At 33.8% G+C, this 57,671-nt stretch carries 52 protein-coding genes (1 of these 52 cut by a window edge); 15 read left to right on the forward strand and 37 right to left on the reverse strand.

Annotated elements, in window-relative coordinates; translation table 11 throughout:
• A protein-coding gene (locus GXM16_RS13510; protein ID WP_163394973.1) for an MBL fold metallo-hydrolase crosses the window boundary here: on the forward strand, nucleotides 1-294 show its end. It extends 471 nt beyond the left edge of the window; the window shows 294 of its 765 coding nt (coding positions 472-765); its start codon lies beyond the left edge, outside the window; it ends in the stop codon at nucleotides 292-294.
• 13 nt (nucleotides 295-307) lie between these two features.
• Entirely contained in the window at nucleotides 308-811 is a 504-nt protein-coding gene (locus GXM16_RS13515; protein ID WP_163394974.1) for a hypothetical protein, read from the forward strand.
• A gap of 128 nt (nucleotides 812-939) precedes the next feature.
• On the opposite strand, the gene GXM16_RS13520 is transcribed toward GXM16_RS13515, so the two are convergent.
• The 4 genes from GXM16_RS13520 to GXM16_RS13535 form a co-directional block, all read right to left on the reverse strand.
• Nucleotides 940-1,584 (reverse strand): alpha/beta hydrolase, encoded by a 645-nt coding sequence (locus GXM16_RS13520; RefSeq protein WP_163394975.1) that lies wholly within the window; start codon nucleotides 1,582-1,584, stop codon nucleotides 940-942.
• 86 nt (nucleotides 1,585-1,670) lie between these two features.
• Nucleotides 1,671-1,997 carry a magnetosome magnetite crystal formation protein family gene (locus GXM16_RS13525; RefSeq protein ID WP_163394976.1) on the reverse strand — a complete coding sequence of 109 codons (327 nt, stop codon included), beginning with the start codon at nucleotides 1,995-1,997 and terminating at the stop codon, nucleotides 1,671-1,673.
• A 4-nt stretch (nucleotides 1,998-2,001) separates the two neighbouring features.
• A complete protein-coding gene (locus GXM16_RS13530; protein WP_163394977.1) occupies nucleotides 2,002-3,258 on the reverse strand; it encodes a dihydroorotase in 1,257 nt (418 codons plus the stop codon).
• 66 nt (nucleotides 3,259-3,324) lie between these two features.
• A complete protein-coding gene (locus GXM16_RS13535) occupies nucleotides 3,325-5,253 on the reverse strand; it encodes a BatA domain-containing protein (protein ID WP_163394978.1) in 1,929 nt (642 codons plus the stop codon).
• Nucleotides 5,254-5,464: 211 nt separating this feature from the next.
• On the opposite strand from GXM16_RS13535, the gene GXM16_RS13540 reads away from it, so the two are divergent.
• A complete protein-coding gene (locus GXM16_RS13540; protein ID WP_163394979.1) occupies nucleotides 5,465-6,577 on the forward strand; it encodes a lactonase family protein in 1,113 nt (370 codons plus the stop codon).
• 76 nt (nucleotides 6,578-6,653) lie between these two features.
• On the opposite strand, the gene GXM16_RS13545 is transcribed toward GXM16_RS13540, so the two are convergent.
• The 8 genes from GXM16_RS13545 to GXM16_RS13585 form a co-directional block, all read right to left on the reverse strand.
• Nucleotides 6,654-8,003 (reverse strand): DEAD/DEAH box helicase, encoded by a 1,350-nt coding sequence (locus tag GXM16_RS13545; protein ID WP_163394980.1) that lies wholly within the window; start codon nucleotides 8,001-8,003, stop codon nucleotides 6,654-6,656.
• Between the two features lie 96 nt (nucleotides 8,004-8,099).
• Nucleotides 8,100-8,462 carry a response regulator transcription factor gene (locus tag GXM16_RS13550; protein WP_163394981.1) on the reverse strand — a complete coding sequence of 121 codons (363 nt, stop codon included), beginning with the start codon at nucleotides 8,460-8,462 and terminating at the stop codon, nucleotides 8,100-8,102.
• 20 nt (nucleotides 8,463-8,482) lie between these two features.
• On the reverse strand, nucleotides 8,483-10,642 hold the full coding sequence (locus GXM16_RS13555; RefSeq protein ID WP_229684354.1) for a DUF4838 domain-containing protein: 2,160 nt from the start codon (nucleotides 10,640-10,642) through the stop codon (nucleotides 8,483-8,485).
• 178 nt (nucleotides 10,643-10,820) lie between these two features.
• A complete protein-coding gene (locus GXM16_RS13560; protein ID WP_229684353.1) occupies nucleotides 10,821-11,963 on the reverse strand; it encodes a YaiO family outer membrane beta-barrel protein in 1,143 nt (380 codons plus the stop codon).
• Between the two features lie 170 nt (nucleotides 11,964-12,133).
• Nucleotides 12,134-15,916 (reverse strand): sulfatase-like hydrolase/transferase, encoded by a 3,783-nt coding sequence (locus tag GXM16_RS22870; RefSeq protein ID WP_229684352.1) that lies wholly within the window; start codon nucleotides 15,914-15,916, stop codon nucleotides 12,134-12,136.
• Entirely contained in the window at nucleotides 15,913-16,974 is a 1,062-nt protein-coding gene (locus GXM16_RS13575; protein WP_163394984.1) for a HEAT repeat domain-containing protein, read from the reverse strand. The genes GXM16_RS22870 and GXM16_RS13575 overlap by 4 nt, the downstream gene beginning before the upstream one ends.
• A 209-nt stretch (nucleotides 16,975-17,183) precedes the next feature.
• Nucleotides 17,184-17,948, reverse strand: a complete 765-nt coding sequence (locus tag GXM16_RS13580; RefSeq protein ID WP_163394985.1) for a TIGR02757 family protein — start codon at nucleotides 17,946-17,948, stop codon at nucleotides 17,184-17,186.
• A gap of 108 nt (nucleotides 17,949-18,056) precedes the next feature.
• Nucleotides 18,057-18,722 carry an ABC transporter ATP-binding protein gene (locus GXM16_RS13585; RefSeq protein ID WP_163394986.1) on the reverse strand — a complete coding sequence of 222 codons (666 nt, stop codon included), beginning with the start codon at nucleotides 18,720-18,722 and terminating at the stop codon, nucleotides 18,057-18,059.
• Between the two features lie 188 nt (nucleotides 18,723-18,910).
• On the opposite strand from GXM16_RS13585, the gene GXM16_RS13590 reads away from it, so the two are divergent.
• A complete protein-coding gene (locus GXM16_RS13590; protein WP_163394987.1) occupies nucleotides 18,911-19,207 on the forward strand; it encodes a hypothetical protein in 297 nt (98 codons plus the stop codon).
• A 55-nt stretch (nucleotides 19,208-19,262) separates the two neighbouring features.
• Here the strand turns inward: GXM16_RS13590 and GXM16_RS13595 are convergent, their stop codons facing one another.
• The 7 genes from GXM16_RS13595 to GXM16_RS13625 all read right to left on the reverse strand — a co-directional run bounded on the left by GXM16_RS13595 (nucleotide 19,263) and on the right by GXM16_RS13625 (nucleotide 27,370).
• Entirely contained in the window at nucleotides 19,263-22,031 is a 2,769-nt protein-coding gene (locus tag GXM16_RS13595; protein ID WP_229684351.1) for a T9SS type A sorting domain-containing protein, read from the reverse strand.
• A gap of 330 nt (nucleotides 22,032-22,361) precedes the next feature.
• A complete protein-coding gene (locus GXM16_RS13600; RefSeq protein ID WP_163394989.1) occupies nucleotides 22,362-22,664 on the reverse strand; it encodes a DUF6787 family protein in 303 nt (100 codons plus the stop codon).
• Between the two features lie 33 nt (nucleotides 22,665-22,697).
• Entirely contained in the window at nucleotides 22,698-23,135 is a 438-nt protein-coding gene (locus GXM16_RS13605; RefSeq protein ID WP_163394990.1) for a DUF6146 family protein, read from the reverse strand.
• Nucleotides 23,136-23,292: 157 nt separating this feature from the next.
• Nucleotides 23,293-23,853, reverse strand: a complete 561-nt coding sequence (locus GXM16_RS13610; RefSeq protein WP_163394991.1) for a DUF937 domain-containing protein — start codon at nucleotides 23,851-23,853, stop codon at nucleotides 23,293-23,295.
• Between the two features lie 103 nt (nucleotides 23,854-23,956).
• The gene (locus GXM16_RS13615) at nucleotides 23,957-24,907 is read right to left on the reverse strand and encodes a D-2-hydroxyacid dehydrogenase (RefSeq protein ID WP_163394992.1); all 951 of its coding nucleotides are present in this window, start codon (nucleotides 24,905-24,907) and stop codon (nucleotides 23,957-23,959) included.
• A 227-nt stretch (nucleotides 24,908-25,134) separates the two neighbouring features.
• Entirely contained in the window at nucleotides 25,135-26,205 is a 1,071-nt protein-coding gene (gene serC, locus GXM16_RS13620; RefSeq protein ID WP_163394993.1) for a 3-phosphoserine/phosphohydroxythreonine transaminase, read from the reverse strand.
• A gap of 79 nt (nucleotides 26,206-26,284) precedes the next feature.
• Nucleotides 26,285-27,370, reverse strand: a complete 1,086-nt coding sequence (locus GXM16_RS13625) for an acyl-CoA reductase (RefSeq protein WP_163394994.1) — start codon at nucleotides 27,368-27,370, stop codon at nucleotides 26,285-26,287.
• Nucleotides 27,371-27,508: 138 nt separating this feature from the next.
• Between GXM16_RS13625 and GXM16_RS13630 the strand changes: the two genes are divergently transcribed.
• From GXM16_RS13630 to GXM16_RS13640, 3 genes are all read left to right on the forward strand, one after another.
• The gene (locus GXM16_RS13630) at nucleotides 27,509-27,859 is read left to right on the forward strand and encodes a 4Fe-4S dicluster domain-containing protein (protein WP_110348282.1); all 351 of its coding nucleotides are present in this window, start codon (nucleotides 27,509-27,511) and stop codon (nucleotides 27,857-27,859) included.
• Between the two features lie 153 nt (nucleotides 27,860-28,012).
• Nucleotides 28,013-29,692 carry a leucine-rich repeat protein gene (locus tag GXM16_RS13635; RefSeq protein WP_163394995.1) on the forward strand — a complete coding sequence of 560 codons (1,680 nt, stop codon included), beginning with the start codon at nucleotides 28,013-28,015 and terminating at the stop codon, nucleotides 29,690-29,692.
• Nucleotides 29,693-29,838: 146 nt separating this feature from the next.
• The gene (locus GXM16_RS13640; RefSeq protein ID WP_163394996.1) at nucleotides 29,839-31,002 is read left to right on the forward strand and encodes a carboxypeptidase-like regulatory domain-containing protein; all 1,164 of its coding nucleotides are present in this window, start codon (nucleotides 29,839-29,841) and stop codon (nucleotides 31,000-31,002) included.
• A 59-nt stretch (nucleotides 31,003-31,061) separates the two neighbouring features.
• Here the strand turns inward: GXM16_RS13640 and GXM16_RS13645 are convergent, their stop codons facing one another.
• The gene (locus GXM16_RS13645) at nucleotides 31,062-33,797 is read right to left on the reverse strand and encodes a TonB-dependent receptor (protein ID WP_163394997.1); all 2,736 of its coding nucleotides are present in this window, start codon (nucleotides 33,795-33,797) and stop codon (nucleotides 31,062-31,064) included.
• Between the two features lie 292 nt (nucleotides 33,798-34,089).
• On the opposite strand from GXM16_RS13645, the gene ychF reads away from it, so the two are divergent.
• The 4 genes from ychF (at nucleotide 34,090) to GXM16_RS13665 (ending at nucleotide 37,845) form a co-directional block, all read left to right on the forward strand.
• A complete protein-coding gene (ychF, locus tag GXM16_RS13650; RefSeq protein ID WP_163394998.1) occupies nucleotides 34,090-35,184 on the forward strand; it encodes a redox-regulated ATPase YchF in 1,095 nt (364 codons plus the stop codon).
• A gap of 292 nt (nucleotides 35,185-35,476) precedes the next feature.
• The gene (locus GXM16_RS13655) at nucleotides 35,477-36,154 is read left to right on the forward strand and encodes a TIGR02117 family protein (protein ID WP_163394999.1); all 678 of its coding nucleotides are present in this window, start codon (nucleotides 35,477-35,479) and stop codon (nucleotides 36,152-36,154) included.
• Nucleotides 36,155-36,161: 7 nt separating this feature from the next.
• Nucleotides 36,162-36,836 carry a hypothetical protein gene (locus GXM16_RS13660; protein ID WP_163395000.1) on the forward strand — a complete coding sequence of 225 codons (675 nt, stop codon included), beginning with the start codon at nucleotides 36,162-36,164 and terminating at the stop codon, nucleotides 36,834-36,836.
• Between the two features lie 94 nt (nucleotides 36,837-36,930).
• On the forward strand, nucleotides 36,931-37,845 hold the full coding sequence (locus tag GXM16_RS13665; protein WP_163395001.1) for a YihY/virulence factor BrkB family protein: 915 nt from the start codon (nucleotides 36,931-36,933) through the stop codon (nucleotides 37,843-37,845).
• Nucleotides 37,846-37,887: 42 nt separating this feature from the next.
• On the opposite strand, the gene GXM16_RS13670 is transcribed toward GXM16_RS13665, so the two are convergent.
• The 13 genes from GXM16_RS13670 to GXM16_RS13730 form a co-directional block, all read right to left on the reverse strand.
• On the reverse strand, nucleotides 37,888-39,696 hold the full coding sequence (locus GXM16_RS13670) for a cytochrome-c peroxidase (protein ID WP_163395002.1): 1,809 nt from the start codon (nucleotides 39,694-39,696) through the stop codon (nucleotides 37,888-37,890).
• Between the two features lie 73 nt (nucleotides 39,697-39,769).
• Nucleotides 39,770-41,269, reverse strand: a complete 1,500-nt coding sequence (locus tag GXM16_RS13675; RefSeq protein ID WP_163395003.1) for a PhoX family protein — start codon at nucleotides 41,267-41,269, stop codon at nucleotides 39,770-39,772.
• Nucleotides 41,270-41,654: 385 nt separating this feature from the next.
• Nucleotides 41,655-42,761, reverse strand: coding sequence for a M57 family metalloprotease (locus GXM16_RS13680; RefSeq protein ID WP_163395004.1), 1,107 nt, complete (start codon nucleotides 42,759-42,761; stop codon nucleotides 41,655-41,657).
• Between the two features lie 160 nt (nucleotides 42,762-42,921).
• Complete coding sequence (locus tag GXM16_RS13685) at nucleotides 42,922-43,551, reverse strand: 3'-5' exonuclease (protein ID WP_163395005.1); 630 nt, start codon at nucleotides 43,549-43,551, stop codon at nucleotides 42,922-42,924.
• A 1-nt stretch (nucleotide 43,552) separates the two neighbouring features.
• Nucleotides 43,553-45,466 (reverse strand): DUF294 nucleotidyltransferase-like domain-containing protein, encoded by a 1,914-nt coding sequence (locus GXM16_RS13690; RefSeq protein ID WP_163395006.1) that lies wholly within the window; start codon nucleotides 45,464-45,466, stop codon nucleotides 43,553-43,555.
• Nucleotides 45,467-45,609: 143 nt separating this feature from the next.
• The gene (locus tag GXM16_RS13695; protein ID WP_163395007.1) at nucleotides 45,610-46,383 is read right to left on the reverse strand and encodes a TerC family protein; all 774 of its coding nucleotides are present in this window, start codon (nucleotides 46,381-46,383) and stop codon (nucleotides 45,610-45,612) included.
• Nucleotides 46,384-46,416: 33 nt separating this feature from the next.
• A complete protein-coding gene (locus GXM16_RS13700) occupies nucleotides 46,417-46,788 on the reverse strand; it encodes a DNA topoisomerase IV (RefSeq protein ID WP_163395008.1) in 372 nt (123 codons plus the stop codon).
• Between the two features lie 132 nt (nucleotides 46,789-46,920).
• The gene (locus GXM16_RS13705; protein ID WP_163395009.1) at nucleotides 46,921-47,496 is read right to left on the reverse strand and encodes a DUF1572 family protein; all 576 of its coding nucleotides are present in this window, start codon (nucleotides 47,494-47,496) and stop codon (nucleotides 46,921-46,923) included.
• Nucleotides 47,497-47,498: 2 nt separating this feature from the next.
• Nucleotides 47,499-48,071, reverse strand: coding sequence for a pentapeptide repeat-containing protein (locus tag GXM16_RS13710; protein WP_163395010.1), 573 nt, complete (start codon nucleotides 48,069-48,071; stop codon nucleotides 47,499-47,501).
• Between the two features lie 57 nt (nucleotides 48,072-48,128).
• Complete coding sequence (locus GXM16_RS13715) at nucleotides 48,129-48,350, reverse strand: DUF6095 family protein (RefSeq protein ID WP_163395011.1); 222 nt, start codon at nucleotides 48,348-48,350, stop codon at nucleotides 48,129-48,131.
• An 81-nt stretch (nucleotides 48,351-48,431) separates the two neighbouring features.
• Nucleotides 48,432-49,244 (reverse strand): N-acetylmuramic acid 6-phosphate etherase, encoded by an 813-nt coding sequence (gene murQ, locus GXM16_RS13720; protein WP_163395012.1) that lies wholly within the window; start codon nucleotides 49,242-49,244, stop codon nucleotides 48,432-48,434.
• 201 nt (nucleotides 49,245-49,445) lie between these two features.
• Nucleotides 49,446-50,114 carry a ZIP family metal transporter gene (locus GXM16_RS13725; protein ID WP_163395013.1) on the reverse strand — a complete coding sequence of 223 codons (669 nt, stop codon included), beginning with the start codon at nucleotides 50,112-50,114 and terminating at the stop codon, nucleotides 49,446-49,448.
• A gap of 16 nt (nucleotides 50,115-50,130) precedes the next feature.
• Nucleotides 50,131-50,895, reverse strand: coding sequence for a class I SAM-dependent methyltransferase (locus tag GXM16_RS13730; RefSeq protein ID WP_163395014.1), 765 nt, complete (start codon nucleotides 50,893-50,895; stop codon nucleotides 50,131-50,133).
• Nucleotides 50,896-51,053: 158 nt separating this feature from the next.
• On the opposite strand from GXM16_RS13730, the gene GXM16_RS13735 reads away from it, so the two are divergent.
• The 3 genes from GXM16_RS13735 to GXM16_RS13745 are packed head-to-tail and all read left to right on the forward strand — an operon-like array spanning nucleotide 51,054 to nucleotide 53,193.
• Nucleotides 51,054-52,217, forward strand: coding sequence for a THUMP domain-containing class I SAM-dependent RNA methyltransferase (locus GXM16_RS13735; protein WP_163395016.1), 1,164 nt, complete (start codon nucleotides 51,054-51,056; stop codon nucleotides 52,215-52,217).
• 29 nt (nucleotides 52,218-52,246) lie between these two features.
• On the forward strand, nucleotides 52,247-52,483 hold the full coding sequence (locus GXM16_RS13740) for a hypothetical protein (protein ID WP_163395018.1): 237 nt from the start codon (nucleotides 52,247-52,249) through the stop codon (nucleotides 52,481-52,483).
• Between the two features lie 26 nt (nucleotides 52,484-52,509).
• Complete coding sequence (locus GXM16_RS13745) at nucleotides 52,510-53,193, forward strand: aspartate/glutamate racemase family protein (protein WP_163395020.1); 684 nt, start codon at nucleotides 52,510-52,512, stop codon at nucleotides 53,191-53,193.
• 69 nt (nucleotides 53,194-53,262) lie between these two features.
• Here GXM16_RS13745 and GXM16_RS13750 read toward each other — a convergent pair whose 3' ends face one another.
• Genes GXM16_RS13750 through rlmD form a run of 3 tightly spaced genes read right to left on the reverse strand, consistent with a single transcriptional unit; the run spans nucleotide 53,263 to nucleotide 56,006 of the window.
• A complete protein-coding gene (locus GXM16_RS13750) occupies nucleotides 53,263-54,072 on the reverse strand; it encodes a DUF6048 family protein (RefSeq protein WP_163395021.1) in 810 nt (269 codons plus the stop codon).
• Nucleotides 54,044-54,580, reverse strand: coding sequence for a DUF6452 family protein (locus GXM16_RS13755; protein WP_163395023.1), 537 nt, complete (start codon nucleotides 54,578-54,580; stop codon nucleotides 54,044-54,046). Before GXM16_RS13755 ends, GXM16_RS13750 begins: the two co-directional genes overlap by 29 nt.
• A 13-nt stretch (nucleotides 54,581-54,593) precedes the next feature.
• Nucleotides 54,594-56,006, reverse strand: a complete 1,413-nt coding sequence (gene rlmD / locus GXM16_RS13760) for a 23S rRNA (uracil(1939)-C(5))-methyltransferase RlmD (RefSeq protein WP_163395025.1) — start codon at nucleotides 56,004-56,006, stop codon at nucleotides 54,594-54,596.
• Nucleotides 56,007-56,164: 158 nt separating this feature from the next.
• Between rlmD and GXM16_RS13765 the strand changes: the two genes are divergently transcribed.
• Nucleotides 56,165-57,217: a sensor histidine kinase gene (locus tag GXM16_RS13765; protein ID WP_163395027.1), complete on the forward strand. Its 1,053-nt coding sequence runs from the start codon at nucleotides 56,165-56,167 to the stop codon at nucleotides 57,215-57,217.
• Here GXM16_RS13765 and GXM16_RS13770 read toward each other — a convergent pair.
• A complete protein-coding gene (locus GXM16_RS13770; RefSeq protein ID WP_163395029.1) occupies nucleotides 57,214-57,657 on the reverse strand; it encodes a hypothetical protein in 444 nt (147 codons plus the stop codon). The genes GXM16_RS13765 and GXM16_RS13770 overlap by 4 nt on opposite strands.
• Between the last annotated feature and the right edge of the window lie 14 nt (nucleotides 57,658-57,671).

Below are 57,671 nucleotides of genomic sequence, written 5' to 3' on the forward strand. Positions count from 1 at the left end.
GTTTTTGGATATAGAATTGATGATTTTGCGTATTTAACAGATGTAAAAACCATTGACGAAACTGAAACTGAAAAATTAAAAAACTTAAAAGTCTTGGTTGTAAATGCTTTACGCGTAGAACCTCATGATACCCATTTTAATTTGCAGGAAGCACTTGATTTTATCAATTTAGTAAAACCCGAAAAAGCTTATTTGACACACATCAGCCATGTCTTGGGATTTCATGAAGAAGTTCAGAAACAGCTTCCTGAAAATGTTTTCCTGGCTTATGATAATTTAGAAATTACAATTTAATTATACCTACAAAATGAAGAAATCCTTAATGCTTTATCTTTTTTTATTAGCAATTCTAATGAATATTTTTACTTATATGTTTTACAGCAGAGAAGTAAAATTTGAAAAAGAACGATATGATAATACGACTAAAAAGCTTAGAGACAGCATCAATCTGGTTTCGATAAAACTCGCTGAATCAAACTATTTTTCGTTGGAAAACAATGAAAATGCACAAAATTACTTTGATAACAGTGCTTCTGGCGGAAAAGTAATTTTATATGAAAAGCTGATTCCTGCGGTGACTGAAAAATTATTGGATTTAAATGCTAATCCAAAGGGAAATCCTTTCACAGGTCAGGATAAAATTGGGCCCAATAAATTTATTATAAATAAAGTAAAAATATTAAATCACAGATGGATAATTGCTGATTACAGTAATGGCGAATTATGGGGAGAAGTATTGTTGAAATACTTTGTTGATGATAAAGAAAACATAACTTTTGAAGTAAATCAAACCTGGTTATATCAAAAATAAATTGAAAAGGTTTTTCTGGAAACAAAAAAATCGAATTCTAAAATTTATAAAATTCAAAAAGTAAAAAAGTGAGATGTAAAATGGTAAAACCAAATTGCATCTCACTTTTCTTTACAAATATATTTTATCTACTCAGCCAGCCAATTTTTAAAATCAAAAAAATTCTGCGGAGCTACACCATGACCAACCGGATATTCCTTATAAGTAACAGGAATATTTAATTTTTCTAAAACAGCAGGCGTTTTTCTGGCCCATTCAATTGGAATAACCTGATCTACAGTTCCGTGAGAAGCGAATATTTTCAGGTTTTTGAAATCGTTTTTATCAAAGCCTTCTTCTATTATTTCTTCATTAAAATAACCGCTCATAGCCACAACCCGCTGAATTTTTTCCGGATATGAAAGAGCAACAGAATAACTTAAAATAGAACCCTGGCTAAAACCAATCAATGTTACATTGTTAGCGTCAATAGGATAATTTGCAATCAATTCATCAATAAAACCGGCGATTATATCACGGGAAGTTTTAGCCTGCTCATTGTCTGAAAATTTATTTTGGTCTGCGTCAAAATTAATAGCATACCAGGCATAAGCTCCGTATTGTAAATCATAAGGAGCTCTTGCTGAAATCACATAATAGTTATCAGGAAGTTCTGTTGCAAACGAAAATAAATCAGCTTCGTTGCTGCCGTATCCGTGTAACAAAAGCAATAACGGATTTTTGTCTAAAATTACTTTTGGTACTTGTATTTTATATTCTAAAGATAGATTCATTTCTAATTGTGAATTGTAAGTTGTGAATTGTAAAATTTATGCTGTTTTATAAAAATTAAACTTTTACAAAGTTATTGGAATTTCTTTTAGCCTATTGATTTAAACCATTTCTGATATAAACCGCCAACTAAAGGCATGGGTCTTGTCTGTCCTTGTATGGCGCTAAAAATTCCGTAAGTCCATAAAACAGACATACAAATCCACATTGGAAACGTAATCAGAAAACTGTCAAAAGGGCTAATAATTAAGGCAAGGGAAATGAAAGTAATGGATAAACCTAAAGCCTGACGGATATGAAAAGAAGCAAAGCTGTTTTTATTTTCCGAATTCATACTCATTGCAATCAAAACACCGATAATCAGAATATAACTGGTAATAGCAATTGATTTTCCTTCTTCTACTGAATTATTCATTTTATTATTTTGTGATGACAAGTTGGTTTTGATTTAAGATTCCGTATACTAAACCTTTGATTTCGGTTCCTAAAAAAGCAGAATTTTTAGATTTTGAAAGGATATTTTCTTTTGTAAAAGTTGACTTTCCTTCCGGAGTAAAGAAGGTGAAATTGGCTTTTGAGCCTTCAGCAATTACATTATTTTCTATTCCGAAAACTGTTTTTCCTAAAGTTAATTTCTCGATTACTGTTTCTAGAGGCAAAACGGTAAGCAAAGCACCAAAAGCACTTTCTAAACCAATAGTTCCGTTTTTGGCTGTATCAAATTCCATTTTTTTGAATTCAATATCAATCGGGTTATGATCTGAAGTAATTAGATCGATAGTTCCGTCGGTGATTCCGTTTAGCAAAGCTTGTCTGTCGGCTTCTGTTCTTAATGGAGGGGTAACTTTAAAGCGGGTATCAAAACCTTCCAGTTTTTCATCTGTCAAAACTAAATGATGTACAGAAACACTGCAGGTAATTTGTAATCCTTTTGCTTTTGCTTCTCTGATTAATTGAACTGATTTTGCGGTAGAAATCGTCGGAATATGAAGTTTTCCGCCAGTGTATTCCAATAAAAATAAGTTTCGGGCAATTTGTAATTCTTCGGCTAAATTCGGAATCCCTTTTAGGCCTAGTCTTGTCGAAACGATTCCTTCATTTGCGACTCCATTTCCTTTTATATTGGCATCCTGCGAATACGCAATTACCAGACCATCAAAATCCTGAACGTATTGCAACGCGATTTTTAATAGATTGGCGTTATCAAGACTTTTATTATAATCTCCAAAAGCTATGGCTCCGGATTTTTTCATATCAAACAATTCGGCCATGTCTTTTCCTTCGCTGGCTTTGGTTAACGCGCCAATAGGAAATAATTCTGTAGCAAAACCATTTGCTTTGTTTTTTACAAAATTTACCTGTGATTGATTATCGATAATCGGGTAGGAGTTGGGTTGCAAAGCAATCGCTGTAAATCCGCTTTTTGCTGCAGTATTCAAACCGTTTGCAATTGTTTCCCTGTCTTCGTAACCTGGTTCTCCAAAAGAAACACTGCTGTCAAACCAGCCTTGGGAAACATGGAGATTGTCAAACTTCACTTCGGTTGTATCGTCAATGTCAAGAATTGAAACGCCTATTTTTTCTATAATACCATCTGCAATTAAAAAATCAACAGTCTGGTTGTGAAACGGACTTTTTGAATCGATAATTTTGGCGCTTCTGATGATTATTTTCATATGTAGATTTTTTTTGTCGTAAAATGATTTTTGTAAAAAGTAAGATGTTTAAAATTATTGTGAAATCTATTTTACAAATTTGATAATTGCCATTTCTAATGCTAAAAATAACAGGGCAAAGATAACAAACCATTTCCAAATTTGACTGTCAGTTCGTTCAGTTTGTAACGTATTAAATATCGTTGAAATCGTATCTGCAGTTTTAAAATCTGAAACTACGTTTGTATTTACCTGATCCAAATTGCTTTCGCTTCGTTTGTAATTGAAACTCAGGTTTTCGACTGATTCTTTTTTATCAAAAACACTGTAATTTCCGGCTGTATCCGGGAAATCATTAAACGTTAATTTGACCTTATTGTTTAAAATCTGCTGAATTGGAATAAACGAATCTTCAGTTCCTTTGACTTCTAAAATCGCATCTTTGCTCAATAAAACATCCACAAAATAAGGCTGATTATTGCCAATTGTCAAAGCGTTTATACCTGTTTTTTGATTGTTTTGCCCCATTTTATAGAATAGGGGGACAATTAAAGGAGATTGCTGAAAATTCGAATTGGTGCTATTTATTGCTGCAGAAAAAACAGTAATTCCTGCAACGGGATTCTGAATCATGGTTACAAAAGTACTTTGGTCTTCATAAGATAAAACTGCCGGATACGGACTTGAAATGTCAAAGGATGAATTCGTTTTAGGATATTGAAAATTTGTGATTTTATTCTCAAAAACTTCGGAAAACAAAGGATGATCAAAGTTGATTTTAGTAATTAACTTGCTATTGTTTTCAAGGTTTTTAAACTGAATTTTTCCAAAATTTCCTAAAAAAGTATTTAGATTAGAAAGGGAACTTTTTTCAGAAGGAATCACAACCAGATTTCCGCCTTTAGAAACAAACGCCTTCAAAGTGGTTTGTAATGCCTGCGGAACTTCAATTAATTCATTCAGAATAATAGTATTTTGTTTTTCTAAACTATTATAATCTAAACTGCTGAGCGAATAATTATTATAATTGAATTCTGATGAAGTATAAATTCGGGATAAGAAATTGCTTTTTTCCGGTTCTCCGATACTGATAACATTTGTTTTTTTAGCTTTTGAAATACTGAAAAAAAGTTTATTGTCATAAGCCAAACCGTTATCCTCAATGACTACATAACCATTAAAAGCTTCTTTTGGAATAGTAAAATTGATTTTCTTTTTCTTTAAATCAAAATTAATGATCGTTTTGGCAATTAGCTTTTTCTGATTGTACAATGCCATCGAAACGGGTTTGAAATCTTCGCCGTATGCTGATAAATTAATTCCGATTTCGTAAAAATTTTCTAGAGTCTGATTAATAAAAACGCTATCAATAGAAATATTGTTTTTCTGTTCAGCTTCGGGAATTATAAAGTAAGGTTTTTCTTCAGGATCGATATTTTTCACATCTTTTTCGGCTAAACCAACAGCATCCGTAATAATAACAATATCTTTCTTATGTGCCGATTTATGTGCTTTTATCTTTGCCATTATTGCAGAAAGCTCAAATGGGGTTGCACTGTATTTTAAATTTTGAAGCGAACTTTTAGAAGATTTGATATCAGTATTCCACAAATTTTCGGTATTGGTCAATAACGAAAATTGAGCTGTTTCCGGCGTATTTTCTAACAGTTCCTGAACAGAACGTTTTAATAATTCGCCTTTTTTTCCTTTGGCCTGCATACTGAATGAATTGTCCAGTACAATGTACATTTCGTTTGAGGCATTTTTATGGTCTTTCGCTTCAAAAAAAGGCTGGGCAAAGGCGATAATTACAGATGTAAGAAGCAATAAACGGGTTACCAGCAATAATCTTTTTTTGATTTTTGAACTTTTACGGGTTTGAACCACAAGCTCTTTTAAAAAGCGAACGTTTGTGAAATAAGAGGTTTTAAAACGTCGTAATTGGAATAAATGAACCAAAATTGGAACAATCAATAAGAACAGAAAGTATAGAATTTCGGGGTGTTTAAAATGCATTCAGGCTTTGATTTATTTCACTACGTTGTATTTTCGCGAATGTGCCTGCCAAAAATACAAATTTGTTGAGAGTTAAAAGCTTTCAAAGCAGGATTTTTATTTTAAAAGATATTTGAATCATATAACTTTTCAAAAGTCATTTATAAGTGAAAAATCTGCAGTAAAAGATATTATTACCTATTTTAGCTAATTCAAAAAACCACCTTAAAATATGAAAAGAATGTATCTGATACTATTTTCGGCTTTAGCAGTAACCACTTCAAGAGCTCAAAATAAGTTTAATTTATTGGTAGGAACCTATACCAATACCTGCGAAAGCAAAGGAATTTACGTGTATGAATTTGATGCTACTTCAGGAGATTTTAAATTAAAAAAATCTTCAGAGAATGTTGTAAGTCCGAGTTACTTGTCGGTTTCAGCAGATAATAAATTTGTTTATGCCGTAAATGAAAATGGAAAACAAAGTACAGTAAGCGCTTTTAGTTATGATTCAAAATCAGGAACAATTAAGCTAATAAATAAAAATGATGCGTTAGGTGCAGATCCATGCCATTTGATTAATGACAGCAAAAATGTAATTACGGCCAATTATTCAGGTGGAAATATTACTGTTTTCAAAAAAAATGCCGACGGAAGTATTACAGAAGGTCAGCAGCTAATTCAGCACGAGGGAAAAGGACCAAATGAAGCGCGTCAGGAAAAAGCGCATATGCATATGGTTGATTTTTCTCCCGATAAAAAGTTTGTTTTAGCCAGTGATTTAGGTTTAGATAAAGTTTTCATCTATAAATACAATCCAGGTGCGGCACATGAAGTTTTAAAATTAAAAGGAAGTGTCGATGTAAAAGCAGGAAGCGGACCAAGACATTTCACTTTTAGCAAAGATGGTAAGTTTGTCTATTTAATTCAGGAATTAGATGCAACACTGACGACTTTTAGCTATGATAAAAGCGGAAGTTTAAAAAAGATTGCCGAATCCAGCATTCTTGCTAAAGATTTTAAAGGAGGTACAGGAGCTGCAGCAATTAAAATTTCACCTGATGGAAAATTTTTATATGTAACAGATCGTGTCGATGCAAACAATATTTCAGTTTATAAAATCATTAAAAACGGAAGTATTGTATTAGTAGAACAGGTAAGTACATTGGGAAAAGGGCCAAGGGATTTTGCTATCGATCCAACTGGTAATTATCTATTGGTTGGACATCAGCATACCAATGAAATTATTATTTTTAAAAGAGATAAAGCAACCGGAAAGCTCACAAATAAAGGAAAGAAGATTGAATTGTGTTCGCCTGTTGGGCTGGTTTTTACGAAAATATAAAAATTAAATAAATCACAAAAATTAAAATTCCAAATTCCAATTTTAGTTGGTATTTGGAATTTTTTTATTGAAATTTTTATTTATTGTCTTTTCTTTTCTTGTCTCTCGTTTTTAGCATATTTCTATTAACAGAACCATGGGTTTTCTTTTTGGTTTTTGAAGGTCCGCCCAGATTGACTTTTTGGTTCTTTTTAGATTTTTCATGAAAAGCACCGTCACCTTCCAGTTTTGGTTTTTTCATTAAAAATTTCCTTGGTAATCTGTCTTTCTCGGGTTCTATTAATTTCTCCGAAATTTCAACTTCTTCAGGGAAATCAGTAATTTCAAGTTCCTGATTCATTAAAAGTTCGGTTTCGATTTTGTATTCTTCTTCTCTTGGGGAAACAAAACTAATTGCTGTTCCCGTTGCATCTGCACGGCCTGTACGACCAATTCGGTGCATGTACAATTCAGGTTCTTCCGGAAGTTCAAAGTTGATAACGTGCGTGATGTTAGAAATATCCAGACCTCTTGCCATAACATCGGTTGTGATTAAGCCGCGAAGATTTCCTTCCTGAAATTCAGCCATCGTACTCAAACGATAATTTTGAGATTTGTTGGAGTGAATTACACCAAATTGTCCTTCAAAAAGCTCATCAATACGATTAAAAAGCATATCCGAAATTTTTTTGTTGTTTACGAAAACCAAAATACGGCTCATACTTTCGTCAGTCTCCAATAAATGTTTGAGCAGATTTACTTTTGTATTGAAATTAGGTACATTATAAGTAATCTGTGTAATTTTTTCAAGTGGAGTTCCTGAAGCAGCAAGAGTTACTTCTTCCGGAAAATCAAAATAATCATTTAAGATATCATCAACTTCATCTGTCATCGTTGCAGAGAACAAAATATTCTGACGTTTGGTTTTCATCATGGCCAAAAGCGAAGTAAGCTGTGGTCTGAAGCCCAAATTCAGCATTTCATCAAATTCGTCGATAACCAGCTTTTGGGTTTCATCAAAGCGAACTACCGCATCAAGCGCTAAATCCATGGTACGCCCCGGAGTTCCTACCAAAATGTCAACACCTTCGTAAACTGCTTTTTTTTGTGTATTGATGTTTACGCCTCCATAAATTCCTAAAGTTTTAACCGACATATAAGCGGTTAACTTTTCAACTTCTTCCACAACCTGCACTACCAATTCGCGGGTTGGTACCAGAATTACGATTTTTGGCGTATTGGTATTGGTGAATTTATATAATTTTAGAAGAGGCAGTAAATAAGCAAATGTTTTACCGGTTCCGGTTTGTGCAATTCCCATCATATCTCGGCCGGACATAATTACAGAAAAAGATTTTTCCTGAATAGGAGTAGGTGTAACAAATCCTAATTCGTCAACAGCTTTTTGTAATGATTTTGGAAGATTGAATTTTTCGAAAGTACTCATTTGCATTAATTTTTTGCAAAGATAGCATTAAATCCCCTTTGTAAGAGAGAAATACGAAAAACATCGTTCGTCAATTATGCCTTTTGTGGTAAAATGTTACTTTAAATATCTTTTTACCCGCAATAATAATTCGTTAGGGCTAAAAGGTTTTGCAATGAAATCGTCAACGCCTAATTTAAAAGCATCCAAAACCGTAGCTTCTTCTTCACCCAGTGAAGATAAAGCAATAACAGGGGTTTTACTGAAATTGTCTTTGATGAATTTTATAATTTCAAGACCGGATTTCATAGGCAGTAAAATATCTGTCATGACCAAATCGGGCTTTTCTTCCGGAATTCTTTCGATCGCATCTAATCCGTCTTTTGAAATTATAATTTCGTACCCTTCCTTAGAAAATATATACTTTAGTATCTGTATGGTCATGTTATCATCTTCAATAATAAATATCCTTTTTGGCATGGGGCTAATTTTTAGGGCTATTACTTGAGTATTATTTCATCGATCATCAGCATGGGTTTTTTATTTTTTCTTTCGCGCCACGCAGGTAATTTTCGTTCTGGAACTAAAATGACCTTGATTTTATCAAAATTACGGAAACTAATGTTGCTAAAATTGTATTTTTTTATAGTAAAGTCATAATTTTCAGTTAAATATGGTTCTCTTTCCTCCTTTAAAGTTTTCCATTTCTGATTTTTGAATCCTTTAATGATGATTTTTGAGGGTAGAAAAATCCAGTGACGCTGATCTTCCAGACATTGAAATTCTAACGAGTCAAAATCTGCATTATTGCCGTAAATGATTATTTCTGCGTTTTGGCCATACCAACCTGTCCAGTTTACATTAAAGTCTTTATATCCTTTTATCCCGTCTTGTAGTCCATTTTCTTTTTTTAGGTTAAATTCAGGTTCGGGTTTTGTTGCAAATTCATATTTCAGACTTTCTCCTATATGATCTACAACATTATTCTGAGCAATGTAGTTCCATTGAGTACTATACTCTTTAGGACTTAAGCCTTCTTCACTAAGTTCGTAAATTCCGAAATCATTACAATTTTTTTCAAAATTCTGAACCCTCTTTACGAGATGATCTTTTACGGAAAATGAATCTCCGTTTTTTTCAAACATTCCGTGTTGCTCTTTTCCATAGAATTTTGCCTGTTCAAAATAGACATATTCTAATGCTAATCTCAGTTTTAAAATCCTCTTTGCGATTACAGGATTATTTTTAGAAATTATTTCAGCCTGACTTATCAACTGATCGTATTGATTCATTGCTGCTGGGGAGAGAAATGTGTTCCGGCTTTCTATCGGGCTGGTATAAATATCAAGATAGCGGTCACCTTTTTCCTGATTTTGAATAAGTAAATCAATATACTTTTTAACTAAGGGAGCAGCATTGCCATAAAATCCATTTAGGAAATCATTCGTTACGGCTTCAGCATCAGTATTGGTGTCCCAAATTATTTTGGCTAAAAGATACTGTCGTAATTCATATAAATCTCCGACAATATCAGCATAACCCTGAACAAATAACCCTTTGACTTTATTTTTTTGGTATAATTGATAGTTTTTCGAAAAAGTATGAAAGTTCGGAAAAGGAGAGAGATAATTGGTGAATTCAATTGTGTAATCCCATAAATACAAATGTTCTGTAACGGTATTCCATTCGTTGAAAGTATTTAAAAAGACCTTGTTGTCTTCTGTTTCTTCGATAGCTTTACCTCGATTCATTTCTATTGGACAAAAAATAGTATAAATGTTAGGCTTAATTTTAATGTTTTTGGGAGCCCGATACGTGTGTAAATACGCTAAAGTTGTGATTTTAGTTTTTGGGAATTGTACAGCAATTTTGTTTAGGAAATAATATAATGATCCTTGCGGGCCTCCGTGTTTTTCATTTAAAACTTTACATTTATCGCATTCGCAATAAACAACATCGTCATTTTGGCTTATTGAAAAGAAACGTGCATTAGGATTTTGGCTTATAATGTCAGCCATTTTTTTTGAAACAATTTTTACAACATTATCATTGCTCATGCATAATGATTCGCTGTTTCTCTTGCCTTCGTAAAGGGCAAAAAAGTCCGGGTTAGTTTTAAAATATTCTTTGGCACTTACTAATTTATAAAACGAGTGTCCCCAAATGCCAAAATCATCGAGATGCCAATCCAGTTTGTGCCAGTCCCTAAAATTTTCATCGTAGCAATCAGGATAAAATAAGGCCCTATATTCAAAAGAAGGTTTGTAAGTTTTATTGAAATTTTTTGGAAAAGTTACTTCTGTAAGCTTCGGAATAAAACTGTCTTTTGCAGTATATTTTCTAAAGCCCCATGTCTCCAGTAAAGTATAAATGGCGTATCGTAACGTCTTTTCATTCGAACCAATGAGATAGATGTTTGTTTTGTCGCTTTTGATGATAAACGAATCGTTTTTACCGATGCTTTCGTTATTAACTTCAAGAATAATTTTGGGGCTCTCAGCGTTTTCTGATTTATTATTTTGAATTAAAAATGGATTCTCGAAAGCCTGATCTAAGTAGGTTTTTAAAACAACACATGCTTTTTGAGCATTTTCATCAGAAGAAACAATAATCACTTCCTGTCCTTTCGTATTTGCTAAATGTAAGGAGTCTTGAGCCATAATTTTGCAGTTTAGAAAAGATAGGAAAACAACAATGTAAAAAATAATGTGTTGTTTGATTTGCATTTTTTAGAATTGATATTGAAGCTCCAGATGAGCCTTGATTTCTCTTTTTTATTACAAAATTGACTTCAAACGATTTAAGTATAAATGATTCACTTTTAATTTTCAAATGCTATTACCTGAAGCGGATTTCCCAGGACAGGGCAAGGGTAGAAATCCAGAAATAATTTCCCTGGTCAAAAGGAATTTCCTGATGAATGATTCCAAGTTGTGCTCCCCAGGCATTTTGTTTATTATGGGTAGAAAAATAATAAGCCACATTCAGTTTTTGCGATTGCAGGTTTACGATTCGGTCATCATTTTCAAAAAAGTAATTCTGATTGAGTTCAGGCGAAATTCCGGCTCCAATATTGATGCCAAAATAATTGTCAGCATCGCTTCTGTATTTTCGGTATGTTAAGGTACCTGAAGAACTTAATCCATTGTCCCCCGGTGTAAAATAAGGACGGAAAGACCAGTAATTATTTCCATTGTACCAGGTTACTGAACCGGTGTAAATCATGGTTGTTGTATCGTATTGCAAGCCTCTGAGCCCTGCAGAAACCTCAAAACTTCTTGGCAGCGATTTAAAAATTTCTGCACCGTATCTGTAATCCGGGAATAATGAAGAACCTGATACACCAAAGTTCAGATATGCATAAGTTCCTTTGGCAATTTTTGGATATAAATCGACTTCATACTGAGTTCCGTACTCACCAAGTCTTCTATCGATATTTACCCTCCCAATAATACTTCCGTATTTTGTTTGACGGGCATATTTTACGGCATTGTAAAACATAGGGTCAAAGACATCAGAGTAAATATTAACTTCTGAAGTGACACCAATTGTATTGTTGAGTACTTTTTTTCTTAAAGCAGAATCTGATTCTCCTGTTGTAGAATCCTTTGGGATTTCGCTTGATATTGTTTGAACTGCACCTCCTGTAGCTGTTGGAATCATCGAGCTTTCCTGAGCTCTTTTCTGCAAGTCTAATAATTCGGTGTCATTTGGGAATTTTTTCAATGCTTTTTTGGATAATTTTAAAGCAAGAAAAGGGAATTCTGCCCAGATTTCATTTTTGATAGCTGCTACCCATGTGGTTTTCCGGTGCTGGTCCTTGCTTAAAATTTTCTGAAATTCGGCCCTTGATTTTTTATAATCCCCATCCCAGGCATAAGTCGAAGCTAAAAATTCACGAACATCATGATAATTAGGATATTTAGTCAGAATGTACAATAAAGTATCTTGTGCCTGCTTTCTGTTATTGTTAAAAGCCATGTCTCGGGCCTTTGTAAATGAAACATCGGGATCTCCACTATATATTTTTTCTTGTCCAGTCATCTCAAACGACGCAGAAAATAAAGTTATAATGAGAAAAATATAGATTTGAAAAATTCTATGTCCATTTTTTATTAGAGTACCCATTACTTATTTTGTATTTGAATTGTTTATTGTTTTTTTTTAGATCTTTCGATCTTTATATTTATTTCCGGATTTTTCACACCGTTTGACAGTGCTAATTTACCCGTTTCTATCGCTTTTTTATTCTGATCAGACCACCAATATACATCCATCAATGCCAGATAGGCATCATCATATAAAGGCATTCTTTTGATAACAATCAGTAACTCATGTTCTGCTTTTTTATATTCACCGTCCCAGCCAAATATTCGGCCTTTTAAAGTTCGTACATCTGAATAATTGGGTAATTCATTTAATATAAAATCGCATAGCAAAATTGCTGTTTTGTGCTTTTTATTGAAAGCTAACTCCCTTGCTTTGAAAAACATCTGGTCGGGATTTAGTCCTTTGGTTAGTTTATCGATCTCGATTTGCTCTTCTTTAGTAAAATGAACTCCCTGCTCTTTATTTAAACTCAATGATTTTGGAATGATTTTGTCTTTTTGTGTCAAATACGCATTCAGCTGTTTAAAGGCATTAAATTCGCCGGTAATCTTATCTAAGATATCATCGTCACTGATTCTTTCTAAATCAAAATTGTCTTTTATTTTGTACAATTCACCACTCGAATAAAAATATTCTTTATACACATAATCATCAATAGTTCCTTTGTTTCGTGTCAGTGGAATGCCTTGTGTGTTCCTGAATTCTTTTGCAGTATCAAGACCTTTCCCCATCCACGCCGTTTGATCAAGTCTGTTGAATTTGTAATTGTTGAACAAAAAAGAAACCAAACTTGGTGTCACATCCCAGTGCGAAGAAACTGATTTAAACGATTCAGCTCTTTTCAACATGGGACTAAAAATATACAAAGGTACATGAAAGCGGCATAATTTGTCTTTTTGTGCAATAGGAATCAAACGGTGATCACCTGTAATTATGAAGATGGTATTTTTGTAATCAGGTCTTTTTGCGTACGCTTCCATATAATTTTTGATGGAATTATCAGTGTAATTCAAACAGGCAAAAATATCCTTATAAGAGCCAATATTTCCTTTTTGCGATTTTAGATTTTCATGGGAATTAATGATACCATCAATTTTTTTCAAATATGCATTTTTTTCAGGAAAATCAAAAGGTTCATGATTGGTAAGGGTTTGTATAATATCCAGTCGGGGAAGCTTCATTTTGTTGGTTTCTATTAGTGCTTTCCTGAAAATTTCAGCGTCAGGATATCCCCAGGAAAAGCCTCCCGAATTGGCTTTTGTCTGAGTATATTCGGAACCATAATTATTTTTGTCTATCACATTATCAATACCATTCTGATCCAGAAAATTAATTTTTCTATCAAAATTAGCATTATCACCGGAATAGAAAGATGTTGTGTACCCATTAGCTTTTAGCACATTTATCAGGGAAAGATGTCTCGGAGACGGATTTAATTCCAAAAAACCTTTTTCTCCATAGGTTAATGAGCCTAATAATGAAGAAAGTACGGCAAAAGTTCTTCCTCCATTACTCAAAAAATTCTCCCAATACAATGATTTTGGAATCATCGAATCTAGGTAAGGTGTAAAACCTGCATATTCATTTTTACCCATAAATTCGGATCCTAAACCTTCAACCACGATAACAACAATATTAGGTTTTTCATTCGTGATATTAAAATAAGGCGATAAAACGTCCGGGGTCTCTTTAAAAGGTTTTAGTATTGGATATTCCGATTTGAATTTGATGTTTTGAACGCTTTCAGCTATGTTTTTATCTCTTTCAAAACGAATAATATCTTTGGTTAAAAACGCCAGTTTGTTTTCGTACTTTGAGTCGGATAGGCCGGAAACAAATAGTTTCATTCCACCGGCAATAATAAATAGTGCCAATGTTGTTGCTAAAACTATTTTTCCTTTGTCTAGTTTTCTAAAACCAAAATTGATTCCCAAATATAACAAAGGAATTATAAGGAACGGTAAAAAGAACATAAAGGAAAGCGATTCGGATGCCGTGACAGTTGTGTACATGTCTGAGAAAGAATAGCCCAGCAAATCGGCTCCTAGATTAACAAGTGTTGTAGCGCTATATTTTACCAATGCAAACTGTATAAGTCCGAAGAGGATAAAAAGTACTGTCATAAATCGTATAGCAAATGTTTTATTTATATACCCAAAGATTATAAATAAAGGCAAAAGTACCAGACTCACGACTATAGCTGATAAAATGTCATTAACTAATTTATAGGCAATCTCCAGACCAATATTTGGAATTGTAATACCGTTTGCTATTTTTAAATATGTCTCCGAAAAACTTGATAGCAAAAAGATTAGTACCAAAGATAGGGTGAGATATAAATATTTTAGGTTGTGTGTTAGCATTTGTTTTATTTTATATTGTAAAAAGTTTTCCTTTTCTTTTATGGTTACAGGATTATCAAAACCTTGCCGCTGCATATTTCCCCAGCTTTGCTCTTTTAGGCTAAAAAAATTGTAATATCCTTTTAGTGATGCATAAACACAAATAGGATGGTAGCAAAAAGGCTCAATAATGGCCATGAGTACCAAAATAATAATTTCTTTGGCATTTGCATAATTTTTATAAATAACATCATCCAGAAGGATGGATATAAAAGTTACGATGATGTAAAAGAAATAAACAGTTAACGTAAGATAAAGGAAATTAACATAATCTTCATGAAAAAAAACGAAGCAAAGAATTAATACCACAGCTCCGATTACTTCCAGAATAGGAATTAAAAATTCAAAAAAGAGAAAATAAGGAAATATTAGAAATGCCGTTCTTTGGTATTTTGGATTAAAAAACATGTTTTTATGCAGAAACAATGTCTCGACTAATCCTCGTGACCATCGTACACGCTGGCGTATAAAGACTTCTCTGGTAGCGGGAACCTCAGTCCAGCAGAGTGATTCAGGAATGTATTGTATTGAGAAAGGCAATTTATTATCATACATATATTTTCTCATTCGGGTTACCAGTTCCATGTCTTCTCCTAATGATTTATGGAAATACCCTCCGGCTGCGATAGCAATTTCTTTATCAAACATTCCTAAAGCGCCTGAAACCAGTAGAAGTCCATTAACTTTGCTCCAGGCCATTCTGCCAAAAAGAAAGGCTCTGACATACTCCAGTTCCTGAAATCGGGGCAGCCAGCCTTTGGGGAAATGAATTTTAACCAAGAAACCATTTTTTACCTGGCAGGAGTTGGATATCCTGATGCCTGCTCCGGTTGCTATGACTCTTTTTTTCGATTCTATGAACGGTTTTGCTAATTTTATAATCGTATCACTTTTTAAAATACAATCGACATCGGTACAGATAAATAATGGATATTGGGTAGAATTTATTCCAACATTAACTGCATCAGCTTTGCTTTTTGCATTTTCTTTATCCACTACTAAGAGTTTATGATAAAGCGGATTTGTAGATTTATAGTGGCCTCTGACAGTATGAGTTTTAATTTGCTCCTGATAATAGAAATCAACTTTTACCAGATCAAATTCTTTTATTAATTTCTTTAAGGTACCATCTGAACTCCCGTCATTTACTAATACTATTTCAAATTTGGGATAATTTAATGATAGTAAAGATTTAACATTATTTACTACAGTAGCTCCTTCATTGAATGCTGGCGCCACTATCGAAACCCCGGGGATATAATTGGATTTTATGATAACATTGTCAGGGATGAAATGTTTCGTATTAAGGCTTTTTTTGATTGCATAATAGGACAAACCTGCCAAAATACAATAGAGGATGATATAAGTGATTGAAAATGCACCTATGAAATTCGTATAGAAAGATAAAATATCGTCTATCATTTCCTGATGGCTTTAACATGTTCAACCATTTTTTGCACGTCTTCATTATCTAAAAAATGACTATCAAAATAATTTCGGTTTATTTTATGCAGACAATAAACAGCATCCAGTTTGATGCCTTCATCAGTCCTGGCCTCTAATAACTGTGCGATAAAATTTTCTGATTCTGTTGTTCCTATTTTGGCGAGTGTATTAAATATTTCCAGTTTATTTTCGGTGTCCTCATGACTGAAGCGTTTTATCAATTCCGTTTCAGCTTCAACAATGAATAAGGAATTAATTGCCAAAATCACTTCATGACGAACCTCTTTGTCATCGTGCTTCAGTAATTCTACTATATTTTTATTTTCATTATTATAATTGTAAAATATCATCAGTTTAATACCCAATTTTACAATTGTTGCATTGTCAGAAGCGATCCAGTCTTTTAAGTTTGCCGGCATTTTTGTTTTTTTATGATGCAGGATATCCATGATATTAATTTCTTCTGCAATTGTAATATCATGAGTAAAATCAATCAGTGATTCCAGTTTATTAGGCCTTAATGAAATCAATGCTAAAAAAGCCCTGGATTTTATATCTCTGTTTTTGTGATTTAGTAAAGGAGTGATGTAGTTTCTGCCTTTTTTATAGTCTAATGATTCAAGTTGAAATAATCCCAGACATTTTAAATAAAAACGACGGCTTTTTAGTAGTTTTTGTGTGTATCTAAATAAATCAAATTGCTCGTAGATATAGTGAAATTTATTAGTGACTTCTCCTTTTAAGTTTAATTTCAAAAAAATAATCTCGTTGAGTAATAATTTTTTGCACCAGTTTTTTTCAAAAGGGATTGCTTTTTTAAATTGCTCTATTTCAGTATGATGATGTGTTTCGTCAAAAGGAGAAAAAATCAGATTAGTCAGAAAGATATCAATTTCATCTTTCGCCTTATGAAATTTGGGACGAAAGGAGTCGTAACGGTATCTGTTGATGATTAATACTAAAATTAACAGAATACACCCGATGATTAATATGGGTAATATGATTCGGATAAAGTAATGAATAAACACTTCCATTTTAACAAAAAGTAGTTTGGTGTTATTATTAGACTTAACGAATAATTTATTCCTTATTATCGGAGTTTACATAAAGATAAAGAATATTTTAAAGGTATAAAATAAAGGAAACGCTCTTTTTTGGAATAAGAGTCAAATTATAAGGAAGAATTTCAGTAAAGTAGTAACGTTTGGAAGTTGAAAATGGATTTTTTTGTAAATAATATATTTTAGAATCCTTCAAAAACTCCTAATCCGAATAGTGCGAAGTCATATTTGACAGGATCATTTGGGTCCAGTTTACGTAACTTTTGATCTAATTCGGCAAGTGCTTTACCGTCATTTTGCCTGCGTGAAAGTAATCCTAACTTTCGGGCTACATTGCCGGAATGAACATCAAGAGGGCAGGAGAGGGCAGCGGGTGAAATATTTTTCCAGATACCTAAATCGACTCCTTTTGTGTCCTGACGTACCATCCATCTGAGGTACATGTTGATACGTTTTGCAGCTGAATTATTTAGAGGATCCGAAATATGTTTTTGGGTACGGGGCAAGTGATCAATTTCAAAAAACAGTTTTTTAAATTCGTGAATGCTTTTTTGCAGGCTGTCTTTTTCCTGATGTTTAGCAAAGACCGTTTCTAAGCCATTATGATTTTTATAAATATGCTGTAAGCCCTTTATAAACCCGGCAAAATCTTTTCCGTTAAAAGTTCGGTGAACAAAATTTTCGAGTCGCTCTAAATCATTATCAGAATGTGACATGACAAAATCGTAAGGAGTATTGCCCATCAATTCCATCATTTGATGTGAATTTTTAATAATCATTTTGCGGTTTCCCCAGGCAATCGTTGCACTTAGAAATCCTGCAATTTCAACATCTTCTTTTTGACTGAAAAGATGTGGAATTTGTACAGGGTCACTTTCTATAAAATCGAGGTTGTTATATTGAATAACTTTTTCGTCAAGGAATTCTTTGAGTTCTTTTTGGGTCATGTTTAAATCGAATGTTCTTGTTATTGTGATGCCTAGCCCGGATGGAAGCGGCATCCTTTTATGGCAGGGTTTGCCAGAAAAGATATAGTGGACAGCCGGAAATTGCTTCTAATTACTAACCTGACCATCGACCATGACCAATTTTCTATCTGCCATATTTGCAAGGTCTTCATTATGTGTTACAATGACAAAAGTCTGACCGAATTCATCCCTTAGCTGAAAGAATAACTGATGTAAATTTTCTGCAGAATGAGTGTCAAGATTTCCTGAAGGTTCATCGGCAAAAATCACATCGGGTTTATTTATTAAAGCCCTTGCGACGGCCACACGCTGTTGTTCGCCACCCGAAAGTTCGTTTGGCTTATGGTTTATTCTGTGTCCTAATCCTAAATATTTCAGTAATTTTTTTGCCTCAATTTCAGTTTCAGAGGGCTTTTTTCCAGCAATGTAAGCCGGAATACATACATTTTCAAGAGCAGTGAACTCAGGTAAAAGCTGATGGAACTGAAAAATAAAACCTAAATTTAAGTTTCTGAATTTAGACAAAGCTTTGTCATTCATTCCTAAAATATTTTCTCCGTTTATGGTAAGGGAAGTTTCTTTACCTGATTTTTCGGGTTTGTCTAAAGTTCCTAAAATGTGTAATAAAGTAGTTTTTCCGGCACCGGATGCACCCACAATTGAAACAATTTCACCTTTTTGAATGTGCAGATCAACTCCTTTTAAAACTTCAAGCTGATCATAGAATTTATGTATGTTTTTTGCGTGTATCATTTAGAAACTGTTTCTACAAAGAAACGAAGATTCTGCCGATATTAAAATGGTTTATAACAGATTTTTATTAACCTGTAGAGTAAGCGGGATGTTTATTAGTATGGGAATTTAGAAATTAATTTGCTTAATGTAATAATCTGTTATTTAAATAATTTTTTACTTTTGAAAGCAACTTAAATCATCATATCATGCAGGATTTGAAAGTTGTGGAAGATAACAGAATGCAGAAATTACTAATTGGTTTGCTTTTAGATGGTATTGGGATGATTTCTTTCTCAATTCCGTTTTTAGGAGAGTTTTCAGATGTGATTTGGGCACCAATTGCGGCTATAATAATGGCCAGAATGTATAAAGGAAGAGTGGGAAAGGTGGCCGGTATTTTGACTTTTGTTGAAGAAATAATTCCGTTTACCGATGTGATTCCGTCTTTTACGATTACCTGGATTTATACTTATTTTTTTCAGAAACCAAAAGAAAAAAAATAAAAATGGCAGCCTGAAAAGCTGCCATTTTAACTAAAAAAACAAACTAAACTTAAACTTATTGTACAATAATTTTTTTGATATGTAAAACTGCTTTGGTTGCAGGATCAGAAACTTTTAGAATGAACACACCTTTTGATTTTAAATTGATGCTTTCTGCTGCTTTTCCGTTGATGTTTCTTTTTATTACTTCTTTTCCTGAAATGTCAAACACTTTAAGTTCTGCATTGCTGCCATCATTTTCAATCAGAACAGAAAAAGAACCGTTATTTGGTACAGGCCAGACTTTAAAAGCGCTATCTTCTTTAACTGGTTTTTCTATTGATAATGTAGAACTGTAACCACTCACAATATTTACTTTACGGGTCATACTTGCTCCTTCATTGTCTGTAACGGTAAATTCAAAAGAACATAAGCCGGTTGCACTTGGTGTGAATGCTACAATGTTCCCATTAAGTGTTGCATTTCCGTTTACAACATTTGAAAGGGAATAATTTACACCGTTTGTAAAACCTCTTGAAAGTTTCTGTATATCAATGTCGACTTTATTTCCAGTTGGAGAATCATAATGTGGCAGAGACATCCATTGTAAGTATAAGTCTAAATTGGTGTATCCGTCTAAGTCAGTATCAGCATTTGAGTCTGAGAAATCGCCTGTTCCTGAATTTAAATTGGTTCCGATAATAGTTTCCCACCAGTTTGGTAATCCGTCCTGATCCGTATCCCAATTTGCATCTCTGATAATTTCAGGATATGTTTCGTACCCGCCAACATCAGATTCATTATCAGGAAATCCAGGTTTATTAGTAACACTTCCTCTGTACGTATAAGTGCCATTTAATGTTTCTGTAATCATTCGTTGGTCATGCTGATCAAATTCAGGCTGGATGCAACCAACATCTGATAATACAATTTTATAGGCAGTTTTTGCAGATTGTGTGGTTACGTATGAAGGGAAAAATGGAGTATTGACAAAATTATCGTAAGTATTAGTAGCACCATTTCTATAGGTAGATCTTCTTCCAATAGTTTGATTGCTTTCGTCAAAATAACCCGGCATTACATTTCCATTAAAATAACATTTTTGCGTGCCCGTTCCAACATTTTCGTTATCTGCAGAAAACGCAACAAATATTTTTGAACCTGCTCCCGGTTTATAATAATTATTTACAAAATTAACTTCTTTGGTTCCGCCATCAGTAGTTCTGCCTCCCCAATTATATACTACATTGTTGGTGATATCCATTCTGCCTGCATAAGCTCCACTACCATCTAATGCACCTCCAAGACTCCAATTGCGTCCATAATTGTGAGCTAATAAATTGTGATGAAAACTTCCTATATCCCCACTTATTGTTCCGGCATAGCCATGTTCCGTTCCGGCAGGATAATTTTTATGCCCTGCTGCATTTAAAGCTTCGGAAATTAATGTTCTTTGCAGAGTTATATTTTTTCCTGAACGAGAACTAAACGCTTCATCTATTGTCCAGCTGACCGAGCAATGATCGACAATACTGTTATCGGCTCCGGTTAATCCCATTCCGTCTGCAGTTTCGCCTGCACCTAATCTAACTCTTACATTTTGAACAATAGCATCGTTTCCTGTAATTCCAAAAGGAGCAGTACGGATACAGATCCCTTTTCCAGGAGCTGTTTGTCCGGCAACGGTTACATAAGGCTGACTCAATACTAAACGGGAAGAAAGCTGTATAATTCCGGATGTGTTAAAAACAATAGTTCTAGGACCAATATCGTTTGTAACAGCTTCACGTAAACTTCCCGGTCCGCTGTCATTCAGGTTGGTTACTGCTACTACTTTTCCACCTCTTCCTCCACGGGCAAAACGTCCATAACCTTCAGCACCAGGGAAAGCAAGCTGGGCAGGGCGAAAACGCCATGTATTTCCTTTTTCAATTTGATTATTATTTAAAACTTCGTCTACTCTCCAATAATAGGTTTCTCCAGTATATAGTCCATTTAGAGCATAGCTGGCATTTGTTGCAGTTTGATTTCCTTTATATTCTGGAGAAGATGTAGTTGCTGATTCTAAGGCTGCTAAATTTGTTCCAAAATAAATATTATGTGATACAGCATTAATAGCAGGAGTCCAGCTCAACACAGTATTTCCAGAGTTCAATTCCACATGTTCATTGTTGTCTTTAGGACTTGGATTGACTGCCTGGTTAAAAATATTAGGAGTATTCAATTCGAATCCGTTTAACATTACATTTTTATAAGTTTCAGTGCCTGATCTTTCTGCTGCAAAAAGGATAATCACATCCGTTCCGGTTGTTGCCTGAAAAGTTAAATAAACTGATTTTGCATCTGCTGTTTTATGAGCTCTGACAGTCGGAACTACATTGTCAAGGATTAGATTTCCATCTATAGAAATATCAATTGGACTATAAGTATATACAGGACTATCTACAACATTTAAAAAAGCCATTAAGGTATGTGTGCCTGTTGCTAGTCCGCTGATTTTTAATTCTATTTGAGCTCCTTGAGCTGCAAGTCCATTTACAGGTGGTTCTGCACTTTTTACAGTAAGTCCGTCACATACTAATTTTGCATAGTATGGAGCTTGTACTCCTACTTTTTCCCAGTTGGTGGCCAAAAAGTCTCCTTTGTTTCCAACTCTGGTTACTGTAAAAGAAACTCCGTTTATTATTTTGGTTTCTGTATTTAAAGCAGTACCAATTACCCAAGGGGTATAGCCCGGTTCGCTTACTTCAGCAGTATTTCTTCCTGACTGGTCAAAATCAATTTTTACGACCGGATTTTGAGCAAAAATCTTTGTCGTTGACATTGTAAGGCAGATTGTCGCCATTACAAACGATAATTTTAAGGTATTGTTGAACATGTGGTTGGTTGGGTTTTGTTAGTAAAGTATTAATCTTTAAACGTAAAGTTTTAAAATATCAAAAATAAAACTGTCCTGTTCCATCCTGTTCTGGTTGTTTATTTTAGTGAGTTTCGATGTTATTTTTTCATGTAATGCATATTTAGTCTTAAATAATTATTGATATTGCTGATATTTGTTGAAAATAGTAAAAGAGATCTTTTTTTTAAGCAAAAAAACAAACCGTTCTGCATGTAAAGACAGAATAGTATTACATAAAGAAATGGGCTTTTGTAGTAGTTATAAAAAAGAAAAGAATCAATCTTTAAATAGAAATCCAAATCCCATACTTTTAAGCATTTTTTTTTCAAAGTTCCAAAAAAACCGAAACTGACCGAATATAGTCCCGATTGCAACGAGGAGGATTTGATAAATTGGGAAAATAACCAGTAATCTGATTAAGGTGAACCAGCCGCCAAAGTCTTCTTTAGTTATGTTTAATAATTCACAAAAAGGTCTTGACAGCCACGCAGATGCCGATCCGGTGATGGCAAATACGATAAATATAATAACAAGCTGAAAATTTGAGGTAATTCCCCAACGTTGTTTTAATCTGTTCATTATTTGTTTGTAGTGATTACAAATATAGTAACATTATCTGGAAGGTAAGTAACCTCCTAACCTTTGTTTGTAAGTATTTTGAAAATAAATCATATAATTATAAATCAAGTAGTTTACTTCATAGCCATACTTAATATGCGGCTGATAATCTATCGTCATTTCATACAAATTAGGATTGTAGCGCTGAGGCTGTAAAACACGATTATTCCATTCTGTTACATAAATCTGATTTTTATTTTCCAGATAGGGTAGTGAATAATAATTTCTTGGTAATGCGGTTGAAGCCAGCCAGAAACTAAATCCATTGTCTATAATAATGACTTCATATTCTAAAGAATCATTTGCAATTCGAATCGTATCGTTTACAGCTGCTTTTGTTTGAGGATCAGCTGCTGCAATTGTGTTTTTAGAAGATGTGGAACACGCAATAATCGTAAATAGAATTCCTAATATGTAAACGAAATTTTTCATGGCTCAAATTTGAACTTTAAATTTACAAAAAAAGGAGTGATGACTTTTATTATTTAACATTTGCCATTAAAGCGATATTGATTTTTAAATCTAATAAAAAAATTGTCTACATTCCGATAAACAGCTTTTTCAGTATTTTTTAAAAATTATAATCGTATTATTTGCGTCTAAATAATTTGCCTATAAATCCCGCTATTCCACCGCTGCTTTTAGTAACAACAAGAACATCTGCTACGTCAACCTTGCCATCTGCATTTTGATCCAGGCCAAATTGCATTCCATATTTTGAGATCGTATCCATTATTCCAGAAGCCTGACTGCTGTTTCCTGTGACTGCATTTATAATATCCGAAATTTGAAAACTTCCATCATTAGGGTCTTTAGCTTTGTTGACCAAAGAATTTAAAATCTGCGGAATCATGCTTCCTGCAACATTCGACGAAGTATCATTGCTTAATCCAAATTTTTCGCCAAGATTGCCGGACAACTGCTGGCTTAACTGTTGTACAACCGGATTCGAACTATCAATTGATTTTCCCTGAAACAAGGAAGCCAATTGCTCCCCACAGCCTTCTGAAGCAATTTTTTGCAGCCCTGAAAATATAGAATTACTGGTTTCATTGATTACGCCTTCATTATGCTCATTAGGTATAGCATCATTTTTTACGACAGCATCTCCCCCGAATTGCTGTACTAACTGGGTTAATTGATCTAGCATGGTTTTTTGATGTTTAGATTAGAACTCAAATTTAAACAAAAAAGAAAAGGGGATTTATTAAACAGCGTTAATAAATCCCCTCAAATTATTTAGTTATAATGAATTAACTCAATAAAGTAATGATTTGTGAAGCTAATTCAGTACCAATTCTGTCTTGAGCTTCTCCTGTTGCAGCTCCGATATGAGGGGTCAATGAAATTTTAGAATGCATTAAAATTGCCATTTCAGGTTTTGGTTCGTTTTCAAAAACGTCCAATCCTGCAAATGCTACTTTTCCAGAGTCTAAAGCTTTTACTAAAGCTACTTCGTCAATAACGCCTCCACGGGCGCAGTTTACGATTCCAACACCATTTTTCATGATTTCAAATTCTTTCTCACCAATGATGTAGCCATCCTGAGCTGGAACATGCAAAGTGATGAAATCAGATTCTTTTAATAAAGACTCTAAAGACTGAGGAACGATTGTAGTCGTAATAGACTGACCATCAAAAAACTCCACCTTTACATCTACAGACGGAATAAATCCATCGGCAGCAATAACTTTCATACCTAAACCAAGAGCCATTTTTGCAGTTGCCTGACCAATACGGCCAATACCAACAATACCTAATGTTTTTCCTCTTAACTCAGTACCATTTGCATAAGCTTTTTTCAAACCGTCAAAGTTTGAATCACCTTCCAAAGGCATATTTCTGTTTGAATCATGTAAAAAACGAACACCAGATAGTAAGTGTCCAAATACTAATTCAGCCACTGATTCTGATGAAGAAGCAGGCGTATTAATTACGTGAATCCCTTTGCTTTTAGCATAATCAACATCGATATTGTCCATACCAACACCACCACGTCCGATGATTTTGATACCAGGACAAGCGTCGATAATATCTTTACGCACTTTAGTTGCACTGCGCACTAAAATTACTTCTACATTATTTTCATTAATAAAGTTAGCAACTTGTTCCTGAGCTACTTTTGTAGTGATAACTTCAAAACCACCTTTTTCTAAAGCTAGAATTCCACTTTTTGAAATTCCGTCATTGGCTAATACTTTCATTTTAGTTTATTTCTTTGCGAGGAAGGAAGCAATCTCATCCTCAATATTAATTTTTCTTTTTAATTTAGAAGCTAATCCCGCTATACATTACAAACGAAGTTCACTGAACTCCAATTTAAATAATATTTTAGTGAAGTAATCTTTTTATTTTTTAAAGAAAAAAATAAAAGGATTTTCATTTCTATCGGGGCTAGGACTCTGGTATTTAATTGACCTTTTTCCTGAAATTAAACTTTAGTTTCCAAAGCTTTCATTACATCTACTAAAACCTGAACACTTTCGATAGGCATAGCATTATAAATTGAAGCTCTGTAACCACCAACAGAACGGTGTCCTGGCAATCCTGAAATTCCGGCTTCTTTCCACAATTTATCAAACGTTTCTGTATGATCAGCGTTTGTTAGCAAGAAAGTAACATTCATGTTAGAACGGTCTTCAACATTTGCAGCACCTTTAAATAATGGGTTTCTGTCAATTTCATTATAAAGCAATTCTGCTTTTGCGTTATTTAATTTTTCAACAGCAGCTACACCGCCTTTTTCTTTAATCCATTGTAATGTTAATAAAGAAACATATACAGCAAATACAGAAGGAGTGTTGTACATACTCTCTGCTTTGATATGTTTGCTGTAATCAAGCATACTAGGAATCGTTCTTCCGTTTTTACCTAAGATTTCTTCTTTAACTACAACTAATGTAGCTCCTGCAGGGCCCATGTTTTTTTGAGCCCCGGCATAAATTAAATCAAATTTAGAAAAGTCTAATTCGCGTGAAAAAATATCAGAACTCATGTCACATACAACCGGTACATTGGTTGAAGGGAATTCTTTCATTTGGGTTCCAAAAATAGTATTGTTGCTTGTACAGTGAAAATAGTCTGCATCAGCCGGTATTTCATACCCTTTTGGAACGTATGTATAATTGTCGTCTTTTGAAGAGCCTACGATAACGGTCTCTCCAAACAGTTTAGCTTCTTTGATGGCTGCTGTCGCCCATGTTCCAGAATCTAAATAAGCTGCCTTTCCGTTTTCTTTCATCAGATTGTATGGAGCCATTAAAAATGCTGTACTTGCTCCGCCCTGTAAAAACAATGCCTGATATCCTTTGCCTGTAAGGCCTAATAAGTCTAAAGCCAATGCACGGGCTTCATCCATAACTGCAACGAAATCTTTGCTTCGGTGTGAAATTTCAAGAATTGATAATCCTGAATTATTAAAATCTAAAACTGCTTTTGATGCTTTTTCAAAAACTTCCTGAGGTAAAATACTTGGTCCTGCGCTGTAGTTGTGTTTTTTCATGGTATAGTTAAAAGTCCAAATTTTAAAAACGCAAATTTCGGGAATACAAGCCGAAAAACCGTTAAATTATTCGCAATAATTATAAATTTTTATCCGATGTTATTAACAAAAACGATATAGTATCAACATTGTCTGCGTAATCCCATAATTGCGGAGTCTGTGTTTTACCGAAAGAAATACTGTTTTTAATCAGATTATTGCTTACAATGCATTGAATTTGCTCAGATTCTGCTTCAAGGCGATTTTTAAGATCGTCTATGTTTTCATAAAACTCATAAAAAACGCTTGAAATAGGAGAAGCATAACTCGAATCTTCTTTGATTGTCAAAAATCCATTGTCGAGTAATTTGAAATTGCTCATTAAAAAAACAGCTTTATTGTAGTCATAGTTATTAGCATATTTTTCGTAATGAATAACGTCCTGGTATTTAAAAATAGCTTCAAAAAAAGCATCAAATTTATAATCTTTCGGAACAAAAAGTTTAGATACACTGCGGCATCCTAAACCAAAATATCTAAAAATATCTTCGCCTAAAGCTTCTAAATCTTCTTTTGTTTCCTGTCCGTTCAATACCGCAACAGAATTTCTGTTTTTACGGATAATCGAAGGTTTATCTTTAAAATAATATTCAAAATAACGTGCAGTATTATTGCTGCCGGTTGCAATTACAGCGTCAAAATTTTCTAATTTTCCGTCAACGAAAGTGATTCTGTCTTTTAAACTTTCATCAATATGGATTAAATATTTTGCTAAAAACGGTAATAAATGCTGATCATTTGAAGAAGTTTTAACCAAAGCTTTATTTCCGGTAATTAAAACCGATAAAAAATCATGAAACCCTACCAGCGGAATATTTCCGGCCAAAATTAAGGCTACCGTTTTTTCTTTTTTATTGTTTTGAGAAAATTCAGATTCATACTTTGAAAGCCATTTGTCGATATTTTCTTCAGTCAAAGCATCTGCCCATGATTTTATGGCAAAATATACTTGCTCAGGGGTATACCATCCGTTATGTGATTGTGAGAGTTCAATGAGGTTTATAAAATCATCAAAAAACAAATCGTTACCTAAAACAGATTCGTTTTGAGTGTTTTTTTCTTCTGAAAACTGACTCAAAAACCGACCAAGTGCTATAAAAGATTGTTTTTTTTCGTTTTGTAACATAAGTAATTTGTTTATGAAAGGTTTTGATTGTAATTTTGCACAAAAATAAGCTATATTAAGTTATAAGGCAAAGCAGAATAAAATGTTTGGCATTTTTTGTAAAGTCTTGTAATTTTTAACCCGTAACCAAGAATAAAAATGGCAATAATTATAACCGACGAATGCATCAATTGTGGGGCTTGCGAACCAGAATGCCCTAATACAGCAATTTATGAAGGAGCTGATGATTGGAGATACAAAGACGGAACAAGTCTTTCAGGAACAGTAATTTTACCGGACGGAACTGAAGTTGATGCAGATGACGCTCAAACACCAATTTCCGATGAAGTATATTATATTGTACCTGGAAAATGTACAGAGTGTAAAGGTTTTCATGATGAACCTCAATGTGCAGCTGTATGCCCTGTTGATTGTTGCGTGCCAGACGATAACCACGTAGAAGATGAAGAAACCTTGTTGAACAGACAGGCGTTCTTACATGGAGAATAACGTAAAAAAATAATATATTTTCGGAAATCCCAGGCATAACGCTTGGGATTTTTGTTTTTAGAAATATACTTATTTATAGTGATTTTAATTTGCTTCTTAGAAGCTAGTTTTGTCTTGTTTTTTAAATATCAATTTAAAGCTAAATAAATCATTATGGAATTTAATTTAAGGAGATTTATATTTTTTATTACAGGTTTATTATTATTGTCGTGTAATAATGATGACGATATTGATCCATTAAAAACTTCGGATTTAGGCATCTCTATTGAAGCAGGCTCAGCTACTCCGGCTATCGGAACCAGATTAGTCTTTATATTAACAGCAACAAATAATGGACCACTGGATGCTACAGAAGTTGTGGTAAAAAACAAAATCCCTTCCGGATATAGTTTTGAAAGTTTTGATGCCGCTTCTGGAGATTATGATAGTACAACCGGTATCTGGACTATAGGGGAATTAAAAAATCAGGAAAGTACAACGCTTAATATTATTGTAATTGTAAATCCAACAGGCGATTATAACAGTACAGCAAGAATTTCTGGAGGACAAGCAGATCTGGTTAAGACAAATAGTAATGCAAGTATTGTTTTTTCACCAATTATTCTGACTGAGGACATGTTATTTACTTATAAAATATCAGAGGGGAATGATAAATTTGTGACAATTACTGGTTTGTCGCAATTGTGGCAGGATTTGAATGCTGCCGACAAATTGAAGATTGTAGTACCTAATAAAATTCAGGGCCACTCTGTTACACAAATTGGAGATAAAGCTTTCGAAAATCAAAATGAAACTAGTAGTATTACTTTGCCTAATAGTATAACTAAGATAGGAAACAGGTCTTTTAGCGGATGTTCAGGTTTAAAAAATATTACGATTCCTGAACAGGTAACTTTTATAGGTTCGTATGCTTTTTCGAATTGTACCAATTTGACAAATATAACTATCTCTAATGGTGTTCTTTCTATTGGGGAGGGGGCATTTGAATATTGTTCGGCTTTAACAGATATTATTATTCCGGAAAGTGTTGCCAGTATTGAGGATTATTTATTTGCTTATTGTACAAATATTAAATCTGTGAAGCTACCCGCTAATGCTGAAAGAATTGGTTATAGGGTTTTTTATGATTGTTCTAATCTGATAAATGTTAATCTGCCTGCTACTCTTAAAGTTATTGAATCATCTGTTTTTTATGGCTGTACTAAGTTAGCAGAGATAATAATTCCAGAGACAGTTGAAGAGATTCGTGACTATGCTTTTATTGGTTGTGAGAAAGTTACAAATATTAAAATTCCCAATAATGTAAAAAAAATTGGTATTGAAGTTTTTAATGGCTGTAGTGATTTAACATCCTTTACAATTGATGCTAATGCTCATTTTAGTGTGATAGATGGGGTTTTGTATGATAAAGAGGCAAAAACATTAAGGTCTTGCCCAATGGGAAAAACAGGTTCTTTGGTAATACCTAACAGTGTTACCGAAATTGGCCACTCCGCATTTGTATATTGTAAAAAACTAACCAGTATAACCGCTCCAAATAGTATTGTTGTTATAAAACCTAATGCATTTAGATTTTGTTCGGGTTTAATAAGTATAACCATTCCGAAAAGTGTAACATCTATTGGTTTTTATGCTTTTAGCGATAATACGAGTCTAAAAAGTGTAACAATTAATTCAATAGTGCCACCCTCACTCAATATAGATTTACTCCCTTTTTCTAACTGTGATAATCTCAATGGTCACGGGGCAATAAAAGTTCCTGCCGTGAGTGTAGAAGCTTACAAAAATGCAGCTGGATGGTCTAAATATAAAGACATCATTTCTGCACAATAAATTCAAAAAAAATCCAGAATTTATACTTCAGGATTTTTTGAATTTTATGACTGGTAAATGTTATTCGTTTGATTTTGAATTATTTGTTATGAAACGTTAATTTATTCATCGAAATTTAATACTTTCGTAGAAAATTTAATAAATCTATGAGAGGATTAATACTTTTATTCGTCTTTTTCTTTAATTTAAATATTTATGCACAAAGCACTGAATACTCAATTGTTATAAAAGACATAGAAACATTGTTGCCTGTAGAAAATGCAACTGTTTTTATCATGAAAACAAAGCAGACTCTGATAAGTAATAAAGATGGTAAAGTAACTTTTGAATTGAATGGAGCTTCTAATGTCCAGGTGTCTGAAACAAATTATGAAAAATTAACGCTTCGCTGGGCAGTACTAAAAGACGATCAATTTGTAGTTTATCTTAAAAGCAGCCATAACAAATTAGATGAAATAGTAGTTTCACATGAAAATCCACAAAAAATTCTGCAAAAAATTGTTACTAATTCAAGACAAAAATTAGCTGCTTCTTACCGCTTAAAAGTATATGTGAGAGAGTTTTTTTTGTTAGACCACAAATACTCTTATTATAATGACGGACTTGTAAATTTTCAGTTTTCAGTCAGTCAGAAAAAAGCAACTACAACATTACTTGTAGAGCAAAACAGGTCTTATGGTTTATTAGAAGCGGATATAAGTGCAGATTTAAAGGGATATAATCTGAATAATATCATGGAAAATTATTGCAATTTAAATTATTTCGATCCTCTTTTAGATTCAAAAACAAAAAAAGAATACAATTTTACAACCAAGGGACATCCTAATAATAAAAGCTATTATATAATGTCTGTGGTGCCTTTAGATGATTCAAAAACGGCTCTGGATACTTATGAAATAGTTTATGACCCGGAAAAAAAGCTTATTGTAGAATTTAGTGTTATTATAGTACCCGCTAACCTTGCTCAGATTCAGGAAAACGAACAAATTGGTTCTAAAAACATTACAAAATCGTCTGTAAAGGTTAATTACAGAATAGATGGTCTGGACTATTATCTATTGACTGCAAATGAAGAGATAGGCTATGATTTAGTTTTGAAAGAGGAGATAAAAAACATTCAGGTTCGTAATAGTTTTATAACAACGAATTTCAACAGACAAAATTTTACTTATAAAGAAAGTGATGTTTTTAAAGAAAAATCACTTTTTAATAAAAAGAACAAAGTCCTGACCAAATATTGGGATATTTCGGGATTCACCGCTACCGATGAAGAGAAAAAAATTATAGATGAATTAGAATTTAAACTATAAACAAAAATCCTGAGTTTATCGCTCAGGATTTTTGTTTTATGAATAAATGATTTTCAGCCTTAAAAATTAAACCCAAGTCTGGCATAGTAATAAGCGCCACTGAATCCCATTTGTACAGCGTCCCAGTAACCGCCTGCTTCAACCCAGTCATCTTGCTGGTCAGGGTAAATATTTAAAAGGTTATTGGCTCCAATACTTAATTTGGTCGATTTAGAAAGTTTAAATCCTAAAGTCAAATCGGTTACAATTTTGGCACCGTAAGTATCTGTAGCAGCTCTTTTTTGGTTCGCAAATACCTGTTCATCAGTTTCAGACGGATCAGTTCTGTAATCCTCAGGATCTTCATCCATTTGATAATCTAATAATTTTACTTCGCTGAATCTGGTAAATGCCAGTCCTGCATCAAACCACTTTCTGCCGTAATTAAGGTTTAGACCAAATTTATTTGGTGGGGCAGAAGCAAGTAAAAAAGCTTTATCACGTTCCCCAAAAAATGTTTTTTCTTCTAAATCACCATTTTTAACTTTATCGATTTTCATGTCATTGATGTTCCCAACTAAAGTGGCACCAAATCTGTTTTCATTAATTGTTTTTTTCCAGGACAGAACTACATCAAGTCCCATTGTTTTGGTATCTACACCATTTACGAAAAACTGTGCCTTATCAACACCCAGATTATATTGCGTGGCATCAAAATATCCGGTTAACACGATTCTGTCCTTCACATTAATTAAATATCCATCAACAGTTGCGGTGAAATCTCCAAAATTTGCTGTTAACCCTAAAGAACCATTTACTGCTTTTTCTTCGTTCAGGTCATCAATACCAAAAGCTTTTGTTACCGGACTGTTATTTGGAGAAAGTAAGACCTCTGTTGCACCACCGGAACTAAAGTTGGTAAAACGTAAGTTATAATAAATTTGAGCTAATGATGGAGCGCGGAAGCCTGTGCTAACTGACCCCCTTAAATTGAGATTATCAGTAAGTTTTAGTCTTGAAGCTAATTTTCCGTTTATAGTACTACCAAAATCGCTGTAATTTTCAAAACGTACAGCGCCACTTAACATAAAGGCTTCAGTGACATCCAATTCTGCATCCGTATACAACGAAAGGTTGGAACGGTTTTTATCAATAACATTTTTTGGACTATAGCCTGGAAAGCCCTGCGAACCTCCAGGTCTGGATATTGTTGGTGAAGATTCCGGGTCAGATGGATCATAATCAGGATTTGGTATAGTAGGGGCACTTTGATTTGAAGGATCCGTAATTGGTCTTCCTTCAGTGTCATAAGTAGCATATGAACCTTCTTCTCCAGAAAAAATATTAAATTTCTCAGTTCTGTATTCAGCTCCGAAAGCCAGATTCAATCCATCAAGAACACTTTCATAATTTTTTGAGATGTCAAAATTAGTTGTGTTTTGAGTCAGACTATGGCCACCGGCATCAAATTCAGTTGGCGAAGCTTCCAGTAAAGAAGCATTGATTGTTCCTTTTACATAATAATGGAATGAATTTTTTCCATATGTATTGCTAAAGTCGATTTTCCATCCACTGGCAGTTTGAGATCTTATTCCGGCGGCAAATGAATTGTCTATGATATTAGAAGTAATCCTTGGGGTATAACCGCCCGGATAGACTTCTTCTACAACTCTTTCTCCATCATTTCTGGTAAAGGCATAAGCATCTGTATTTCTGTAATTTCTTCCTCCAAAAGCATAAAATTCCGTTTTCTCTGAAATTGGAATGGCTAAATTACCAAATAGGTTAAAACTCTGAATCTCTGCCTCACCAAAACCTTTTCTAAAATCAAAACCCGGACGCAAAGTTTTGTTCTTATTCAGGAATTCAGTAGTAAAATTTGCATAACCTCCTTTGTCGCCAACAGCAACACCATAATTAGCAGCCACTTTAACAGATCCTCCGTCAAAAGCCTGATCTTTTCCAAATGTATTGCCATTGCCATTTTGATCTAAGCGGTATCCATCAGTGTTTGCAGTACCTGCAGGGAAATCTCCTTTTGCATTAGTATTGTAAGCGCCATAAGTTACTGAGCCGGTAAGTTCATTAATATTATCGTTCATTACAATATTAATTACCCCAGCAATGGCATCAGAACCGTATTGCGCAGCAGCACCATCACGTAAAATTTCAATTCTTTTAATCGAAGCCGCCGGGATTGTATTTAAATCGGTTCCTGTGTTACCACGTCCGCGTGTTCCGAATAAATTAATAAGAGAGGATTGATGCCTTCTTTTTCCGTTAATCAAAACCAAAGTCTGGTCAGGACCCATTCCTCTTAAAGAAGCCGGGTCAACGTGATCTGCACCATCAGAACCTGATTGTTTGTTGGCATTAAACGATGGGGCAACATATTGCAACAGTTCATTAATTTCTATTTTTCCGCTTTGTGTCGTAACCTCTTTAACATTAATAACATCAATTGGAACAGCCGAGTTTACTACGGTTCTTTTTGTATTTCGCGAGCCTACAACTACAACATCATTCAGAATCTGGCCACCGCTTTCATCTAAAACAATATTGAGATTATTGCCTGAAACTATTTTTTCTACAGTCGAGAAACCGACATAACTAAAAGTTAAAGTCGCACCTTCATTTACTTTAATAACAAAATTACCTTCGAAATCGGTAGAGACACCGTTTGAAGTTCCTTTTTCAACAACATTTACACCGGGCAGAGGTGCGCCTGACTTATCTTTAACGTTGCCCGAGACTTCTTTTTGTGCAAAAAGAAAAGTCGAATTTATCAGAAATAAAAATAATGCAATCTTTTTCATGGTTGTTTGATTTTTTGGTTTGTTTTTGTTTGTAGTTCATATAAAATTAATATTTTTTAACAAAATATTGGTAAAAAGTTTAAAAATTTTAAAAGACACTGTGGAAAATACATTAATGCACATTTTTACTTCACTCCGGAGTTATTAAATCTTATATTTGCAAAATTTTACAGCCAAAAAATATCACTTTGGCAGAAAACCAAAAAACAATTAATTCATAAGACATTAAATTACAAAGATTAATGTTGGGCCTAAACAGAAAAGGCTGAACAAAATAAATAGAAACAAACAGATGAAAGCAGGAATTGTAGGATTACCAAATGTTGGAAAATCAACATTATTTAATTGTTTATCTAATGCAAAAGCGCAGAGTGCGAACTTCCCTTTTTGTACAATCGAGCCAAATATTGGTGTTGTAAACGTTCCGGATCCCAGGATCAATAAATTAGAGGAATTGGTAAAACCAGAACGTGTACAAATGGCAACTGTAGATATTGTTGATATTGCAGGTTTGGTAAAAGGGGCAAGTAAAGGTGAAGGCCTTGGAAACCAGTTTTTAGGAAACATTAGAGAGTGTAATGCTATCATTCACGTTTTGCGTTGTTTTGATAATGATAATATCGTACATGTTGATGGAAACGTAAATCCAATTCGTGATAAAGAAACCATCGATATTGAATTGCAGTTAAAAGATTTGGAAACAATCGAAAAACGTTTAGAAAAAGTAAAACGTGCTGCAAAAACCGGAAATAAAGAAGCTCAGACTGAAGAAGCTTTATTGAACAGAATAAGAGAAGCTTTGTTACAGGCAAAATCTGCAAGAACAATTGTTGCACAAAATAATGACGAAGAAGTTTTATTAGAAAGCTTCCAACTGATTACTGCAAAACCGGTTTTATACGTTTGTAATGTTGACGAAAGCTCAGCAGTAAACGGGAATAAATATGTAGACCAGGTTCGAGAATTGGTAAAAGATGAAGATGCTGAAGTTATCATCCTTTCAGTAGGAGCAGAGGCTGATATTACAGAATTAGAAAGCTATGAAGAGCGTCAGGTTTTCCTTGAAGATATGGGGTTAGAGGAGCCGGGAGCTTCTGTTTTAATTCGTGCAGCTTACAAACTTTTAAAACAACAAACTTACTTTACAGCTGGTGTAAAAGAAGTTCGTGCCTGGACCATCAATATTGGAGCAACTGCGCCACAGGCAGCAGGAGTTATCCACACTGATTTCGAAAAAGGATTCATTCGTGCAGAGGTAATTTCATACGATGATTACGTTCAGTACGGTTCTGAGGCAAAAGCTAAAGAAGCCGGAAAATTCAGGGTAGAAGGAAAAGAATACGTGGTGAAAGATGGTGATGTAATGCATTTCCGTTTTAACGTTTAATCTTTTAGATAAAAGAATCAAGAAGAAAGATTTGACCGCTGGAGAAATTCAGCGGTTTTTTTATGTTTTAATTTGAAGAAGAGAGAGATCAGTTTTAATTTGCAAAATCTGGGAGGGAATAAAAATGATAAGTATCTATTTCCAGCTTTCCATTTCAAGCTGGGGTAGTCAGAAAATAGAGGGCTTTTTGTTTTAAAATAAAGAAATGAAAACAAAATTTGAAAACTTAAAAAAATTGGCTTAAAAATTGGTTACAGAAAATCAACCATAACTAAATCTAAAACCAATCAAAATGCTAAAAAAATCTTTCAAATTTCTGGGCTGGACACTTTTCGGAATTTTCACTTTTCTTGCCTTGTACATTTCATCCGTTCTTCTAATTTCAAAAATTACGGTCAATTCTGATATCGCTGAGGTTGAAGAACAAAATGCAATTCCAATTTACATTCTCTCCAACGGTGTTCATACCGATATTGTAGTTCCCATTAAAAACGAAATCAAAGACTGGCGAAATGAAATTCAGTTTAATCAGACACAATCAAAAGATTCTTTAGTGAATTTTATAGCCTTTGGCTGGGGTGACAAAGGGTTTTATCTGAACACTCCGGAATGGTCCGACCTGAAAGCCAGTACTGCCTTAAAAGCTGCATTTGGAGTGAGTTCATCAGCCATGCATACTACGTTTTTCAAGCAATTAAAAGAAGGAGACGACTGCAAACGCATCCTGATTTCAAAAGAAGATTACCAAAATCTGGTAACTTATATTTCAGAGAGCTTTAGCGATTCTCTTCATCCGCAATGGATTGAAGGGCACAGTTACGGAAAAAAAGATGCTTTTTATGAAGCAAAAGGAAGTTACAGCCTTTTTTACACCTGCAATACCTGGGCAAACAATGCATTAAAAGCAGCAAACCAAAAAGCTAGTTTGTGGACAGTTTATGATAAAGGGATTTTTTGTCATTATAAATAATTAGATTATGAAAAAGATTCTATTAGTTTTAATTATAACTACTTTTTTAGTTTCGTGTAAAAAGGTTAGAATGCGCCCATGTCCGGATTGCTTTTTTTTCTATTTTGAGAGTCCGCAACCTCATAATAGTGTAGAATTAGATCATTTTCCTCATAGATTTAGAGGATTATATAAAAATGAAGATTCTACTTTTTTAAGGATTGAAGAAGATCGGATAATAGCTAAATATTTTGGAAACTATACTATTCATAAACTAGAATTTGATTCAATTAAAGAAGAATATGTTATTCAAGGCAATCAGGTTACAGAAAAGGCTTCAAATAGAAAGTTATATATTCGAACTAAAGGAGACTCAATAGAATTTACAGAAACATTTATAGATACTATTTTTAGATTATCTTATTATAATAAGCTCAAGCGTATTGATGGTCAATTAATTTTAAGTACAAAAGATTCTATTTTTTGGAAACCGCAGTTTTTAACTTTAAAAGATAAATCTCTTAAAATTAAAGAAATTTATTTGCCAAATGACTTAAAAAAGCTGGATTCTGTAACGACAATTAAAGGAAAAAAAATAGATTCAATGTCCTATTTGATTAGACCAACAAGAAGCGAATTGAAAAAGATTTTAAAAATTAAAAATTTAGGATTTGATCAGGAGTATAAAAAGATTTCCAAATAGGCTACATGGTAAAAATGTAAATTTCGATTAAAAATCAGGAATTAGGGATTTTTGATTATTGCTTAAATTTGAGAGTATATCAAAAAATCAGCAAATGAAAAATCATAATATTCTCTCTAAATCCTGGTATCTGCTAAAAAGAACTTTTTTAGAATTTATAGATGATGATGCTATTAAATTGAGTGCAGCCTTATCGTATTACACTATTTTTGCATTACCGCCATTATTGATTATTATTATCACCATTTGTGGTTTCTTTTTTGGGGAAGAAGCCGTAACCGGGCAGTTGTACGGACAGATAAATGAGCTGGTTGGAAACGAGGCAGCCAAACAAATTCAGGAGGCTATCAAAAATGTTCAGCTTTCAGACAGTAATGTTTTTGTAACTGTTTTTGGTGTGATTATGCTGCTTATTGGTGCTTCGGGAGTTTTTGCTGAGATTCAGAGCTCTATTAATTATATTTGGGGATTACGTGCGAAACCCAATAAAGGCCTTAAAAAATTTATTCAAAACAGGCTAATGTCATTTTCAATGATTGTTTCTGTAGGTTTTTTAATGTTAGTCAGTTTGATGCTGAATGCAACTTTAGATATCTTAAATGCCAGATTGAAGATTTATTTTCCGGAAAGTACAGTATATCTGTTTTATGTCATCAATATTATTATTGTTTTAGGAAGTATTGCGCTTCTTTTTGCAATCATTTTCAGAACATTGCCTGATGGGAATATTAAGTGGAAAGACGCTTTTATTGGTGCCGGATTTACATCCGTTTTATTTATGATCGGTAAGTTTGCTATTGGGTTTTACTTAGGAAGTTCTACTATTGCAAGTGTTTATGGTGCTGCCGGATCAGTAGTTATTATATTAGTCTGGGTGTATTATTCGGCTATAATCCTTTATTTTGGAGCTGAATTTACCAAAGTATATGCCAAGACTTTTGGAGGAAATATTTCTCCGAACGATTATTCAGTTGAAATTAAGAAGGAAATTTTTGAAATACCAAAATAAATGTATCGGGTGTCTTGTATTGGCACCCGATACATTTTTTAATCAACGGTATTTTTTATCCGTTAGTGTTTTCATGAAGGCAACTAAGGCAGCCTCTTCTTTTTTATTCAGTTTCAGTTCGTCAAACGGGAGCGTTTGATTATCTACTTCGTAACCTAAACCTTTTCCGCCTCCTTTATTGTAAAAATCCACCACTTCTTCTAATGTTGTAAATACGCCATTGTGCATGTATGGAGCAGTTTTGGCTGCGTTTCGGATAGAAGGTGTCTTAAATGCATTCTTAAGCTGATCCATTTTAAACTGATTGTATTTTCCTAAATCCGGACTTATTTCTTTTGCAGTTTTGTTTTTTGGAGTTCCTATTACTTCCTGCTCGGTTTTGCTGTAATTAGGAGGGACTGTTCCGTTAAACAGAGGAATAAAATGACAGGTTGCACACTTTGCTTTACCTGCAAAAAGATTAAATCCGAGTTTTTCTTCATCACTCAAATTCGATTCACCTCTCATATACAAATCAAATCTGGAATCGAAATCATTTAATGAACGAATATAAGAAGCTATAGCATTCTGTAACTGCCATTCTTCTATTTTATTTTTTTTCGGAAACGCTTTTTCAAACAAGGCTTTATACTTCTTATCCTTGTTGATTAACGGTATAATCTGACTAAACGAGCCATGCATTTCCTGTTCATTTTGCACAACATCTACGCTTTGTTTTTCTAAATCAATTTGTCTTAAATCCCAAAATAATGCATTTTGTAAACCTGCATAAGTAAGAGTAGGCGTATTTCTCGGAAGATCGAAACCGTCCAGGGAAAGGTTTGTTTTTCGTCCATCTGTAAAAGCTTTTTCAGGAATATGACAAGTTGCACAACTTCTTTTTTGGTCTTTTGAAATAGTAGTATCATAAAATAACTGATTTCCTAAAGCAACTTTATCTTCTGAATACGCATATTCTGCAGAAGGAATAAAAGCATTAACACTGAAAGCATTTTTTTCAAAAAGGGTAGCAGCATTTGGATTGATTGCACTGTTTTTATTCACATTTGCAATATTATTTTGTTTTTGCAAATCGAAAATAATTTTTGAAATCACGTTTAGGTAATTTTTAATAAACGTGGCTCTGTCAAAAGTGTTAAAAACGTTGTTTTTAGAGCAATACGAAATACTGTTTGAAATTGTATTTTTAAATTCTGCCTTTAAATCAATGGATTCCTTAGAATTATTTTTGCAGGTTTTTAAAACAAGATTTTCAATCGAAACCAAAGCAGGAGCAACTTCATTTATTGATTCCTGAGCTATGGGCGAATCAAAACCTGTGATTCCCAATGCCAAAATTCGGTAAACCTCAAAGCGGGCAGCATCGATGATATGTTTTTCTTCAATGCTTATTGCATCTAAGTGTTGTTTTACCTGTGCAATATTTGCCCGCATAATTGCTATTTCACGAACCAGATCGGTTTTGTTTTTTATTTCATATTCAGGAAAAACAAATTCTTCAATGACCTGGAAACCATTTGGTGGCAGAAATTTGTTTTCTTCGACTTCAAGTTCATCCAAAGCAGGACCATTAATAAATCTGGCTGTTTCAGGAACAAAATACTCAACTGCCCATTCTGTTTTTTTGTATAAAACTCTCGTTTCCTTAAAATAATCCTGAATTTTTTTGGAATCTTTTTCGTTTTCAGCGAGCTTTTTGAAAAGCACTATTTTGTTTTCAAGTTTTTCCAGATCAATCAAAAGATCCTGTTTAACAGAAGTTTCAGTTTTTTCTTTTGTACAGCTTGTAAAAAAAGTCAGAAAAGAGAAAAGAATAGGAAAAAATATGTTTTTGATAAAATCAATTTTCATTGTAGGATACTTTAATAAATAGCAAAAACAACCCAATAAAAAATTGGATTGTTTTGTTGTATTTGTGGTAAAATTATCTTTGTACGTTACGAATAATTACGGTTTGGCCTCCTTCTAACTGGCTTTGTGCAGAACCAGTAGCTCCCATATTAATTCCGCTTCCATCAGCATCTTTAAATGCATCTTTTCTCCATGTGTGAGGGTGAATATTCACAATAAAGGTATTTGGAACACCAATAACATCTGATATATCCTCCATGGCGCCATATTCCCAGCTTCCAAATCTCATTTCACCGGATTGGTTGTATGCTGTATTCCAGGTAGCATCAGTACGTTTATGGTTCATGGTTAACCACGGTTTATTTGTTTTAGAAGCAATGTTATATTGCCAAATATAAGAGTCATGTTTGGCAGCAGGATAAAAACTGTCACCATCTTCCTGGATGTAAACATAATTTTCAGTTACACAAAGGTTATCAGGGTTGATAACGCCTGTGCCTGGTGTAGAATCACCTTCAACTGCTAATTCAAGTTTTCCTTTTAACGGATCTTTTTCATCCAAAACTAATTTATATACTCTTCCCCACATGGTATATCCTTCAACAGGGTTTACTTTATCTGTAGATTGCCCTGTAGCGGTAAAATAAACTTCTCTGTTATTTTTGGCAGATCCTTTTCTGTAGTCTATATCTTCTACTCTTGAAAAACGGATTGCTTTTAAATTGTTTACTGCAGTATTGATTTCTGCTCCAGTTATATTTTTGGCATTCGGAATTTCAACAAATGATACATCGAAAGAATTTCCAACAGTCATTGTCGTTTCTACCTGAACGTTATCATTTCTTTTTAAAGCATATAACTTTCCGTTATTTAAATCACCAACTGTAGAAACGTACATAATGACCTGACCAGCGCTTGCATGCGAAGTTTCATACAACTGGTCTTCACCCATGATAATGACACTCTTACCCGGATATGCCTCTTTTGTCAACGGAACAGCATTTTCCATACTCGCTTTTCCTAAAGCAGGTAAAACCCTGTCTTTTCTGTTTTTATCGGTTGCCATCGAAAGTGGATTGATACCATGAACCATACTTTCTTGTCCGCTTTCTCCTGCGGTTAAAAATATAGGACCAAAACCGTGGATTTCAGGTGTAGCCAAAGTTGCAGAGCAAAGTCTTGTTTGTCCTCCAACAGCATCAACAATATAATCTCCTTTTAAAGGTTTTAAAGTTTTGTCAAAATAAACTCTTGAAACAGACTGTATAATTTCATGGTTGGTAATCATGATATAACCATCACCGTTCGGATTTTTCATAAATCCTGCACCATCAGGCTGACCAGCATAAATGAAAGAAGGACTTTCCGGTAATATATCAGTGGTAGAGATTAAAGTTGAAATTTGCAGATTTTCGAAGCCAGGCTGAGCTAATACAAATGCAGGAACTTTTGATTTTGTTGTAAAATCAATGTTTTTGTTTGTTTTGTCCCCCTCATCGTCATTTTGACAACTAATTACAGAAATACTTGTAATTCCAAGTAAGGCAATAGATTTTAAAAAATTAAATTTCATAACTGTTTTTTGTTTTTTTTGATTGAAGCAAAGCTATCGCTGAAAAACAGAATGTATGTTATGTTAATTTTTTCTTATTGCTAATAAATAGAAAGTAAAATATTACTTAAACATGAATGTATTATTTAATTGTAAATTTAACCGTCATTTAAAAGATAATTTCCAAATTTATATTATGATTTCCATTTCAGCTAATTGTCGTTAAAAAGCCAAAAGTTGATGGACTGATATATAGTTATTAAAAAACACTTACTTTGTAAATGCTAATTTAGTATAGGAATAATTGATAGCTGTTTTTGAGATAATTGTAAAAATAAAACGCCATAAAATTTAAATTCATGACGTTTTATGAAAAAATAACTTTTAGCAGTTTTAAATATTTATTTTAATCATTTTGAAATCCGAAATTTACTGTATCAAAAATATTTGGATTGCTGATTGAAGATAATTTTATTTTATACTGTCCAGGACCGGGAGTGTAAAGTAAATAATAACCATTATTTGGTATATTAGAAGAAATAACTAAATTTTCTTCAACGAAAACATCAATTTGAATTTGATTGTCTGGCGTAAATGTAGGACGCCATGATATATCAAGATATGCTCCAGAATTAACAACGTAATCTCCTTCTATTGGATAAAGAATTGTATCGTTAATTGAATTTAATTCTGGGTAAAGAAATCTCGCAGCAAATAAATCATATGAAGAAAAAATAAATGAATAAGGCCAACCTGAGTTCATAACAGAATTTGGATCCTGATCAGTGCCATATCCGCTAGGAGTATTCTGGATCCAATTAAATAATGCTGTCTGCTCTCCTTTTGATGGACCATCAGTATGGTAGAATCCAATTGTATGACCAAGTTCGTGTTTAATAATGTGTTCTTTTTCTTGTTCTGAAAAGACTCTATTATTTGCAGCATCCAAATTTATAGCAATCTGAGAACCTGGCTTTCCATTTGAGGGAAGGAATGCAGCAGCAGGATTATTGTTTGGTAGTATATTGCCGTCAGATCCAATTAGTATGTCAGCAGTTGTATTTGTTGTAATTGTAAAATTTACTCTGCAATCTATTATGTTGTTCCAATCATTTATTGCAGAAGCTATTGCTGTTCTCCAGTTATCGGTTCCAGAAGTAGGAATGGAAGTGTCAATTCTTATCGTAATATTATTAACATTTGCCATGGTAACTAATGAATTAGAGTAAACTTGGTTACTTTTACCCGTTAAAGAATGTTTATTATCCTTTAAAAATAATATATCATCTTCTAAAAGAAAAAAAGAATTATATTCTTTAATATCTTTTATGTTGAATCCCATATCAATTAATTTGATGACAATTGGATCTTTATCATTTAAATTCAGACTATTATTTTTAACTGTAGAATTATCATTAATTGCTTCTACATTTGAGTCATCATCCTGACAACTCATGACACATAAAGTTGCAAAGCCTACAAAAAGTGAAGATTTTAAAAAATTAAATTTCATAACTGTTTTTTTATTTTTGATTTAAGCAAAGCTACCTTCAAAAAATAAAATGGATGTTATGTGATTTTTTTCTTATCGCTATTAAATAATAGGATATATATTACGAAATTGTAAAACTGTATTCAAAATGTAAATTTAAGCTTCATAAAATATTCTTAAATCATTTAAAAAGCTGATTTAGATTAACTTCTTTTTTTTCTCTCAGTTTTTTTATAATTTTCAAAAATGCAATAGCAGTTATATAAGCATCACCCAATGCCGTATGCCGGTCTTTTTTTGAAATATCAAATTTGTCTGCCAAATCATCTAAAGAATAATGATCCTTTCGTTCAAAGAGATGAGATTTTATCAAAGTTCTCTTGTACAAAACTCCGGTATCAAGTGCTTTGTTTTTTAATTCAGGCAAACCATTTCTTTCCAGAGCTTTGTTAATCATTGTGATATCAAAATACGCATGATGTGCAATAATTATGGCATCACCCAAATAGTCTGAAAACTGTTTTATTGCTTCAGCTTCTGAAGGGCGTTTTACAACAAAATCTTTCAAAATTCCATGGATCTGTGCGGTTGATTCGTCGTAATGATCCTGCTCTATATAAACTTCAAAACTGTCCTGAACAGAAATGGTTCCGTTTTGCAATACAAGTGCACCGATGCATAAAATTCGGTCATTTGTAAAATCAAATCCTGTGGTTTCTGTGTCCAGAACGACAAAACGTGTTTCTTCAATGGTGATGTTTTCATCGAAAAATTTTTCTTCTTCTTTTTGCCAAAAATTAAATAAACTCATCTTATACAATATTAGAAACGTTAAAACGTACCGAAATCAATTCCTGAAGTTCCTTAATGGTTTTAAAAGTTCTTTTTAGTTTTATTTTTTCCATTTTTGAAAGCGATTCCAAAGCAATAAACTGCCCGGAATCATGGTGTAAAAGACCTTGTTTGGTCCTGAATTTCAATAAGGCTTTAAACGAATAAGAACAAGATAAGTAAAGTTCGCTATTATGAGGTTCGAGTTCGGCCAATTTTTCAAAACGTTCCGCCGTATTACTGATTGACTTAACAGAGTGTGACAGAATCAAAACCCTTGCAGCATCTGTAAGTGGCATTAAGGCTCTTCTTTTAATATCAAACTGGTCTTTGTTGGCACCATCCTGTTCTACTAAAAATTGCCTAAAGAAACCGGTTGGAGAAGGACTTTGCAAAGCTCCGCTCACCAGGTGAACATAAAAAATAGGATTGGCTTTTACATTTTCAAATATTGAATCTGATAACTGATCTACAAGCTCACGATTACCATATTTTACGCTGTAATCAAAAAAGATAAACGATAATAAAACCTCATTTTTTCCCGGATTTTTAATCCAGTAAGCCACCTGGTTTTTCCATTCATCCAGGCTCATGCACCATTTTGGGTTTGATGCCATCATTTCGGCAGGGCAATATTCATAGCCAATAGTAAAAAGCCCTTTGTTGATGTGAGTTGCTAATTTTAAAAAGTAGGCTTTGGTTTCATCTTTAAAAACTTCCGAAACATTTTCATACACAATCGCATTATCCTGATCGGTATGCAGCATCTGCTCGTCACGCCCCTGACTTCCCAGAGCCAGCCAGGTGAATTTTACAGGTGGAGGTGTATTCATTTTTTCTAATGAAATGTCAATCACACGGGTCACACAGGCATCATTTAACTCAGTTATAATTTTTGTAATCAGTGTCATTGGAATATTTTGATCTAAATATCCCTGAAGCAATTGCATAATTCGGGCTCTGATGGGCTTGATTTCCTTAACTTTTGTGGTTCTTTTCAAAGCCTTAATCAAAACAGCCGGATTATTTCCCAGCGAAACCATAAGGTCGTGTTTAGATAAGATACCAACAGCCTTTGTGTTAACGGTTCCGTCCTTGGTAAGACACAAATAGCTGATATTGCTCTTAATCATCGCCATTTGTGCCTCAGTAACCGTCATTTTTTTAGAATACGTAATAACGGGCGATGTCATAATAGCCTCGGCAGGTGTGGTAATAGGGTAGTCACCTGAAACGATTTTGTTGCGCAAATCTTTATCTGTAATAATTCCAATCGGAAGCATTTCGTCAACAATCAAAATGGCACCAACCTTTTTCTTGGTTAAAATTTTTGCGATTTCTTTTGCAGTGGTTGAAGGTCCGCAGGTAACAATCTTTTTAGAAAATTTTACAGGCTGTAAATCAAATACTTCTTTGTCGTTATTCAGCTCATGCTGCGCAATAACTTCGCCGTACAAATTATTTTTATGGACTTCAGAATAAGGATTTTTAGTATTCGAAGCATAACTTTCGATCAGGAAATTACCAATCGCTTTATTTTCTAAGGCATAAGGTTTAAAAATAGCAATAGGTATAGCGTATAAGATACTTTCTTCATAAGTACTTGCTTCCATAACGTAATTTTCCTGTGCCAGAAGCGGACGAAGCCCAAAAATATCCCCTTCATCACACATATCAAGAGTTTTTTGATTCTTTTTAAGGGCAATTGCTCCCTTGTGTACCACATAAAAAGAGTCATGTGTCTTTTCGTTCTCAGAAAAAATAACCGAGTCTTTTTCTTTATAAATGATAGAAATCTGCTCAGACAATTTTTCAAGATCTTTTTGATGCAAAAGGTTAAAAGGAGGGAAGTGCTTCAAAAAATCGGCAACTCTATGTGAAATGGTATTTTTCATATGGGATTAAGTTCTGAATTTAGAATTGGAAAACAGTTTTGTAAAAGAAATAAATTTCAGTTGCTATTCAAACTATATTTTATAAAATATCAGGTTTATTTGTTAAACAAAAAAGTTCCGCGTGGGAACTTTTAAATTTAGACTTATGATTTTTTCTTTCGGATTCGCATATTGATGAATTCTACAGCAAGCGAAAAGGTAATTGCAAAATACAAATAGCCTTTCGGAATGGCGCCAATGTGTTCGCCAATCAACTCGGCATTTGATAAATGCATACTTTCGGTAATCAGCATAAACCCGATCAGGATTAGAAAAGAAAGACCCAATATTTGGATCGAAGGGTTTTTATTAACGAAGTTCCCAACCGGAACAGCAAATAGCATCATAACAATTACAGAAATAATAACTGCGGTAATCATGATAGTCAGCGCACCTTCAACGCCATTGGTCATACCAACAGCGGTTAGAATGGAGTCAACAGAAAAAATTAAATCGATTAAAAGAATTTGTAAAATAACATTCGAAAATGATTTCTTTGCAGCTGTGTTCAGGGTTTTTTCCTCGTCGCCTTTATGGTCAACTTTTTCGCTGATTTCCTTAGTACTTTTATAAATCAGGAACAAACCTCCAAAAAATAAAATTAGTGCCTGACCTGTAAAATCAGCTTCCAGCCAGCCCCAGTGAATACTGAATACTGTGGCTTTCATTGCAATTAAATATGAAATTCCCAACAACAGGGCAATTCGCATAAACATCGCCAGAAACAAACCAATTCGTGTAGCTTTTTTGCGCTCTTCTTCAGGCAGCTTTCCTGTAACGATCGAAATAAAAATGATATTGTCAATTCCCAGAACAATTTCCAGAAATGTTAGTGTCAGTAATGCAATCCAGGCATCAGGGTTTAAAAATACTTCCATGTAAATCTTAATTTACACTCAAATTACTATTTTTTATTCGATTTTAAAAACTTTTCCTTGCTGTTTTTCCTCAGAACCCACCATACCGAATTCAAAAGTATAAGAATCTTTTGAAGTCGTTAAAATTTTCATATTAATGGCTTTTTCCTCCGCCATGTTTTTTGGATGTTTTTTCTGCAAAACATATTCGCAGTCGCTTACCCAGCGTATGGTTGCGGTATCTGTTTTCCCCTCAAAAGTTTCAATTTCAATACTGTCTTTACGTTCAAAAATCGTTGTTTTTTTTACACCGTTTACTTCAAACTCAAATTTAAATTTTCCGTTTTTGAAATCTCTACAATTGTGTTCTGCATTATAACAGGATACTAAAGCTAATAAGGGAAGTAAGAATATAATTTTTTTCATTTTAATAAGTTGTTTTATAAGAAGCTAATCCTGCTGTCCGCTATATCTTTTGCGGCGAACCCCGCCACAAAAGGATGACGCTTCCATCAGGGCTAGGGCAATCGTTTTCATCAGAAAATTAAAGAGATTTGACTATTTCATTCTGTTTAATTCATCATCCGTAAAGTTCTTTATTTCTTTTTCTTTGGCAAACTTTTCAGCGTTGTAATTCCCTGATTTGTTTTTTGGAATTGATAAACTGTTCCACGCGCTATTTTTTAGTTGTTTGGAATAAAAAACAATCTGCCCTATATGATAAGGATAATGAGCCAATTGCCTATTAATGGCTTCAATAGCCGTATGACCTTCATTTCGAATATAAATGATATCCGAAAGCTGTTCCGGTTTTAAATTGTTTAAAGCGTCAAAAAACACTTTCCAGCCCTTATTCCAGGTTTCCAGAACTTCTTCTTTTGACTGTAAATCATTTTCGAATTCGGCATCACGGTTGCGCCATTCTTTTTCTCCGTCAGATGTTAAGAAGTCTGTCCATCGTGAAAGCATGTTACCCGAAATATGTTTGATTATGGTTGCAATACTGTTGGTATCTTCGTTTAAAGCAATAAAAAGCTGTTCAGGCTCTAATTGATCGATTGACTTTTCGCCCAGCATTTTATAATACAAAAACTGCTTTTTAACGCTTTCCAGATAAGATTCGTTTGTTTCCATACCTACACTATTTTAATATCGTATTTATCTAAAAGACCTGCGATTCCCTGATTCGAAAATTGTGCTTTTCGCATTGGGTTGAATTCGGGATCAATTTTATAGTTGTAAGCCGTTCTAAAATCAACAGCAGCCAATTGGGTTTCATTGAAAATAGCGCCGTCCAGATTACAATTTTCAAAAACAGAACTGGTTAAGTTGGTGCCTATAAAAGTTACATCTCGCAAAGAAGAATTGATAAACTTGGTTTTCGGCATTTTTTTGTTTGAAAAGATAGCGTAGTCCAACGTACTTTCTTCAAAATAAACCTGGAATAAAAAATCGTCGCATTCGTTAAAAGCGATTCCAAGAAGTTTACAATTTTTAAAAGTCACATTTTTTAAACTCGTTCCGGCCAAGCTGGTCATCGACAAATTGCAGTCAATAAACTCACAGTCTAAAAAAGTATTGTAGGCAAAATTACTGTTAGAAAAATCACAGTTTTTAAACAGACAATCTTCAAACTCCCGATTATTAATTTTTTTGTCAATGTAAATGACTTTCTCAAAAGTTTTCTGAATGTGAATTAGGCTTTCCATTTTGATTAAATAAAGGGATTAAAAGAATATTATATGATTTGCTCCGACAGTTAAGTATTAGTCATTAAACAAACCTTTCATGATGATTTTCAATCCCAAAAAAATCAAAACCATAGAACTCAGGCAGGCTACAATGCCAATTCCTAAAACCAGATAGTGCCAGGCGGTATGCTGGTTCATGAATGCATTATATATGAGTGTAGGCCCAATAAACATTAATGGAAGTGCTCCGGTTAAATATTTAATTCCTTTTCCTAATAATTGTTTATTTGTTGCCATTTAATTTTGTTTCAAGTTTCAGGTTTTGCATGCCTTGCTAATTTTACGGTTAATCACATCTAACCTTTTACGGCAAGCATCTTACTTATTATAATTGTCAACAGCATTTCTCACACTGCCGTATTTCTTTAATAATTCAGAGGCTTCTTCATACGAAACCGGAATTTCTCCCATTATCATTTTTACGCCCCGGTCAACCAGTTTGATATTACTCAATTGCATGTCGACCATTTTGTTCCCTTTTACTTTTCCAAGCTGAATCATTGATGCAGTCGAAATCATGTTTAGAACCAGTTTCTGTGCAGTTCCGGCTTTCATTCTAGAACTTCCGGTTACAAATTCGGGTCCTACAACCACTACTACAGGAAATTTTGCTGTCAGTGCTAATGGGCTTCCTTCATTACAGGTGATACAGCCCGTTGCAATATTGTTTTTGTTGCAGGTTTCTAAACCACCAATAACGTAAGGTGTAGTTCCGGAAGCCGCTATACCAATGACGATATCGTTCTGATTGATATTATGTGCCTGTAAATCAATCCAGGCCTGTGTTGCGTTATCTTCGGCATTTTCTACAGCTCGGCGAATGGCTGTGTCACCTCCGGCAATGATTCCGTTTACTAAATCAAAAGGAACTCCAAAAGTAGGAGGACATTCTGAAGCATCTACAACCCCCAAACGTCCTGATGTTCCGGCTCCGATGTAAAAAATACGTCCGCCCAGTTTTAAATTGACAACTGTCTGTTGCACCAAAGCTTCAATTTGCGGTAAGGCTTTTTCAACGGCAAGAGGTACGGTTTTATCTTCGTTATTAATATTAGTCAGCAGTTCGTTGACTGACATTTTCTCTAAATGCTCGTATTTTGAAGATTGTTCGGTTGTTTTTGTAAACGTCATTGTGTTTTTAGTGTCAAAGTTGTAAAGTCTCAAAGTTACAAAGATTTTTACTTCTTCAGGAAATGATTTTTCTCGTTTTACGGTTGCGTGAGGGATAACAGGAAGCTACCGAAGTAGCCCGGATAGCCCGACCGAATTTGCGAAAGGCGCATATAAGCGGTTTGTTAAATAGCGCCTTTTGTAAATTTGGGCACGCCCAGATTATAGAAAGAATGCTAGTAAGATCCCAAGAACAATCATCGAAACTTTGGCCACATTAAATTTATGTCCTTCGCTGCTTTCGAAAATAATAGTCGATGAAATATGAAATAAAATACCAATTACGATTGCGGTTATTTCGGTGTAATATTCATTTAAAATTGGTAAGAAATCAGAAGCTACAGTTCCCAGTGGTGTCATGATTGCGAAAGTTAACATGAAAGCAAAAATGGCTTTTTTGTTTAAATCTGCATTGATGAAAAACGTAGTTAAAATCACGGCAATTGGTAAATGATGAATGGCAATTCCGATAGCCAGACCATGATGATGGCTTACCGGGAAACCTTCTAGAAAGGCATGGATACAAAGGCTGATAAATAAAAGCCACGGAATCTGGGACATTTTTGCATGGCCGTGAACGTGTCCGTGTTCAGCTCCTTTTGAGAAAAATTCGAGAATGATCTGGAACAAAATTCCGACCATGATAAATAAACCAATGTTGTGATTATGAGATTCGTAAACTTCAGGTAAAAGATGCATTACGGTTAGCGATAATAGAAAAGAACCGCTGAATGCCAGCAATAATTTTAGATTGGTTTTGTTTTTTGGTTTTATGAACAAAGCCACCGCATAACCTAAAAGGACAGAAAATAAGGGTAATAGATAATTCATTTGCTGAGTTACCAAATTATTTAAAAATCATGATTAATCGTTCGCTTTCGGTTTTATGGAATTTTTTGAGTTTATAATCGCCAAAAATATCTAAGAGATAAATACCGGCTTCATCCATTAAATCCTGAAAATCCTGTAGTGTGAGTGCTTTTACTTTTTCGGTAAAATGGTATTTTTTACCTTGATCTTCAAAATCAATTTCTTTAAATATATGTCCGTCTTCGACATATCTTTTTATTTTGAAATCGATTCCGTCAACTGTTTTTACTTCTTCGGGGACCAAAGTTTCAATAACATGGTTTACGTTCATAAAATCAATTACTGCAAAGCCATATTCGGATAAACTTTCTTTGATCGCTTTTAAGGTAGTTAAGTTATCATCGTCATTTTCGAAATAACCAAAACTTGTAAAAAGATTAAAGATGGCATCGAATTTTTCATCAAACGGTTCACGCATATCATGAACTTTGAAATGCAGGGTTTCGTTGCTGTTTTTGCTTGCTTCGGCAATACTGTTTTCAGATAAGTCGGCTCCTAAAACATTAAAACCTAACTGATTTAAATATATAGAATGGCGCCCTTTTCCACAGGCTAAATCCAATACGTTTGCTTTTTCGGGCAAGTTTAGATAATGCGTGAGATTGTCCATGAAAATCTGAGCTTCCCTGTAATTTCTATCCTTATACAGAATATGATAGTACGGAGTATCAAACCAGGATGTAAACCAGTTTTCGGTATTACGGTCCTGATTAGGTGTTGATGGGTTAGGCGCTTCAGACATTTATTCTATTTCAATTAATTTAAAGTCCGGCAAATTTAGTGTATTTTTGCCGAAAAATAACTATTTCGCAATGATACCTATTGTAGTTGCGCAATTTAGAATGTTTTTATTGCAGATTTGGATTTTGATTAAAAATCTGTTTTAATTCAAATATAAAGATGGAAGAAAATTTTAGAATGATTGCCAAATGTTTTTTTGGTTTTGAAGAGATATTAGAAAAAGAATTACGCGATCTTGGTGCTCAGGAGGTTGAAAAGGGCGTAAGAATGGTAAGTTTTAAAGGTGATAAAGGCTTTATGTACAAAGCTAATTTGTCTTTGCGTACTGCACTTAAAGTTTTAAAACCAATTTATTCGTTCAGAGCCAATAACGAACAAGCGCTGTACAAAGGGATTTCGGGTGTGAACTGGTCTAAATTACTGAATGCAAATCAGACTTTTGTTATTGATGCAACTGTTCATTCTACTTATTTTAATCATTCCGAGTTTGTATCTCAAAAATGTAAAGACGCCATTGTAGATCAGTTTAGAGAAAGAACGGGGCAACGACCTAGTATTGACAAAGCTTTTCCTGATTTAAGGATTAACGTTCATATAGATAAAGATCAGGTTTCAGTTGCTTTGGATACTTCCGGAAATTCATTGCATCAGCGTGGCTACAGAACGGCTACAAATATTGCACCTATTAACGAAGTTTTAGCTGCGGGAATCCTGTTATTGTCAGGCTGGGAGGGACAAAGCCATTTTTTGGATCCAATGTGCGGATCCGGAACTTTTTTGGCAGAAGCTGCTATGATTGCCTGTAATATTCCGGCCAATATTAATCGCAAAGAATTTGCTTTTGAAAAATGGAAAGACTGGGACAATGATTTATTCGATAAAATCGTTGACAGTCTAATGAAAAAAACAAAAGAGTTTCATTACACTATTAAAGGCTATGACAAGGCCCCAAGTGCTGTAAACAAAGCCAAAGACAACATCAGAAATGCGAATCTTGAAGATTATGTAACAATTTCAGAAGGCAACTTTTTTGACAAAGAAAAAGCAGTTGAAGGAAAGCTTCACATTGTTTTCAATCCGCCTTATGATGAGCGTCTCGATATTCACATGGAAAAATTCTACAGCAATATCGGTGATACCTTAAAGAAAAATTATCCGGGAACAAATGCCTGGTTTATAACGGCAAATCTGGAAGCCTTGAAATTCGTTGGATTAAAACCTTCCAGAAAAATTAAACTTTTTAATGGAAGTCTTGAAGCCCGTTTGGTAAAATACGAAATGTACGAAGGAAGTAAGAGAACGAAGTTCCAGGTTTCTGAATAGTATAAGAGGTAAAATTTAAAAAATAAAAAATGACAAAACTACAAGTAAGAGCATTTCTATTTCAATTAGGATGTTTCGCAATTTTATTCATTCTGGCAAGATTTATAATTGCAGAATACTCAGGCCTAACCGGAATCTGGATTCCTTTGACTGCTTTTATTGTGGCTACTTTGATAGCTCCTCAGTTTAAAGCATTAAAAACCCAGAATGGTGAAAAACTTTTTATGAAATGGATTTTCATAAAAGGAATTAAAGAAATAGGATAGTTTTAAAAATCTTAGTATGAGGAAAATTGGACTTATTGGTGGGGATAAGCTGGGTTTCGACTTCTGATTATTACAAACTTATTAATCTTGGAATAAACGAAAGGCTCGGAGGTCTGAACTTTTCAGAATGTTTGGTCTATTCTTTTAATTATGCTGATATAAAAAACAATAACGATAATAATGATTGGGATTCAACTTTTAATATGCTTTTTGAAGGATGCAAGTTCTTAAAATCTGGAGGAGCAGAAGCAATTGTTTTGTGTGCGAATACCATGCATTTTATTGCTGATAAGCTCGAAGGAGCCATTGGTCTGCCAATCATTCATATTGCAAGTGAGACCGCAGCTGTAATTCAGAAACAAAAAATTAAAAAAGCAGGTTTGTTGGGAACGAAGTTTACTATGGAACTTAATTTTTTTAAAGATAAACTAACAGCAAAAGGTATAGAAATAATTATTCCCAAGAATCAGGAAGACAGAGACTTTATCCATACTACAATTTTCGAAGAATTAGGAAGAGGAATTGTTTCTAAGGAAACCAAAAAGCGTTATTTAGAAATAACGAATCAATTAATAGAAGAGGGAGCAGAAGGTGTTATTCTGGGGTGTACCGAAATTCCACTTGTGATTAAACCCGAAGATGTTTCGATCCCGGTTTTTGATACTACTCTGATACATTCGAAAGCCGCAATAGATTTTCAATTGTCATAAAATCATAAAATATAAAGCCACGAATTCACAAATAAATTATGAATTCGTGGCTTTATATTTTTAGATATTTTATTTTTTAGGAGCCTTTTTTTCTGCTTCCGGAATTATTACCTGCTTTTTATAAAGCGGAATAAAATAGGAAACGGTATAATTAAATCCAACTCCGAAACTTCCATCATAAGTTCTGTTAAATCCTGGAATATAAAGGTTTTCAAAACCATCAGGATCTTTATTGGCTAAGAGTAATTTTAACTGGACTCCGAATCCCACAAAAACGTTATTAAAAACTTTTGCTTTCATTCCTACAGCCACTTCTGCCCATGCAGCTGTTAAACCAGTGTATTTTGCACCATCAGTATTTACTGGGATTTCTCCCCAATATTGATCAGGATTATAAATTTTATAGCTGTTCAATTCCTGGCTAAACGTACTAAAACCTCCTCTTAAACCTACAGTTATAAGATTTTCCATATCCAGCCAGTTATTGTACATATTGTAGTCAAAACCTCCTTTTATGTAAGTTCCTGTTGCTGTTGAGTTTAATCGGTCGTCATCGGTGGTTTTATCTTCTATGCCAAGTTCAGCGGCGATGTAATATTTTTTGGTTAATCGAAAATCACCCACAAACTCTATACCTTTATAGTCTTTATCGTAAAATCCGCGGGTAAGTTTATACAAATCAACTCCCACACGTAAGCCGTAGCGGTCTTTTTTTACAGGAACACTGTCTGTTATGGTTTCAGCAGTCTGAACTGTTGTTTTAGGTTTTGTCTTCCTGATTTCTTTTTTTACCGTATCAGTAGCTATTTCCTGAGCCTGAATAAGAAATACTGTAAACAATAAACAAATACTAAAAATATATTTTGACATGTGTCTCATTTTCAAATTCAATGTTAGGATTATTTACTCGAACATCCTGCATCCAGATACCATCAGTACCGGAATCTGTTTTTACAAACGGAATCTGCGTGTTTAATTTATAAATTGTTTTAAAACCACAAGCTCTTGAAACATATACATTTTGTCTGGAATAATTAAATGTTATCTCATCAGTATTTGCCAGTTGAGGATTAGGATTGTCAGAATTTAAAATGAAAGAGAAAGTAGTACTGTCTTCATTTGTCTTCAAAGGTATAGCGATTGAATCACCGCTTGTGAGATATTTGGTTACATCAGTACCTCCTTCATTGAAAATAATTCCTTCAGGCTGATCTTTACCCACTACTTTCAAACGTGTTACATTCTGCTTTACAGAAGGAGTTTTAATATCATAAAAGGAAATAATAAGGCGAGGTGTGGTTGCTGTATTTGCATCACAAATATCATCTTTTTCACAACTGGATAATCCAAATGTAAAAACCAATAAAAAATACAGTGTTTTTTTCATTTATAATTTTGTATTATCGAAGTTCTAAAAGTACAACATTTTCGACATGATGTGTCTGTGGAAACATATCTACCGGGCGTACACGTGTTACTGTGTATTTCTCGTCCATTAAAGCCAGATCCCTTGCCTGGGTTGCAGAGTTACAGCTTACATAAACTACTTTTTTAGGTGCAATTTTTAAAATTTGTTCTATAACATCCTTATGCATTCCATCCCGCGGAGGATCCGTAATGATAACATCCGGTTTGCCATGCTGTGCGATAAAAGCTTCGTTGAAAACAACTTTCATGTCTCCAACAAAAAACTCACAATTTGTAATATTATTGCGTTCGGCATTTGCTTTAGCATCTAAAATAGCCTCAGGTACACTTTCTACACCAATTACTTTTTTTGCTTTTTTCGATACAAATTGTGCAATGGTTCCGGTTCCGGTATACAAATCATACACGGTTTCATTACCTGAAAGTCCTGCGAAATCACGTGTTATCTTGTATAGTTCGTATGCCTGATCTGAGTTGGTCTGGTAAAATGATTTGGCATTAATGCTAAATTTCAAACCTTCCATTTCTTCCAGTATATAATCCCTTCCTTTATATAATTTTATATCCTGATCGTAAATGGTATCATTTGGTTTTGAATTGACCACATATTGCAAAGATGTAATTTGTGGAAATTTTTCGTAAAGATGGTCCAGAATGAGCTCACGGCCAGCTTTATCATTTTCGAAAAACTGGATTAAAACCATGATTTCACCGGTTGAGGCAGTACGTATCATAAACGTTCTCAATAAACCCGAATGTTCTCTTGGATTAAAGAAAGCTAAATTATTTTCGTTTGCAAAAGCCCTGATTTCATTTCGGATAGCGTTTGAAGGATCTTCCTGTAAATGGCATTTGGTAATGTCCAGAATCTTGTCCCACATTTTTGGAATGTGAAAGCCTAACGCATTTCTGTTTCCTAAATCTTCAGTACTTCCAATCTCTTTTTCGGTTAACCAGCGGCTGTTAGAAAAAGAAAACTCCATTTTGTTTCTGTAAAAAAACTGTTTATCAGAGCCTAAAATATCCTCAAATTCCGGTAATTCAATTTTGCCAATTCTTTGCAGATGGTTTTTTACTTCATTTTGTTTGTAATACAGCTGTTGGCTATATTTCATATTTTGCCACTTACATCCGCCGCAAACACCAAAATGTTCGCAAATCGGATCTATACGGTGTTCTGATAATTCATGAAATTTAACGGCTTTTCCTTCGTAATAAGCCTTACGTTTTTTAAAAGTCTGCACATCAACTACATCGCCCGGAACTACATTCGGAATAAAGATTACTTTTCCGTCAGGAGCTTTTGCAACTGATACGCCTTTTGCGCCTGCATCAAGAACTTGTATTTGATGAAAGACGACTTTATCTGTGTTTTTTCTTCCCATAGCGCAAAAATAAGGGTTTGTAAACTTTTATAAATTTAATTTTTAAAATATTTTATGAAATTCTATAATTTGCATCTCTAAATCAGCTTTTAAAACTAACTTTGTTGCATCAAATGCTTCGATAGCCCCAATTTAAGTCCAAGTAATTGTTATTTCATATGAAGTTGTATCATCATCTTTCGAAAATTGGCTTTTTAAAAAAAAGTTATGCTTTCAAATTCCTCTTTGTTGCTTTTATAGGTATTCATATTCCTTTGATCGGAATTTTGTTTTTTGTTTTGTATTTCGACAATACTATTCCGGCCACATCAGTTTTGATTTTTTCACTAATTATGACTTTGTTGGCAACAGCAATCACGCTTCTGGTTTTAAATCAGCTGATTAAACCAATTGTTATAGCTTCAAAATCATTGGATGAATACAGAAATCAAAGAAAATTATCGGTTTTGCCTACAGAATATCATGACGAAGCTGGTTTATTGATGAGCAATATTCAGGAATCCATTTTTGAGGCCGAAAGTTTTATAAATGAAAAGCAGGATTTAATTTATATGCTTTCGCATGATTTGAAAAACTTTGCAGGAAATCCTCAGGGACTTGCGAAACTCATTATTGAGGAAAAACCATCAGAGTCAATTAAGGATTTGGCTGAGTTGATTTGTGAATCAACAAATTTACAGTTTAGATATATTGAAAATTTTATTAAACTGCTGGATGAACAGGATCAGTTTATAAAAATAAATCCACAGCCAAGAAAAATATTTTTTCCGGAGGTATTGGATTTTGTCAATGAACAGGTAGAACAGCGCCTTATTGATAAAAATATTAGTCTGAACGTAAGTATAGAAACTGAAGAAACTATGCTTAAAATTGATGAGGGCTTATTAATTCAGGTATTAGTAAATTTAATCAGCAATGCTGTTAAGTTCTCTTATTTTGACAGCGAAATTATACTGAGGATTTTTACTGAAAATAATTCTTTGGTTATAACAGTCTCTGATAGGGGAATAGGTTTCAGTCAACATCAGATTGAGGAACTATTCAAAAAATTCACGAAAATGAGCCGACTTGGAACCGCCAACGAATCTTCAACAGGAATTGGTTTATATTTGTGTAAAAAAATTATTGAAAGAAATAAGGGAATACTAACAGCTTCCAGCGATGGTGCAAATAAAGGTGCCGAATTTAAAATAGTATTTGAAAACTGCTAATATTTTCTTTTGATAAATTCATAATTGACAATTGTGAAAAAATAGAAACACAAATCGGCTGAAATTTTTCCAAAAATAATTCCGAAGAAATAGTTTCCGAAAAGTATTGGCATCCAGTACATGCAAAAAGGGCGAATGATTAAAAAATCTAATATTGCTGGATATCCAAACTCTAAAATTAAGTTTTTTAAAAGTTTAAGGATTTCTAAAGAAGAAGTTCTTTGTCCTAAAAGTTTATTCTGTTTTACTGTTTTTTTATAAGAAGAGAATATAATCACACTGTAAAAAGCCAGGTATTCTGCAAACGTAATCAAATAAGCTGTTGTTAATCCGCCATAAATTTTGCTAAAAAGCGAGCTAATAAGTGCGGCACTAGTGCTTGCTAGTTCAGCATATTTGTATCGATTGAACCATTCTTTAAAATTTGATTTGGTAAACATTATTTTAAGTTGTG

This window comes from Flavobacterium limi (assembly GCF_010645075.1).
GTDB lineage: Bacteria > Bacteroidota > Bacteroidia > Flavobacteriales > Flavobacteriaceae > Flavobacterium > Flavobacterium limi.

Coding starts and splice junctions, on each gene's coding strand:
- GXM16_RS13765 (WP_163395027.1), top strand. CDS start 56,165: ATGAAGTTGTATCATCATCTTTCGAAAATTGGCTTTTTAAAAAAAAGT.
- GXM16_RS13770 (WP_163395029.1), bottom strand. CDS start 57,657: ATGTTTACCAAATCAAATTTTAAAGAATGGTTCAATCGATACAAATAT.
- GXM16_RS13630 (WP_110348282.1), top strand. CDS start 27,509: ATGGCAATAATTATAACCGACGAATGCATCAATTGTGGGGCTTGCGAA.
- GXM16_RS13560 (WP_229684353.1), bottom strand. CDS start 11,963: ATGGCTTTTAACAATAACAGAAAGCAGGCACAAGATACTTTATTGTAC.
- GXM16_RS13730 (WP_163395014.1), bottom strand. CDS start 50,895: ATGTCTGAAGCGCCTAACCCATCAACACCTAATCAGGACCGTAATACC.
- GXM16_RS13665 (WP_163395001.1), top strand. CDS start 36,931: ATGAAAAATCATAATATTCTCTCTAAATCCTGGTATCTGCTAAAAAGA.
- GXM16_RS22870 (WP_229684352.1), bottom strand. CDS start 15,916: ATGATAGACGATATTTTATCTTTCTATACGAATTTCATAGGTGCATTT.
- GXM16_RS13595 (WP_229684351.1), bottom strand. CDS start 22,031: ATGGCGACAATCTGCCTTACAATGTCAACGACAAAGATTTTTGCTCAA.
- GXM16_RS13690 (WP_163395006.1), bottom strand. CDS start 45,466: ATGAAAAATACCATTTCACATAGAGTTGCCGATTTTTTGAAGCACTTC.
- GXM16_RS13515 (WP_163394974.1), top strand. CDS start 308: ATGAAGAAATCCTTAATGCTTTATCTTTTTTTATTAGCAATTCTAATG.
- GXM16_RS13615 (WP_163394992.1), bottom strand. CDS start 24,907: ATGAAAGTATTAGCCAATGACGGAATTTCAAAAAGTGGAATTCTAGCT.
- GXM16_RS13755 (WP_163395023.1), bottom strand. CDS start 54,580: ATGAAAAAAACACTGTATTTTTTATTGGTTTTTACATTTGGATTATCC.
- GXM16_RS13680 (WP_163395004.1), bottom strand. CDS start 42,761: ATGAAATTTAATTTTTTAAAATCTTCACTTTTTGTAGGCTTTGCAACT.
- ychF (WP_163394998.1), top strand. CDS start 34,090: ATGAAAGCAGGAATTGTAGGATTACCAAATGTTGGAAAATCAACATTA.
- GXM16_RS13735 (WP_163395016.1), top strand. CDS start 51,054: ATGGAAGAAAATTTTAGAATGATTGCCAAATGTTTTTTTGGTTTTGAA.
- GXM16_RS13600 (WP_163394989.1), bottom strand. CDS start 22,664: ATGAACAGATTAAAACAACGTTGGGGAATTACCTCAAATTTTCAGCTT.
- GXM16_RS13550 (WP_163394981.1), bottom strand. CDS start 8,462: ATGCCAAAAAGGATATTTATTATTGAAGATGATAACATGACCATACAG.
- GXM16_RS13580 (WP_163394985.1), bottom strand. CDS start 17,948: ATGACCCAAAAAGAACTCAAAGAATTCCTTGACGAAAAAGTTATTCAA.
- GXM16_RS13705 (WP_163395009.1), bottom strand. CDS start 47,496: ATGGAAACAAACGAATCTTATCTGGAAAGCGTTAAAAAGCAGTTTTTG.
- GXM16_RS13585 (WP_163394986.1), bottom strand. CDS start 18,722: ATGATACACGCAAAAAACATACATAAATTCTATGATCAGCTTGAAGTT.
- GXM16_RS13710 (WP_163395010.1), bottom strand. CDS start 48,071: ATGGAAAGCCTAATTCACATTCAGAAAACTTTTGAGAAAGTCATTTAC.
- GXM16_RS13555 (WP_229684354.1), bottom strand. CDS start 10,642: ATGGCTCAAGACTCCTTACATTTAGCAAATACGAAAGGACAGGAAGTG.
- GXM16_RS13640 (WP_163394996.1), top strand. CDS start 29,839: ATGAGAGGATTAATACTTTTATTCGTCTTTTTCTTTAATTTAAATATT.
- GXM16_RS13535 (WP_163394978.1), bottom strand. CDS start 5,253: ATGCATTTTAAACACCCCGAAATTCTATACTTTCTGTTCTTATTGATT.
- GXM16_RS13590 (WP_163394987.1), top strand. CDS start 18,911: ATGCAGGATTTGAAAGTTGTGGAAGATAACAGAATGCAGAAATTACTA.
- GXM16_RS13660 (WP_163395000.1), top strand. CDS start 36,162: ATGAAAAAGATTCTATTAGTTTTAATTATAACTACTTTTTTAGTTTCG.
- GXM16_RS13530 (WP_163394977.1), bottom strand. CDS start 3,258: ATGAAAATAATCATCAGAAGCGCCAAAATTATCGATTCAAAAAGTCCG.
- GXM16_RS13750 (WP_163395021.1), bottom strand. CDS start 54,072: ATGAGACACATGTCAAAATATATTTTTAGTATTTGTTTATTGTTTACA.
- GXM16_RS13685 (WP_163395005.1), bottom strand. CDS start 43,551: ATGAGTTTATTTAATTTTTGGCAAAAAGAAGAAGAAAAATTTTTCGAT.
- GXM16_RS13625 (WP_163394994.1), bottom strand. CDS start 27,370: ATGTTACAAAACGAAAAAAAACAATCTTTTATAGCACTTGGTCGGTTT.
- GXM16_RS13545 (WP_163394980.1), bottom strand. CDS start 8,003: ATGAGTACTTTCGAAAAATTCAATCTTCCAAAATCATTACAAAAAGCT.
- GXM16_RS13700 (WP_163395008.1), bottom strand. CDS start 46,788: ATGAAAAAAATTATATTCTTACTTCCCTTATTAGCTTTAGTATCCTGT.
- serC (WP_163394993.1), bottom strand. CDS start 26,205: ATGAAAAAACACAACTACAGCGCAGGACCAAGTATTTTACCTCAGGAA.
- GXM16_RS13605 (WP_163394990.1), bottom strand. CDS start 23,135: ATGAAAAATTTCGTTTACATATTAGGAATTCTATTTACGATTATTGCG.
- murQ (WP_163395012.1), bottom strand. CDS start 49,244: ATGACGTTTACAAAAACAACCGAACAATCTTCAAAATACGAGCATTTA.
- GXM16_RS13740 (WP_163395018.1), top strand. CDS start 52,247: ATGACAAAACTACAAGTAAGAGCATTTCTATTTCAATTAGGATGTTTC.
- GXM16_RS13655 (WP_163394999.1), top strand. CDS start 35,477: ATGCTAAAAAAATCTTTCAAATTTCTGGGCTGGACACTTTTCGGAATT.
- GXM16_RS13725 (WP_163395013.1), bottom strand. CDS start 50,114: ATGAATTATCTATTACCCTTATTTTCTGTCCTTTTAGGTTATGCGGTG.
- GXM16_RS13715 (WP_163395011.1), bottom strand. CDS start 48,350: ATGGCAACAAATAAACAATTATTAGGAAAAGGAATTAAATATTTAACC.
- GXM16_RS13670 (WP_163395002.1), bottom strand. CDS start 39,696: ATGAAAATTGATTTTATCAAAAACATATTTTTTCCTATTCTTTTCTCT.
- GXM16_RS13575 (WP_163394984.1), bottom strand. CDS start 16,974: ATGGAAGTGTTTATTCATTACTTTATCCGAATCATATTACCCATATTA.
- GXM16_RS13525 (WP_163394976.1), bottom strand. CDS start 1,997: ATGAATAATTCAGTAGAAGAAGGAAAATCAATTGCTATTACCAGTTAT.
- GXM16_RS13540 (WP_163394979.1), top strand. CDS start 5,465: ATGAAAAGAATGTATCTGATACTATTTTCGGCTTTAGCAGTAACCACT.
- GXM16_RS13695 (WP_163395007.1), bottom strand. CDS start 46,383: ATGGAAGTATTTTTAAACCCTGATGCCTGGATTGCATTACTGACACTA.
- GXM16_RS13635 (WP_163394995.1), top strand. CDS start 28,013: ATGGAATTTAATTTAAGGAGATTTATATTTTTTATTACAGGTTTATTA.
- rlmD (WP_163395025.1), bottom strand. CDS start 56,006: ATGGGAAGAAAAAACACAGATAAAGTCGTCTTTCATCAAATACAAGTT.
- GXM16_RS13645 (WP_163394997.1), bottom strand. CDS start 33,797: ATGAAAAAGATTGCATTATTTTTATTTCTGATAAATTCGACTTTTCTT.
- GXM16_RS13610 (WP_163394991.1), bottom strand. CDS start 23,853: ATGCTAGATCAATTAACCCAGTTAGTACAGCAATTCGGGGGAGATGCT.
- GXM16_RS13520 (WP_163394975.1), bottom strand. CDS start 1,584: ATGAATCTATCTTTAGAATATAAAATACAAGTACCAAAAGTAATTTTA.
- GXM16_RS13675 (WP_163395003.1), bottom strand. CDS start 41,269: ATGAAATTTAATTTTTTAAAATCTATTGCCTTACTTGGAATTACAAGT.